The sequence below is a fragment of the Mycobacterium sp. RTGN6 genome (genome assembly GCF_033804605.1).
Lineage (GTDB): Bacteria > Actinomycetota > Actinomycetes > Mycobacteriales > Mycobacteriaceae > Mycobacterium.
Window position 1 is genome coordinate 338653 of the sequence record NZ_JAPZKZ010000001.1, and the last position, 57366, is coordinate 396018.

Genomic DNA, 57366 nt, shown 5'->3' on the forward strand with positions numbered 1-57366 from the left:
GGTGCACTGACCACGCCGGAGGCCCCCGACCTGCAGGCCCTGCTGGCCGTCATGCTCGAGCGGGGCGTCGACACGGTGGTGATGGAGGTGTCCAGCCACGCGCTCACGTTGGGCCGGGTCGACGCCGTGCACTTCGCGGTGGGTGGCTTCACCAACCTGTCCCGTGATCATCTCGACTTCCACCTGACGATGCAGGCCTACCTCGATGCCAAGGCGCAACTGTTCGTGCCCGAATCCGATACTCACGCAGCCGCTTCCGTGATCTGCGTGGACGACGATGCGGGGCAGAGCATGGCGCGGCTGGCCGTTCGGCCGACCACCACGAGTGCCACCGGGCGCCAGGCGGACTGGGGCATCGAGAGCGTTAGCGCCGTCGCGCACGGCGGCCAGGAGTTCGTCGCCGTCGACCCGGCGGGTGTGCACCACACGCTGCGGATCGCGCTGCCCGGCCGGTACAACGTCGCGAACGGGTTGCTCGCGCTCGCCCTACTGGACGCGGTGGGCGTATCGCCCGAACAAGCGGCTCCTGGGCTGCGCACGGCCGCGGTGCCTGGCCGACTCGAGCCCATCCACGCCGGCCAGGACTTCCTCGCACTGGTCGACTATGCGCACAAGCCGGGCGCACTGCGTGCCGTCCTTGAGACGTTGCGCTTGCAGACCACGGGTCGGTTGGCCGTGGTGTTCGGCGCGGGCGGCAACCGCGACCAGGGCAAGCGCGAACCCATGGGTGCGGTGGCCGCGGAGCTGGCGGACTTGGTGGTGGTGACCGACGACAACCCCCGCGACGAGGATCCTGGCGAAATCCGGGCCGCGATCATGGCCGGTGCGGCGGCGATGAGCACGGCAGCCGAGCTCGTCGAGCTCGGCGATCGTCGCGCGGCGATCGACTTCGCCGTCGGCTGGGCCAGCCCCGGCGACGTGGTGCTCATCGCGGGCAAGGGCCACGAAGCCGGCCAGACGAGTCACGGCGAGACGAGGCCGTTCGACGACCGCGCCGAACTCGCTAGTGCGCTCGAGGCACTGGGGCATCGCGCGTGATCGAGCTGAGTTTGGCCCAAGTCGCCGACATCGTCGGCGGTGAACTCGTCGACGTTTCGGCGGCCGACGCCGGCCGCATCCGGGTGACGGGGACCGTCGAGTTCGACTCCCGGGCGGTGACTCCGGGCGGCTTGTTCCTCGCATTGCCTGGCGCCCGCTCCGACGGACACGACCATGCCGCCGCCGCCGTGGCCGCCGGAGCGGTGGCGGTACTCGCTGCCCGAGCGGTGGGCGTCCCGGCGATCGTCGTCGAACCCGTTGCAGTGGAATCGAATTCCGGCGCCAGTGTGCTCGAGCACGATACGGACGGCTCGGGTGCGGCGGTGCTTCGGGCACTCGCCAAGCTGGCCGCCGCGGTCGCCGCCGAGCTGGTCACAGGTGGGTTGACCATCATCGGAGTGACCGGGTCGTCGGGGAAGACGTCGACCAAGGATCTGCTGGCCGCCGTGCTCACGCCGCTCGGTGAGGTCGTCGCGCCGCCCGGTTCGTTCAACAACGAGTTGGGCCATCCGTGGACGGTGCTGCGCGCCACTGCGGACACCGACTACCTCGTCCTCGAGTTGTCGGCTCGCCATCCTGGCAACATCGCCGCGCTGGCTGCGATTGCACCCCCGTCCATCGGCGTCGTGCTCAACGTGGGGACCGCGCACCTTGGCGAGTTCGGTTCGCGGGAGGCCATCGCCGCGACGAAGGCCGAACTGGCGCAAGCCGTTCCGGCCTCAGGGGTGGTCATCCTCAACGCCGACGACCCCGCGGTCGCAGCCATGGCGGAGGCGACGGTCGCGCGGGTGGTCCGAGTCGCGCGTTCGCCTGCCGCCGACGTCTGGGCGGCTGACGTCACGCTCGACGAACTGGCACGACCCCGATTCACGCTGCACGCAGGCGACGCCCGACACGACGTCGCGCTCGCCGTGCACGGCGACCATCAGGTGTCCAACGCACTGTGCGCGGCGGCCGTCGCGCTGGAGTGCGGGGCCAGCCTCGAGCAGGTGGCGACCGCACTGGAGGCGGCGGGTCCCGTGTCACGTCACCGGATGGCCGTGCACACGCGGGCGGACGGCGTGACCGTCGTCAACGACGCGTACAACGCCAACCCCGATTCGGTGCGAGCGGGTTTGAAGGCACTGGCCTGGATGGCCACGTCGACGGAACCGAAGCGGCGCAGTTGGGCGGTGCTTGGCGAGATGGCCGAACTCGGTGACGACGCGATAGCCGAACATGACAGCATCGGACGACTGGCCGTGCGCTTAGATGTGTCACGACTGGTCGTCGTCGGAACCGGGAGGTCCATGAGCGCCATGCATCACGGGGCGGTGATGGAGGGGTCGTGGGGTAGCGAGGCCGTCATGGTCGCCGACGCCGACGCCGCCCTTGCGCTGTTGCGCGCCGACGTCCGCGCCGGTGACGTGGTGCTGGTGAAGGCGTCGAACTCGGCCGGGCTCGGCGCGTTGGCCGACGCACTGGCTCGAGGGGACGAACCCGCGTGAGGCAGATTCTGATCGCCGTCGGCATCGCGTTGACGGTGTCGATCCTGCTCACCCCGGCACTGATCCGCCTGTTCACCCGGCAGGGCTTCGGTCACGAGATTCGCGAAGACGGGCCGCCCAGCCACCAGAAGAAGCGCGGCACGCCGTCGATGGGCGGGGTGGCGATCATCGCAGGCATCTGGGCGGGCTACCTGGGCACGCACCTCGTCGGGCTGGCCCTCGACGGCGTCGGGCCTTCGGCGTCCGGGCTGCTGGTGCTCGGGCTGGCCACCGCGCTGGGGGCAGTCGGCTTCGTCGACGACCTGATCAAGATCCGCCGATCGCGCAACCTGGGGCTCAACAAGACCGCCAAGACGGTTGGCCAGCTCGCCGCGGCGGTGCTGTTCGGCGTACTGGCGCTGCAGTTCCGCAACACCGACGGGCTGACTCCGGGTAGCGCCGAACTGTCCTACGTGCGCGAGATCGCTACGGTCACGCTGGCGCCCGCCGTATTCGTGCTGTTCTGCGTCGTCCTCGTCAGTGCCTGGTCCAACGCGGTGAACTTCACCGACGGGCTGGACGGGTTGGCGGCCGGCGCCATGGCGATGGTCACCGCAGCGTACGTGCTGATCACCTTCTGGCAGTTCCGCAATGCGTGCGCGACGAGTCCGGGGCTCGGTTGCTACAACGTGCGCGACCCGTTGGATCTCGCCCTGGTAGCCGCCGCCACCGCCGGCGCGTGCATCGGGTTTCTGTGGTGGAACGCGGCTCCCGCCAAGATCTTCATGGGTGACACCGGCTCGCTGGCGCTCGGCGGCATCATCGCCGGGCTCTCGGTGACGAGCCGCACGGAGACCCTCGCGGTCGTCCTCGGCGCGCTGTTCGTGGCCGAGGTGACGTCGGTGGTCGTGCAGATCATGGCGTTCCGAACGACGGGTCGACGCGTGTTCCGCATGGCGCCGTTCCACCATCACTTCGAGCTCGTCGGCTGGGCGGAGACCACGGTCATCATCCGGTTCTGGCTGTTGACGGCGATTGCGTGCGGGCTTGGCGTGGCGTTGTTCTACAGCGAGTGGCTGGCCGCCGTCGGCGCCTGACCGGCATATTTCGCGACACGCGCCGGATGTCCCCGTCGTTGCGGAGGTGACGGGGGAGTATTTTGTGGTGCAAGGGACAATTGAGTCTGCTGTTGTTCGTGTGACTCATGTGTACGACGAGGTCGGGGCTCGCCAGTGAGTTCGGTCCTGGCTCGTTTACGCCTGCGGCGAAGCAATCCCGCCAGCGACGCCGCGGCCGCCGCCTCGGGCGCGGCTGAGGCCGAAAGGGCGCCACGCACGCGCTTCGGCGCGTGGCTCGGACGTCCGATGACGTCGTTTCACCTCATCATCGCGGTGACGGCATTGCTCACCAGCCTCGGCCTCATCATGGTGCTCTCGGCCTCGGGCGTGCACTCCTACGACGAGGACGGGTCACCTTGGGTGATCTTCGCCAAGCAGGTGTTGTGGACGCTCGTCGGGTTGGTCGCGTTCTACGTGGCACTACGCATGCCCGTGAACTTCATGCGCCGACTGGCCTTTCCCGCCTTCGCGGTGACCATCGTCATGCTGATCCTGGTGCTGATCCCCGGAATCGGCAAGGAGGCCAATGGATCTCGCGGCTGGTTCGTGATCTCGGGTTGGTCCATGCAGCCGTCGGAGCTGGCCAAGATCGCATTCGCCATCTGGGGCGCACACTTGCTGGCCACGCGGCGATTGGAACACGCGTCGCTGCGCGAGATGCTCTTTCCCCTGGTGCCCGCCGCGGTGCTGGCGCTCTTCCTGATCGTGCTCCAACCCGACCTCGGACAGACAGTGTCGTTGGGCATCATCCTGCTCGGCCTGCTCTGGTACGCGGGCCTGCCGCTGCGGGTGTTCGTCAGCTCGCTGGCCGCCGTCATGGCCTCGGCGGCCGTGCTGGCCGTCTCGGCGGGCTATCGCTCCGACCGCGTGCAGTCGTGGCTGAACCCCGGCGCCGACGCACAGGGCTCTGGCTATCAGGCCAAGCAGGCGCGCTACGCGCTGGCCAACGGCGGGATCTTCGGCGATGGGCTCGGTCAGGGCACGGCGAAGTGGAACTACCTGCCGAACGCCCACAACGACTTCATCTTCGCGATCATCGGCGAAGAGCTCGGCTACGTCGGGGCGGTGGGCCTGCTGTGCCTGTTCGGGCTGTTCGCCTACACGGGTATGCGGATCGCGCGACGGTCCGTCGACCCGTTCCTGCGCTTGCTCACGGCGACGGTCACGCTGTGGATCCTGGGCCAGGTGTTCATCAACGTCGGCTACGTGGTGGGGTTGCTCCCCGTCACCGGCCTGCAGCTGCCGTTGATCTCTGCGGGCGGAACATCAACGGCGACCACACTTCTCGTCCTTGGCGTGATCACCAACGCCGCACGCCACGAGCCCGAGGCGGTGGCCGCGCTGCGTTCGGGCCGGGTCGACCCCGTCAACCGACTGCTGCGACTGCCGCTGCCCGAGCCCTACGTCCCGACCCGGCTCGAATCGATGCGTGATCGGCTGCGGAGCCGGCCGGGCAAGCCCAAGGCAGCGGCCAAGCAGAAACCCAAGCCCAAGCCCAAGTCGCAGCCCACACGCAAGCAGGCCAAGGACGACCGACGCACAACCGCCCATGCGGGCGATCGGTCCGTTCGGCGCTCAGGGCATCATGGAGGCCGTCAGCGCCAACCGAGCCAGCGGGCTCGTCCATTGGAAGGTCAACGTTACGGGTGAACAGCTCCATCTCCGGTGAGGATCGGGGGAGCGGCATTTCCGTGGTTCTCGCAGGTGGTGGCACCGCGGGTCACATCGAACCGGCTATGGCCGTTGCGGACGCGTTGGTGGCCCTCGATCCCGGGATCCGGATCACCGCCCTCGGCACGGCGCGCGGCCTGGAATGCAAACTCGTTCCCGAACGTGGCTACGACCTCGAGCTGATCACGCCTGTGCCGTTGCCGCGGAAACCGTCGGCCGACCTGGTCCGGCTACCGATGCGGGTGCGCAGGGCGGTCCGGCAGACCCGCGCGGTGTTCGACGACGTGGACGCCGACGTCGTCATCGGCTTCGGAGGGTACGTCGCGCTGCCCGCCTACCTCGCCGCGCGGCGCGCCCCGTGGTCGCGCAGGCGCCGCGTGCCCGTGGTGATCCACGAGGCCAACGCCAGCGCGGGATGGGCGAACCGCGTCGGGGCCCGGTCAGCGCAGCGCGTGCTATCGGCGGTGCCCGATCCCGGGTTGCGCAACGTCGAGGTCGTCGGCGTGCCGGTGCGCGACGTGATCACGACGCTGGACAGGGCCGCGCTGCGTGCCGAGGCGCGCGCACACTTCGGCTTCGCCGACGACGCCCGGGTGCTGCTGGTGTTCGGAGGGTCCCAAGGCGCCGCTTCGATCAACCGAGCCGTCTCCGCGGCGGCCAAGGACCTTGCCGCTGCAGGCATTTCGGTGCTCCACGCGCACGGGCCCAAGAACGTGCTCGAGCTCCGCGAGCCCGCGGCGGGTGATGCTCCGTACGTCGCCGTGCCATACCTGAGCCGGATGGACCTCGCGTACGCCGCAGCCGATCTCACGATCTGCCGGTCGGGAGCCATGACGGTGGCCGAGGTGACCGCGGTCGGGCTGCCCGCGGTGTACGTTCCGCTGCCGATCGGCAACGGCGAGCAGCGTCTCAACGCGCTGCCCGTGGTCGGCGCGGGCGGCGGAATCCTCGTCGCGGATCCCGACCTGACGCCGGCGTTCATCGCGAACACCGTCTGCGAACTGCTGCGTGACGACGACGCGCTTGCCGCGATGACGACGGCCGCCGCGCTCGCAGGCCACCGGGACGCCGCGCAACGGGTCGCCCGAGTGGCGCTCGACGTTGCGGCCGAATCCCGCAAGAGCAGGAAACGATGAGCGGCCCGGCGTTGCCCGCCGACCTCCAGCGCGTGCACATGGTGGGCATCGGGGGCGCTGGAATGTCGGGGATCGCCCGCATTCTGCTCGACCGCGGCGGCCTGGTTTCGGGCTCCGATGCCAAGGAGTCGCGTGGCGTCGCTGCGCTGCGCGCCAGGGGCGCGTCGATCCGGATCGGGCACGACGGCTCGGCGCTGGACATCTTGGCCGGCGGCCCGACGGCGGTCGTGAGTACCTACGCCGCCATCCCGAAGGACAACCCAGAGTTGGTGGAGGCCCGGCGCCGCGGGATCCCCGTCGTCATGCGCCCCGTGGTGCTGGCCAAGCTGATGGAGGGCTACACGACCGTCATGGTGGCCGGCACGCACGGCAAGACCACGACGACGTCGATGATCGTCGTTGCGTTGCAGCGCAGCGGATTCGATCCGTCCTTCGCGGTCGGCGGGGACCTGGGTCAGCCGGGCACCAATGCCCACCACGGCAGCGGCACCACGTTCGTGGCCGAGGCCGACGAGAGCGACGGGTCGCTGCTCGAGTACACCCCGGACGTGGCCGTGGTGACCAACGTCGAGGCGGACCACCTCGACTTCTTCGGCAGCGTCGAGGCCTACGCGGCAGTCTTCGACGAGTTCGTCGCTCGGGTCAGGCCAGGAGGCGCGTTGGTCGTCTGCGCGGACGACGAGGGAGCGGCCGCACTGGCCGCCCGCTCGGCCGACCGCGGCGTCCGGGTTTTGCGTTACGGCAGCGGTGACGACGCGACCCTTGCTGGGGCGCTTTTGAATTGGGAGCAGCAGGGCACTGGCGGCGTCGCGACGATCCGGCTTGCGGGTGAGCCGCATCCGCATGGGCTGCGGCTCGCGGTGCCTGGCAGGCACATGGCGCTCAATGCGTTGGCTGCGGCGGTGGCCGCCGCGGAAGTCGGTGCGGACGTGGACGCGGTGTTGGACGGGCTTGCCGGGTTCGAGGGGGCGCGCCGCAGGTTCGAGGCGGTTGGCGCGGCGGCGGGGGTACGCGTGTTCGACGACTACGCCCATCATCCGACGGAGGTGAAGGTGAACCTCGAGGCCCTGCGCGCGGTGGCGGGGGACGCCAGGTCGATCGTCGTGTTCCAACCCCATTTGTACTCCCGCACACAGACTTTCGCCCGCGAGTTCGGGCAGGCACTGGGCGGCGCCGACCTCGTGTTCGTACTCGACGTCTACGCCGCGCGCGAGCAACCGATCGCGGGCGTCAGCGGGGCCAGTGTCGCCGAGCACGTCGACGTGCCCGTGCAATACGTGCCGGACTTCTCCGCGGTCGCCGACATGGTCGCCGCCGCGGCTCGTCCGGGCGACGTCGTCGTGACCATGGGTGCAGGCGACGTCACGATGCTGGGCCAGGAGATCCTGTCGGCGCTGCAGTCGAGGGCATCGCGGTGACGGAGCCGACGGACACCGACGAGACGCCGGAACCGGTGCCCGGTGAGGTCCCGCCCGAGCCGGCGGGTGAGCCGGAGCCCGCCGCCGAGTCCGCGGCGGACTTCGAGGGGCCCCGCCGCCGGGCGCGCCGGGAACGGGAGGAGCGGCGCGCGGCACAGGCCAGGGCCACCGCGATCGAGGACGCGCGCCGCGCTGCCAAGCGCCGCGTCGACGGCCGCCCCGACGAAACTCCGAAAACGCCTGCGCGCGGGCTGATTCGGGGACTGAAGGTGCTGCTGTGGACCGCCGGGCTGAGCATCGTGGTGGTCGGGCTCGGACTGCTGCTCTACTTCACGCCGATCATGGCGGCCCGCTCGACGGTGATCATCGGGCTCGGCGCCGTCACGCAGCAGGAGGTCGAGCAGGCGGCCGGAGTGGCGCCTGGCACGCCGCTCCTGCAGATCGACACCGACGCCGTCGCCGAGCGCGTGGCGACCATCCGCAGCGTCGCGAGCGCCAGGGTGCAGCGCGAGTATCCGTCCACGCTGCGCATCACGGTCGTCGAACGCATACCCGTGGTGGTCAAGGACTATCCCGACGGTCCGCATCTGTTCGACCGCGATGGTGTCGACTTCGCCACGGCGCCACCGCCGCCCGGGCTGCCGTACCTGGACGCCGACACCCCCAGCCCCAGCGATCCGCCGACGAAGGCCGCCTTGCAGGTGCTGACCGCGTTGCGTCCGGAGGTCGCCGGGCAGGTGAGTCGGATCGCGGCGCCGTCGGTCGCGGCGATCACGTTGACGCTGAACGACGGTCGCGAGGTGATCTGGGGGACCACCGACCGCACGGACGAGAAGGCCCTCAAGCTCGGCGCGCTGCTCACCCAGCCCGGTCGCACGTACGACGTCTCCAGCCCGGACCTTCCCACCGTCAAGTAGTGCGCGGCGCCGACGCATGGCGAAATTGCCGGGAATTCGTCGGCGCGCCTGCGTCGATACGCCGACCGGTGCCCCTACCGTTCTGTTTGCGCGGAACTACTTGACATAACTCTAAGCCTATGGTTGAGGTTGAGGGTTTGCAGGGGTTCCGCACCACGGCACTCGACCAGGGAGAAGGGCGAAAGCTGATGAACGCTTGCGCGAAGGGGGTGCGGCGATGACACCCCCGCACAACTATCTCGCCGTCATCAAGGTGGTCGGCATCGGCGGCGGCGGCGTCAATGCCGTCAACCGCATGATCGAGCAAGGCCTCAAGGGCGTCGAGTTCATCGCGATCAACACCGACGCTCAGGCGCTGTTGATGAGCGATGCCGACGTCAAGCTCGACGTCGGCCGTGACTCGACCCGCGGACTCGGCGCAGGCGCCGATCCGGAGGTGGGCCGCAAGGCCGCCGAGGACGCCAAGGACGACATCGAGGAGCTGCTCCGCGGAGCCGACATGGTGTTCGTCACCGCAGGGGAGGGTGGCGGCACTGGTACCGGCGGCGCTCCGGTCGTCGCGACCATTGCGCGCAAGCTCGGCGCACTGACCGTCGGCGTCGTCACGCGGCCGTTCTCGTTCGAGGGCAAGCGCCGCTCGAACCAGGCCGAAACCGGTATCGCGTCGCTTCGCGAGAGCTGCGACACGCTGATCGTCATCCCCAACGACCGGCTGCTGCAGATGGGCGACGCCGCGGTGTCGCTGATGGACGCGTTCCGCAGCGCCGACGAAGTCCTGCTCAACGGTGTCCAGGGCATCACCGACCTCATCACCACCCCGGGCCTGATCAACGTCGACTTCGCCGACGTCAAGGGCATCATGTCCGGCGCCGGCACCGCGCTGATGGGCATCGGCGCGGCACGTGGCGACGGCCGAGCTCTGAAGGCGGCCGAGATCGCCATCAACTCGCCGCTGCTGGAAGCGTCGATGGAAGGCGCACAGGGCGTGCTGATGTCGGTCGCCGGCGGCAGCGACCTCGGCCTCTTCGAGATCAACGAGGCCGCGTCGCTGGTGCAGGACGCGGCGCACCCCGAGGCCAACATCATCTTCGGCACCGTCATCGACGACTCGCTCGGCGACGAGGTGCGCGTCACCGTCATCGCGGCCGGGTTCGATGCTCAAGGACCGAGCCGCAAGCCAGTCGTCGGTGCTGGGGCGGCGATCAGTCCGGGACGTTCCGGCAAGGTGACTTCGCCGGTGTTCGAACCCGTCGACGCGGCGAGCGTCCCGTTGCACACGAACGGAGCGACCGTCAGCATCGGCGGTGGTGGCGGCGACGATGACGATGACGTCGACGTGCCGCCCTTCATGCGGCACTGAGCCCGTTCGGTGCTGGGGCCCGCCGTCGAGATACTGAAGACGTGAGCCTTCGCATCCGACGCGTGACCACCACCCGCGCGGGCGGGGTGTCGGTGGCGCCCTACGACACCTTCAACCTCGGCGACCACGTCGGCGACGATCCCGTTGCCGTCGCGGCCAACCGCAAGCGGCTCGCGACGGCCACCGGCCTCGGCGAGGACGGGGTGGTGTGGATGAACCAGATCCACGGGGACAACGTGGTCGTCGTAGAGGGTCCACGCGCCACCGTCGACAAAACCGACGGTTTGGTGACGACGAAACCGCGATTGGCGCTCGCCGTCGTAACGGCCGATTGCGTCCCGGTATTAATGGCCGACGCCAGAGCCGGCGTGATCGCCGCTGTTCATGCGGGTCGGGTCGGCGCGCAGAACGGGATCGTCGCGAGGGCGCTCGAAGCGATGGTGCGTCAGGGGGCGCACGTTGCGGACGTCTCGGTGCTGCTCGGCCCGGCGGTCAGCGGGCGCAACTACGAGGTCCCCGAGGTGATGGCGGCCGAGGTAGAGGCGGCCCTGCCGGGAAGTCGCACCACGACGGCCCGCGGAACCGCTGGACTGGATCTGCGGGCCGGAATTGCAAGGCAGTTAAGGGAATTGGGCGTCGTGGGAGTTGACGTCGACCCACGGTGCACGGTCGACGACCGCAACCTCTTCAGCCACCGGCGCGGCGCTCCGACGGGACGGCTCGCGTCGTTGGTGTGGATGGAATGACCACGCCACGGGCGATCGAGCTTCGCGAAGCGCTGGCCGCACTGCGGGCTCGACTGGACGCCGCGGCCAGCGCTGCCGGACGGGCTGTCGGCGAAATCGAATTGTTGCCGATTACCAAATTCTTTCCGGCCTCCGATGTCATTGAATTGCATTCGATGGGATGTTCTGAATTTGGTGAATCGCGCGAACAGGAAGCGTCGAACAAGGTTGCCGAAGTCGCCGCTGAAGTGCCATCGGCGACAATTCGCTGGCACATGGTCGGTCGTGTGCAGCGCAACAAGGCCCGCGCGCTCGCGGGGTGGGCGCACACCGTGCACGCCGTCGACGGCCTCACCCTCGCGGCCGCGTTGGACCGGGCCGCTGGTCAGGCGCTGGACGACGGCAGGCGCACGGACCCACTCAAGGCCTACGTCCAGGTAAGCCTCGACGGCGACCCGGCAAGAGGTGGAGTCGACGTCGACGAACCGGGGCTGGTGGACGAACTCTGCGACGCGGTGGCAGGCGCCGAAGCGCTCGAGTTCGTCGGCTTGATGGCCATCGCACCGCTGGCCGTCGAACCCGACGAGGCGTTCGCACGGCTGGCAGAGGAACGACACCGGGTGCAGGGCCGCTACCAGCAGCGTCTCGGGCTCTCGGCGGGCATGTCCAGCGACCTTGAGGCGGCGGTCAAACATGGTTCGACGTGTGTGCGTGTCGGTACCGCGCTAATGGGGCAACGACCATTAACGTCACCCTGAGTAGTCACTCCAGTCACATCTTCATCACAGACAACACGTCACACGGTCATCAGAAGGGTCATCCGATGAGCACACTGCATAAGGTCAAGGCCTACTTCGGTATGGCGCCGATGGACGACTACGACGACGAGTACTTCGAGGAAGAGGATCGTCCCGGACGCTCCTACGCGCGACGTGGTCGCGAGGAGCGCTTCGAGGACGACGGCTACGGACGCGGCTACGACGACCGGGCGGGGACCAGGGAGTTCGAGCGCGAGCTCGACCCCGTGCCCGCGGGCTACCGCGGCGGATACGACGAGCCTGGCTTCCGCCCGCGACGCGACTTCGAGCGGCCCCGCTTCAACACCTTGCATGGGGCCACGCGCGGCTCAGTCGCCATGGAGCCGCGCCGGATGGCCGAATTGTTCGAGGCGGGCAGCCCGCTGGCCAAGATCACCACGCTGCGACCCAAGGACTACAGCGAGGCCCGGACCATCGGCGAACGGTTCCGCGACGGGACCCCGGTGATCATGGACCTGGTCACGATGGACAACGCCGACGCCAAGCGTCTGGTCGACTTCGCCGCTGGCCTGGCGTTCGCGCTGCGCGGTTCGTTCGACAAGGTCGCGACGAAGGTGTTCCTCCTTTCACCTGCCGACATCGCTGTCACCGCCGACGAGCGCAGGCGTATCGCCGAGGCGGGCTTCTACGCCCACCAGTAGGTCCGGGCACGCTCTTCTCGGACGGGTAGGCTGACACGGATTCGGCCTCGAACCTCTTGGGTCGGGCCCGTCCTTTTCCGTCACAACCGCCTGGAGTGAGGTCGCCCCGTTGGCGCTGTTCTTCCAAATCCTTGGCTTCGCGCTGTTCGTCTTCTGGCTGCTGCTCATCGCCCGGGTCGTCGTTGAGTTCATCCGCTCGTTCTCGCGCGACTGGCAACCCAAGGGCTTCACGGTGATGGTCCTTGAGGTCATGCTCACGCTGACGGATCCGCCAGTGAAGCTGCTGCGCAGGCTCATTCCGCCGCTGACCATCGGCGCCGTTCGGTTCGATCTGTCGATCATGGTGCTGCTTCTTGCGGCGTTCATCGGCATGCAGCTGGCGTTCCAAGCGGCCGGTTGACGTTGCGTTTCAAGGTTTGCCCGAGGGTGGTATTCGGGTTTCTGAGTGATCCCTGAAGTTTGAAATTCGCCCTTAATTCTCGACCTCTCCTGCAACCGCCGGGTCTACTGTGACAGGATGGACGCCAGTTACTACCACCATGGCTCTACACTTTGAGACCGGTTCACGGTCCAGACTTCAAGGGGGCAGACAATGCCGCTCACACCTGCAGACGTCCACAACGTCGCGTTTAGCAAGCCGCCCATCGGGAAGCGTGGCTACAACGAAGACGAAGTAGACGCGTTCCTCGATCTCGTTGAGAACGAGCTGCAACGCCTCATCGAAGAGAATGCCGACCTTCGGCAGCGGGTGTCCGAGCTGGATCAGGAACTGTCGAGCGCCCGCGCGGGTGGCGTGCAGCCGACGCAGACGATCCCGTCGTACCAGCCCGAGCCGGAGCCCGTGCACGTGCCGCCCCCGGCGCCGGTGTACGACGCGCCGCCGCAGCAGCAGGCGGCACCGCTCTCCGAGGATGCGCACCTCAAGGCGGCCAAGGTGCTCGGCCTCGCGCAGGACACCGCCGACCGCCTGACTGGCGATGCGAAGCGAGAGTCCGACAAGCTGCTGGCCGACGCGCGTGCCCAGGCCGACGCCATGGTCGGCGAAGCCAGGCAAACGGCGGAGACCACCCTCGCCGAGGCCAAGCAGCGCGCCGACGCACTGCTTTCGGATGCGGAGACCCGGTCGTCGACGCAGCTTCGCCAGGCGCAGGAGAAGGCGGACGCGCTGCAGGCCGACGCCGAGCGCAAGCACTCCGAGATCATGGGCACCATCAACCAACAGCGCACCGTGCTGGAAGGTCGCCTCGAACAACTGCGCACCTTCGAGCGTGAGTACCGCACCCGACTCAAGACCTACCTTGAGTCCCAGCTGGAGGAACTCGGGCAACGGGGCTCCGCGGCTCCGGTCGACTCCACCGCCAACAACGACGGCGGCGGGTTCAACCAGTTCAACCGGGGAAACAACTGATCGGCTGATTGATGCTGATCATTGCGCTCGTCCTGGCCGTAATCGGGTTGGCCGCGCTCGTCGTGGCTGTCGTCACCAGCAACGAGTTGATCGCCTGGGTCTGTATCGGAGCCAGTGTTATCGGCGTGCTGTTGCTGATAGTCGACGCCGTGCGCGAACGTTCCGCTGGCACCGACTCCGACACCTCCGATGAGGAGGCCGGGCACGACGACGAGACCACGGTCTTCGAGACTGCCGAGGACTATCCCGACGAGCCCGCGACCGAGGTCCACGAAGCCGTCGAAGCCGAGACCGTCGCGGTGTCGACCGACCAGACCGACGACGGCGACGCGGACACCGCCAAACACGACTAGGCCATCGTCGGGGTGTGCAGTAGAGCGCGCACTTCGTCGTCGGTGACCTGGTGGAAGTCGCCGAACACCTGACCGACGGCTTCGAAGTTGGCGGGGCAGGCCGCACACACCACATCGTCGGCCTCTGGCCGCAGCCGGCGGCACTCTCGTCTCGGGGCCACGGGCACCGCGACGACGACCTGACTCGGCGCGGCCGTCCGCACCGCCCGAAGCGCGGAGCGCATGCTCGCACCGGTGGCGATGCCGTCGTCGACCAGGATGACGGTCTTCGCGCGCAGCTCCACCGCATCCCTTCCGCCGCGGTAGGCGAGTTCCCGCCGCTCGAGCTCCGCGGTCTCGCGGGCCATCGCCTCTCGCAGCTGCTCGTCGGTGATATGCAGGCTCTGCACGACCGACTCGTTGATCACCACGGCCCCGCCCGAGGCGATCGCGCCCATCGCCAACTCGGGCCATTGTGGAACACCGAGCTTGCGGACCAGGAAGACGTCTAGCGGCACCCCGAGCCCCGCGGCGACCTCCCAACCCACCGGCACGCCGCCGCGGGCGAGTCCGAGCACCACGACGTCGGAGCGCCCGCGGTAGGCCGACAACTGCCCAGCGAGGACGCGGCCCGCCTCGCGGCGATCCCGGAAGGTCCGGTGGACGGTTGAACTTCCCAAGCCACCAGCCTATGCGCGGAACGCTCCTAGGTCACGGCTTATGGGCCACGCGGTCCAGGAAGCCCCGCACCAGGGTGCGCAGTCGACCAGCGGCATCCGACTGCAACTTCGCTGTCTCCGAACGCAATTCGTCGGGGGTCAAGCCCATCGCGATGACCTCGGGCTCATCGTTGGCGAGCCATGCCTCCAGCAGCGGACCGTCGAGCTCGGGATGGAACTGAAGCCCCGCGCTGTGACCGATCACGAAAGCCTGTGCCGCACGGCCGTTGCGGGCCAGTTCGATCGCGCCCGGCGGTACGTCGAAACGGTCGAAGTGCCACTGGAACCATGGACCGTCGGGGATCAGGTCCGGCGCGTCCGTGGTGAGCTCGTGCCAGCCGAGCTCGGGGTCCGCCGAGCGTTGGACGGTGCCGCCGAACGTCTGCGCGACCAATTGTCCGCCGAAGCAGACGCCGAGAACCCCGATCCCTGCGGCGTCTGCGGTGCGCACCAGCGCCATTTCGTCGGCCACCCAGCTTTGCTTCAGTTGCTCGTCGTAGACCGCCCAGCGGGCCCCGAGGGGGACGACGACGTCGTAGTCGAGGGGGTCGGGAAACCGCACGGTGACGGCGGGGTGCTCGACCTGGTGCTGTCCGACGACGGCGAACGTGTCGACGTCGTATCCGAAGTCGGCGAACACGTCGCCGAGCATGGCCGGGGGTGCTACTGGGTCGTTGACGATGAAGAGGACTCGGCGTGCCACCAGCCAACCTTAGGTGGCCCCGATTCACTTGGGGGGTGTCGGAGGGGCGTCCTCGGGGGCGAGTTCGCGACCGATGGCGCGGAAGAGCACGTCGGCCGCGTTGGCGTAGTTGCCCTGCTCGTCGAACGCCTCGGGCTCATACGTGACGGCCACGGCGATGGCGATCTTCTTGGACGGCAGGTAGGCCATGACGCCGGCTTCGCCCGCGAACAGCGGGTTCTGGAGCAGCCAATCGCCGGAGATGACGATCCCCATCCCGTAGGTGTAGACGTCGTTGAGCTCCGCGCAGGTGGTGCATCCCGGCTGCGCACGAGTCTTGCCGCGCAGGTCGGTCGACACCATCTTCTGGTAGGACTCCTTGGACAGCAGCTTGCCCGATCCGATCGCGGCCGCGCTGGCCTCCATGTCGTAGACGTTGGTGGTCTGGATCGCCCCATGCGTGATGGTCCACGACGGGTTCCAATAGGTGGATTCCTCGTAGAACGGTGTGCCACTGGGAATTCCGAGCGCCTCGCGGCGTTCGCTCGTGAACGCGTGCAGGACGGGCGTCGGGATCTCCGGGGTGAACGAGTTGGCGGTGTTGGTCAGCCCAAGCGGTTTGAGCACTTCGTCCCTGAGCAGCGTGGGCATGTCCTCGCCCGTCGCCTTCTCGAGCGCCTTGCCCAGCAGCACGTAGTTGGTGTGGGCGTAGTTCCAGTTGGTCCCGGGGTCGTAGAGCAGCGGTCGCGAGGTCGCGAAGCCGAGCAGCTGGTCGGGTTCCCACTGGCGGAACGGAGCCTCGTAGAGCGCCTTGCTGAACTCGGTATTGCCGATGACGTAGTCGACGTAGCCGGACGTCATCTGGGCCAGTTGCCCCAGCGTGACGCGCTCGGAGTTCGGCACCTCGGGAAGCCACTTCGACAGTTTGTCGTCGAGGCTGACCTTGCCCCGGTCGGCGAGGCGCAGCAGCAGGGTCGACACGTACGAAATGGCGACGGCGCCGTTGCGGAAGTGCATCGCCGTGGTGGCGGGCACGCCCGTCATGGAGTCGCCGAAGGCGCGGGTGAGCAGGTCTCGACCCTCCAGGGTCACCCTCGTGATGACGGCCTTCAAGTGCTGCTCCGCCATCGTCTGCTCGATGATCCGCGTGATGGCGTCGACCTTGGCGGTGTCCGTGGTGGGCGGCGGGGATGAGGGCGGAACCGTCGGTAGTGCGCAGGCGGTCAGTACGAGGAAAGCGCTGACCACGGCGAGCACGCGACGGAGGAAGGGCATGCCCGATCTTGACAGAGCTGTCAAGGACCGCCGCGATCAGGAGACCCGGTAGCGCCGCTCGGGCCGTCCGGCGCCGTATTGCAAGCGCAACGTCAACTCGCCGGCGCTCAGATAGTGCTCCAGGTAGCGTCGCGCGCTGACGCGTGAGATGCCCACGCGTTCAGCACATTCCGCAGCCGACGCCTCACCGGCGACGCGGACGGCGTCGAGCACCAGCCTGCCCGTCTCGGAGCCGAGTCCCTTGGGCAGCGGCTCTGAATGAGCGGGCTGCGCCGAATTGCCGCCGAACAGCGTGTCGATGAGGGACTGGTCGACGCCAGTCGCCGAGGTCAGCGCGTCCACGCGGGCGGCGAACGCGACGAGCTTCGCCTGGAACTGGTCGAACTCGAACGGTTTGATCAGGTAGTCGGCCGCACCGCCGTCCAAAGCACCCGCGACCGTATCGAGCTCGCGCGCGGCCGTGATCATGATGACGCCGACGCCGTCACCTCCAGATCGCAAGCGCTGCAACACCTCAAGCCCGGTCATGTCGGGGAGGTAGACGTCGAGCAGAATCAGGTCGGGGTGCAGCGCGGCGGCCTGCTCCAAGGCCTCGGCGCCGGTGCGGGCCACGCCGACGGCGCGGAACCCATCGACTCGGTCGACGAACTTGCGGTGAATCTCGGCGACCATGAAGTCGTCGTCGACCACGAGCACGTCACGCATGGACGTGTGCCTGCGGCAGTCGCACCTCGAACACCGCGCCGCCCTCCGGTCCGTCCGACACGTCGACCGTGCCTCCGAGTTGGGCGCTCACCAGTCGGACGAGCGCCAGCCCGATGCCGCGGCCCCCCGGCACGTCGGGTTTCGAGGTGACCCCGCGCGCGAATATCGACTCCCGCAGATGCTCCGGGACGCCGTGGCCAGAGTCGGCGACCGAAATCGTCAGTCCGTCAGCATCGTTCACGATCACCATGACCGCCTTGCGCTCGGAGCCCTCCGAGACGTCGACGGCGTTGTCGACGAGATTGCCCAGCACCGTGATGACGTCGGTGGCCAACGCGGGGTCGAGCGCGGCGAGGTGGCTGCGCTCGTCGATGATCAGTGCCACTCCGCTCTCGGCGGCCAAGGACGTCTTGGCGATCAGCAGCGCCGCGACCGCGGGATCGGCGATGCGCCGGGTGACGGCATCGCTGATCTCGGCGCGCCGGCGGGTCAGCGTTCCGACCAGATCGCGCACCGAATCGTATTCGCCGAGTTGGACCAGACCGGAGATCGTGTGCAACTGGTTGGCGAATTCGTGGGTCTGCGCCCGCAGGGTATCGGTCACGCTCTTGTGGGACGACAGTTGGCCCTGCATCGACGCCAACTCCGTGCTGTCGCGCATGGTGGTGACGGTACCGATGCGCTCGCCCCGGGTGCTGGCCGCTCGCCGGTTCAGCGCGAGCACCTTGGTGCGCGTGGCGATCACGACGTCGCGGCCGTCCTCACCGGACAACAGAAACTCCTCGACTGCCGGGTCCAGCCCCACCGAGTCCGCGCGCCGTCCCACGGCCTCCGCGCTCACCCCGAGCAGTTCCTGCGCGCTGTCGTTCAGAAGCGTGATCACGCCCTTGGTGTTCACCGCCACCACGCCTTCGCGGATACTGTGCAGCAACGCTTCCCGGTGATCTGCGAGCCCCGCGATCTCGGCCACTTCGAGCCCCCGCGTATGCCGCTTGATGCGTCGGGACAACAGCCAGGACGCCACCACGCCGAGCGCCGCCCCCAACCCGAGGTACACCAGCAGGCGTTCGCCCGCGCCGGAGAGTGACTGCCACAGCGAGGGATACGGCTCGCTGACCGAGATCACGGCCAACACCGCACCGTCGGTCGAGAGGATGGGCACCTGGCCCACGAGGGAGTGGGCACCCTCGACGTCGAGGTCGCCCGACCAGGCCCGACCGCTCGTCACACGGCTGCGGCCGAAGTCGGCGGGGTCGCCGACCCGGGACGGATCCGTCGAGGCCCGCACCGAGCCATCGGGACCGATCAACTCGACCAGTCGAGCACCCGACAACGCGACCGCGCGATCGAGGTCGGGGGCGAGCACTCGCGAGGCGAACGGATCGGCGTAGCGGTCACGGACGATCGGCGTCGACGCGAGGTTCTCCGCGACGGCGATCATGCGCTGCCCGCGTACCTCGCGGAACTCGCGGGTCGACTGGGCCACCGAGACGGCGGCGACGGCGCCAAGCACGATCGCGACCACCAGCAGCTGGAACACCAGGAACTGGCCGGCCAGGCTGCGCGCGGTCAGGCTTCTCAACGACCGCGGGCGGTCAATTTTCACAATGACCACAACTTCCTTTGCGAACTAAAGAGTGACCTGGGTCACTTAAGGGAACAGTATTGCTGAGCATCACACTGAGCGAAGGAGCTAGAGGTGTCGAAACTACGGCGAGGCGCAACCGCCTTGGTCGCCGTGCTGCTGGCAATGACCGTCGCGACGGGGTGCGGGGTGACCCGCGGCGACGACCCCTCGGGCCTGCACCGCTTGCGCATGATGGTGCCCAACAGCCCGGGCGGCGGCTATGACCTCACGGCGCGCACCGCGGTGAAGATCATGCAGGACGAGCACATCACCGGTCGCATCGAGGTCTTCAACGTCATCGGAGCGGGTGGCACCGTCGCGATGGCCCGGCTGATGAACGAGCGCGGCAACAACGACCTCATGATGACCATGGGGCTCGGGGTCGTCGGCGCTACCTACACCAACGGGTCCAACATCAAGGCATCCGACGCAACGGCCATCGCGAAGCTGATCGAAGATCCTGGCGCCGTCTTCGTGCCCGCCGACTCACCGTTCAAGACGGTGGGTGACTTCGTTACGGCGTGGAAGGCCGATCCGAGCAAGGTGACGATCGGCGGCGGTTCGTCACCCGGCGGTCCCGATCACCTGTTCCCGATGGAGTTGGCGAAAGCGGTCGGCGTCGACCCGAAACGCGTCAACTTCATCACCTACGACGGTGGCGGCGACCTGTTGACCGCGCTGCTCGGCGAGAAGATCACGGTGGGCACGTCGAGTCCGGGCGAGCTCATCGACCAGATCGAGGCCGGTCAACTCCGGGTGCTCGCGGTGTCGAGCGACGAACGGGTCGAGGGGATCGACGCCCCGACGCTGAAGGAGTCGGGAATCGACCTGACGTTCGCCAACTGGCGCGGAGTCCTTGCCCCACCGGGAATCTCGGACGACGCCAAGGCGGCGATGGTCAAGGTGCTCGAGGACATGCATGGCACACAGCAGTGGAAGGAGGCATTGGTGAAGAACGGATGGACCGACGCGTTCATGACCGGTGCGCAGTTCGAACAGTTCCTGAAGGACCAGGACAACCGGGTCTCGACGACGTTGACCGAGCTGGGGTTGCTGTGAGCGCCCCGGAGCAGGACCGCCCTGAAGCGCCGGAGCAGCCGGAAGCGCCGGAGAAGTCGGTCGACTACGCGCAGTACATCGTCGTCGCCGTGCTGGCGATCGTCGGCGGGTTCCTGGTCTACAGCGCGATGACGCTGTCGGAGGGCTTCGCCAAGGTGGATCCCGTTGGGCCCAAGTTCTTCCCGATGGTGCTCGGGGTCGCGGCGCTCCTGCTCGCAGTGATCTTGGCCATTGCCATCCCGCGCGGATCGAAGGGCCAGGCCGACGCAGGGGAGGACATCGATCCCGACGCGCCGGGCGACTGGCGCACCGTTGGGCTCTTGATCGCGCTGTTCGTCGCCATGATCCTGTTGGTCAACCCACTCGGTTGGGTGATCATGAGCACGCTGTTCTTCGGCGGTGCCGCAACGGTTCTCGGCAGCAAGCACTACGTCCGCAACTTCGTCATCGGCCTGATATTGGCTTTGGCCAGCTTCTACGCCTTCTACTCCGGGCTCGGAATCCCGCTGCCCGCAGGCATCTTGGACGGGATTCTGTGATGGACAACTTCAACTGGCTAATGCAGGGGTTCGCGGAAGCGGCCACCCCGATGAACCTGTTGTATGCGTGCATCGGCGTGCTACTGGGTACCGCGGTGGGCGTGCTGCCGGGCATCGGCCCTGCGATGACCGTCGCCCTACTGCTACCGATTACCTACAACGTCAGCCCCAGTGCGGCGTTCATCATGTTCGCGGGCATCTTCTACGGCGGCATGTACGGAGGCTCGACCACGTCGATCCTGCTGAACACGCCGGGGGAGTCCTCGTCGGTCATCACCGCGATCGAGGGCAACAAGATGGCCAAGGCCGGGCGCGCAGCGCAAGCGTTGGCCACGGCGGCCATCGGCTCGTTCGTCGCAGGCACCATCGGCACCATCCTGCTGGCCGCGTTCGCCCCCGCGATCTCGCGCTTCGCCGTCACGCTCGGCGCGCCATCGTATCTGGCGATCATGCTGTTCGCCCTGGTTGCGGTTACCGCGGTGCTGGGCTCCTCGAAGCTGCGTGGGGCGATCTCACTGGTGCTCGGGTTGGCCATTGGCATCGTGGGCATCGACTTCCTCACCGGTCAACCGCGGGCCACGTTCGGCATCCCTCAGCTTGCCGACGGCATCGACATCGTCGTCATCGCGGTGGCGATCTTCGCCCTCGGTGAGGCACTGTGGGTGGCGGCTCACCTTCGGCGCAAACCGGCCGACGTGATCCCGGTCGGACGTCCGTGGATGGGCCGCGACGACTGGCGCCGCTCGTGGAAGCCCTGGCTGCGCGGCACCGCGTTCGGCTTCCCGTTCGGTGCACTGCCCGCCGGCGGCGCCGAGCTGCCGACGTTCCTGAGCTACATCACCGAGAAGAAGCTCTCCAAGCATCCGGAGGAGTTCGGCAAGGGCGCCATTGAGGGCGTCGCCGGGCCGGAGGCGGCCAACAACGCGTCGGCGGCGGGCACGCTAGTGCCGATGCTGTCGCTGGGGTTGCCCACCAACGCCACCGCCGCAGTCATGCTCACCGCGTTCGTGTCATACGGAATCCAGCCTGGCCCAACGCTGTTCGAGAAGGAGCCGCTGCTCATCTGGACGCTGATCGCCAGCCTGTTCATCGGGAACTTCCTGCTGCTGGTGCTCAACCTGCCGCTTGCGCCGCTGTGGGCGAAACTGCTGCGCACCCCGCGGCCCTACCTCTATGCAGGCATCCTCTTCTTCGCTACGCTCGGCGCGTTCGCGGTGAACGTCCAGCCGCTCGACCTTGCGCTGCTGCTGATATTCGGTCTGCTCGGGCTGATGATGCGCCGCTTCGGCTTGCCGGTGCTGCCGTTGATCATCGGCGTCATCCTCGGGCCACGCATCGAACGTCAACTGCGGCAGAGCCTTCAGCTCGGCGGCGGCGACTGGAGCAGCCTGTTCACCGAGCCGGTGGCGATCATCACCTACGTCTGCATGGCGATACTGCTGCTCATCCCACTGGTGCTGAGGCTGCTGCACCGCGACGAGGAGTCGTTGCTCATCGTCGAGGACGACAAGGATCAACGAGAGAAGGCCCAAGCGTGATCGTGATTGGTTACACCGCAGACACATTCGGCAGGGCGGCGTTGGACGCGGGCATCGCCGAAGCTCGAGTCCGCGATACCGACGTCCTGGTGATCAACTCGACAGCGGGGGACTCGTACGTGGACGCCGCGTTCGCGCAGCCCGCGCAGGTGCGTGACGTCAAGGCGCGGCTCAGCACGTGCGGCGTGCCGTTCGAACTCGAGCAGCCGGTTGGCGTGTACGCCGCCGACGCGCTGCTGGAAGCGATGAGCCGACCCGAGGCCGAACTGCTGGTGATCGGGCTCAAGCACCGCAATCCGGTGGGAAAGCTGTTGTTGGGCAGCGTGTCCCAGCAGGTGCTGTTGGAATGCCCCAAGCCGGTGTTGGCGGTCAAGCCCGACGAGGAGTGATCACACCTCGACGCGTGACCCGATGATCACCGTTCTGCTGGGTGGCAATCCGAAGTACTCGGCGGCGTCGGCGGTGACGTGAGACGTGGCGATGAAGAGCCGCTTGCGCCACGCGCTCATGATGTCCTCGCTGCCCTTCTTGAGCTCGACCCGAGACAGGAAGTACGACGCGTCGTCGATGGCGATCGGGCCCTCGGTCTGAGTTTGGTCGACCAGGTGCAACGCGGCGGGGACGTTCGGTGTCTCCATGTAGCCGTAGCGGGTGCTGACGTGGAAGATTCCGTCGGCGGCGCACCACCCAGGCTTCGAAGCCTGGCTCCACCACCTTGAGCCCTTCGACGGCGGACAGCACGGAGATCGCCGGGGTGATCATGCTGTCGCCGAAGAAGAGTGCGGCACCGAAGATGCCGAGCGCCGCCAATATCGTTGCTGCGCGCCGACCTCGGTCATCGCTCCATCGGCGCAGCAGCGTGATGAGCGCCATGATGCCGCCCTCGCCGTTGTTGTCCGCGCGCATCACCAGCGTGACGTAGGTCAACGTGACGATGATCATCACCGACCAGAAGATGACGGACACCACGCCATAGAGGTTGTCGGGCGTGAGCGGTACGGGGTGTGGGTCGTTCGGGTTGAAGACGGTCTGGATGGTGTAGATCGGGCTGGTACCGATATCGCCGAACACGACACCGAGCGCGCCCACCACGATCGCGAGGCGAACCGGCTGTGTTCGGCCGGCCACCGTGGGCGGCCGCGCCGAGTCCGTCACCGCACCAATCAATACCGGCGCCATCCGTGCAGCCACTGTCCGAACGGAATCTTTACACCTGCGATGGGTGGCCGCCGCGGGCAACGGTCGATACCGAGTGGCGTTGGCGATTGTCGGAGCTTCGGCCCGATCGCCGATTGAAGGCGCCTCCACGGTCGCAGTGAGTTTGCTGAGAGCGAGCAATTTGGTGGACGTGTAGTATCGCGCGACCACTCAAAGTGGACGATGTTTACGATACGCTCGCAAACTGTAAGAGATCAGTGATCTGGTGCGGAATGTGTCGACCTGTGAGGTTGTGCGCAAATGGTCACGATGATGACGGAGACGAATGATCCACGATGAATCAATTCGTGTTGCGTTCGAGGCGAATGGTCTCATTCGTGGGGTTGATCGAGCTACCGCGGGGTTTTGGGGTAGTGAGCAAAGTGGCGGCGGGGTCCTCGACGCACACCCCCGGCGTGTCGGCCGATCGAGCGCAAAGGTCCGCCACTGGCCTGGTCGGACAGCGAACACTTGACGGAGATCGATACGTGTACCGGTTGGCTGTCAACAGATCAGACGCGTTGCTGCCCATCGGTTGCCGGCGCGGCCGACCGTGTACGCGTTCGCCCAACGCCGCAAATCCGTTGATGAGAAAGTACCGGATTGATCAGTGAAGTCGGCACCAGCACGTCAGTACGGCGAATTTTGATTCGTCCGTACCAAATATGAGCCAGCGCTGCTCCTGATGCGTGCCATTGCCTCGAATCTTTTAGTTGCCGATAGTCGCCGCTACACGATCATGGCAACGTCCGCCACTAATGATGCTAGGGCAAACCATAGATGTGTTCAAAACAATGGACAGACTGACTTTGAGAAAAGTCGCTCAAGTGGGCACTTTTGTGAGGTAACTTGTTTGCTGTTCCGGTTGTGCACTTCTCTAGGGGTTGACATGCAACTTGCCGTTCGTTCACCACTTTCCGCTGGCGTTGCTCTGGTTGGAGCAACTGCCATCGCGATGAGCCCAATGGCGCCTCCTGCGCCCGACATCACCATCAAGGCCGGCGAGCTTCCGTCAGTCTTCGCCGAATACACGCCGACCGGACTGGCGGCGGCGCTCGCCGACCTGGTCGCCGGCGGGTCGGCCGCCGTCGCAGTCGGTGCGCAAGGCCTGGGGTTGGCCGGGGCGCAGGCACTCGCCGGCCTCAGCGGCGCGGGCGCGACCGCGGTGGCCACCGTCGGTACCACTGCAACCACGCTGACGGCGACGGGGCTGGCTTCGTTGGCGGCCATCGCCTCCAACCCACTGAATCCGGGCGCGTACCCTGCGGCGCTCGCGCTCCTGATCGCCGGCGGCGCGACGGGGGTGGCTCAGGGCGTGGCGGGGCTTGGCGCGACGGGCGCGCAGACGCTCGCCACGCTTGGCCTGACGGGCAGCACGGCGCTGGCCACCATCGGCGCCGTGGGCAGCACGTTGGGGCTCACGGTCAACACGGCGCTCGCATCGTTGGCACCCGATGACATCCTCGCCGCGATCGGCGTCCTGGCAGCGGGCGCGGCCAATGCCCTCAACCTGGGCTACGTCGGGTTGGCGACCGCGGGCACGCAGGCTCTGGCGGCCGCCGGCGTGGGCGCAACGCAAGCGCTGGCCGGGCTGGGTATCGCGGGCACGCAGGCCCTCGCTGGCCTTGGAGGTGCTGGCGCGCAGGCGCTTGCAGGACTCACGCTCACGGGCGCCAACGGGTTGAGCACTCTAGGCGCGGTCGGCGCCACGGGCCTGGCGACCGCAGGGGTCGCCACGGCATCATTGCTCGGCGGCGGCGTTGGCGCGATTGGCGCCATCCTGGCCAACCCGTTGAATCCCGCGAACTACGCGGTGGCACTTGGTTCGCTACTCACCGGCGGTACGGCCGCCCTGACTGCGGGGCTTGGAGGACTCGGCAACGCAGGCGCCCTTGGGCTAGCGGGTGTGGGTACGACGGTCGCCACCGCATTGGGCACCGTCAACCTGGTCGGTGCCACCACCCTCGCCACGCTCGGAACCGCCGGTGCCACGACGTTGGCCAGTCTCGGTGCCGCGGGTGCGACGACGCTCGCCGGATTGGGCGCCGCAGGTGCCACCACGCTCGCCACCGTTGGCGGCATCGGCGCCACGCTGTCCGCGGCCATCGCGACGGCTCTTGGCTTGATCGTCGGACCCGCTCCGGTGGCGCCCTTTAGTGCCGTGTCGGCCAGTGCCTTGGCGGCCCCGGCGGCAGATGCGCCGGTGTCCACCTTGGCGGTGACTCCGGGAGATCTCGCGGCCGCGGTCGGCGTCGTCGTCGCAGGCGGTGGGTTGGCGCTCGAGCAGACCCTGACGGGGCTGCAGACCGCCGGCGCGGTCGGGCTCAGTGGGCTGGGAACGACCGGCGCCACCGCACTCCAGGCCGTTGGCGTCACCGGTGCGACGGCGCTTCAGGCGCTCGGCGTCACGGGTGCGACGGGGCTTGCGGCTCTGGGGGTTACGGGTGCGACGGGGCTTGCGGCTCTGGGGGTTACGGGTGCGACAGGGCTTCAAGCCCTTGGCGTCACCGGGGCCACGGCACTCGCAACCGCGACCGCGGCGGGCGCCACGCTGCTCGCCGGCGGGGTGAACGCGCTGGCCGCAGTCCTCGCCAATCCGTTCAACCCGGCAAGTTACGCGGTGGCGCTGCAGTCGCTCGCCACCGGCGGTGTTGGCGCGGTCGCCCAAGGACTCGCAGGCGCCGGAGCCACCGGCGCTCAAGCACTCGCGGGTGTGACGGCCACGGGCGCGCAGGCCCTTGCCGGTGGGACCGCCACGGCAGCGCAGGCGCTCGCCGGTGGGACCGCAACGGCAGCGCAGGCGCTCGCGGGTGCCACGGCCACGGGCGCGCAGGCGCTCGCGGGAGTAACCGCTACCGGTGCTCAGGGTTTGGCAACCGCAGGCGCCGTAGGCAGTGTCGGCCTGCAGACCGTAGGCACCGTCACGGCCACCGTGGTCGACACCGTTTCCACGGCGGCGGGGATCATCGCCCAGCCGGCGGCGCTGCAGGCGAGTGTGCCCGCCCAAGACGACATCGCCAACGTCCAAAGCCTGACTGGCAGTTCGCCAAGCGCAGGAACGACGTCGGTGACGCTGTCGAGCAAGGACGACTCGAGCACGGAGGCGAAGGCCGCAGCAGACGAATCGTCAGCGGCCGAGTCCAGCACCAAGGGTGCCGACGCAGGCAGCAAGGATGACGCCGCTGCCAAGGACGGCAACAAGACCGAGCCGAAGTCCAGCACCACCGCGAAGTCCGATACCACTAGCAAGGACGCAACTGCGGCCAAGGACGCAAGTGCGGCCAAGGACGGGAACAAGGTCGAGCCGAAGACCAAGGCCAAGACCGAGTCGAAGTCCGGCGGAGACGCGGCCGGTGGTGAGTCGGTGTCCGCAGGCGCCGCATCGGGATCCGCACACGAATCGGGCGGCTCCGAATCAGGCGGATCCGGCTCGGGAGGATCCGAAAAGTAGCGAGCGAACGGCGGTGGGCCCCTTCGGCGGAGGGGCCTACCCGTCGTGTCGGGGACTTACGACGGATGCGTGATCCGGATGACGCCGTCGACCGCCGACACCGGGAAGCTGCGCACCGACAGTCCGCTGCCACCGGCCTCGGCTCCCGTGCACATGTCGAAGGTGTGACCGTGCAACGGGCACACCACTACTGAGTCGTCGGCCAACCCGTCGGCCAGCGGTCCGCCGCGGTGAGGGCAGATGGCGTCGATGGCGCGCAGCGTGCCGTCCCGCAACCGGAACACGGCGATCTGCTCCCCGTCGACCGCGAAAGTGCGGCCCTCGCCGGGCGGAATCTCGTCGAGCGGTCCGAGTGCCAGCTCGCTCATCGGACCGGCACCTGGGGGAGTGGAAGCAGCGGCAACGACGTCCGGAACTGTCCCTGCGTGACCGGTTCTCGACCGTCCTGCCACGGATCACGGTAGGCGTCAACGGACTTCGTCATGTTCGCGTCGAGTTGCTCGGCAATGCCGTCGGCGTCGTCGACGACCACGGCGCGGACCTTCTCAATTCCGACCCTCGGCACGAAGGCGTAGGTCCGTTCCAGCCAGTTGGCGTTCTCGCGGTAGTACTGCAGGAACCGGCCGGTCAACGTCATCACCTCGGCGGCACTGTCGACGATCGCGAGCAGGTCGCCCTTGCGGATGTGCGCGCCCGCCGCGCCGCCGACGTAGATCTCCCAGCGGCCACCGTCGACCGCCACGACGCCGAGGTCCTTGCACAGTGCCTCGGCGCAGTTGCGCGGGCAGCCCGTGACGGCGAGCTTCATCTTCGCCGGACTGGCCAAGCCCTGATAGCGCTCCTCGAGGGCGATGCCGAGCGCGGTCGAGTCGCCAACGCCGTAACGGCAGAAATCGCTTCCCACACAGGTCTTCACGGTGCGGAAGCTCTTCCCGTACGCGTACCCCGACGGCATGTCGAGATCCGCCCAGACCGACGGGAGGTCCTCCTTGCGAATGCCGAGCAGGTCGATGCGCTGGCCGCCGGTGAGCTTGATCATCGGAACTTCGTACTTCTCGGCCACGTCGGCGATCCGGCGCAGCTGAGCCACGTTCGTCACGCCGCCCTTCATCTGCGGCACCACCGAGAACGTGCCGTCGCGCTGGATGTTGGCGTGCACGCGGTCGTTGATGAAGCGCGCGTCGCGCTCGTCGACGAACTCGTCGGCCCACATCATCTCGAGCAGCGACGCGAGCGCCATCTTGGATCCGGCGTCCTCCCGGCCGTCGGGGGCCAACGCGGCGAACACCGATGACACCGAATGCAATTGGAGGTCGCGAATCAACCCCATCAACGTCTGCTTGTCGTACGGGACGCCCGGCACGTACCAGGAAGCGGACGGATCCTCGGTGACGGCACCCTCGGCCGCCCACGCCACGACCTGGCCGACGAGTTCCTTGCACGACCCGCAGCCCTTGCCCGCCTTGGTCTTCGCCATCACCCCGGTGACGGACGTCGTGCCGTCGCGCACGCAGGCGACGAGCGCGCCCTTGCTGACCCCATTGCAGTTGCAGACCTGGGCGTCGTCGGCGAGCTCGGAGACCCCCACCGCGACGTCGGGCGTGCCGATGTCGAACATCAGCGAAATCCGCTCGTCGGGCAACGGCAGTCCGTTGTCGAACGCCTGGGTGAGGAAGGACACCTTGCTGACGTCGCCAACCAGCGTGGCGCCGACGAGCTTTCCGTCGCGGATGACGATCGTCTTGTAGACGCCGTGGCGCGGTTCTGAGTACTGGACGAACTCGTCGTCGGGATGCTCCGGCGCCTTGATCCCCATCGACGCGACGTCGACACCGGCCACCTTCAACTTCGTCGCGATCCGCGAGCCGTGGTACGCCGAGCCGACGTCGGTGCCGGTGAGCTGGTCGGCGAGTACCTTGGCCTGCTCCCACAGTGGCGCGACCAGCCCGTATACCTGGCCGCGGTGTTGCGCGCACTCGCCGACGACGTAGATGTCGTCGTCGTCGACGGAACGCATCTGGTCGTCGGTGACGATGGCGCGTTCGACGGTCAGGCCGGCGCGCTGCGCGAGGCCCACGTTGGGCCGGATGCCTGCGGCGATGACCAGCATGTCGCAATCGATCGAGGTGCCATCGGAGAAGACGATTGCCGACAGTCGTCCGTTCTCGGCGACGATCTCCGTTGTGATCTTCTCGACGTGGACGGATATGCCGATGTTCTCCACCGATTTGCGCAGAATGGCGCCGGCCAGGTCATCGAGTTGGGCATTCATCAGCGTCGGAGCCGCGTGCACCACGTCGACGGTCAGCCCGCGGCTCTGCAGTCCGCGCGCGGCCTCGAGGCCAAGCAGCCCGCCGCCGATGACGACGGCCTTGGTTCGGTTGACGGCCTCGGAGATCATCGACGCCGTGTCGTCGAGGGTGCGGAAGCCGAACACGCCGTCGGCCAGCGTTTTGTCGTCGGCCCACAGCCCGGTCATCGGAGGGAAGAACGACCGGCTGCCGGTTGCCAGGATCAGCTTGTCGTAGCGCATGCTGGTGCCGTCGTTGGCGTGCACGAGGTGTGCGAACGTATCGATCCGCACCACCCGCACACCAGCCCGGAGGTCGATGCGGTTGTCGGAGTACCAGTCCAACGCATTGAGGTAGATCTCTGCCGGATCATCGCTGCCGGCGAGGACATTCGACAACAGAATGCGGTTGTAGTTGCCGTACGGCTCGTCGCCGAAGACGGTGATGTCGAACATGTCGCCGCCGCCGCGGGCGAGTACCTCCTCGATGGCGCGAATCCCCGCCATCCCGTTACCGACGACGACGAGTCGCGGCATCAGAACTCCACCAAGCCCAGGTCGATCACGACTGTGCCCGCAGAGCCGGTCGGCGCGGCGACGAACAGTTCCAGCACCGTGTCACCCAAGAGGTCCTCCACCACGCGCAATGCGACGTGGGTGGCGCCCTTCGCCGCGATCGGGAAGTAGCGCATTGGCTGACCGTCGCGGAACAGCACGACTGTCACCATGTCGTCGCATCCGTTGCCGCCGCGAAAGTAAACAGGCTGCGTAACGGCGCCGGCGGGCACGACGTAGCGCAGTGAATCGTCGATGAGCGTGGGTTTGTCGAGGCCGTTGCCCTCGAACTCGAACACGCCTTGCAGGAACCTGGGTGTGCTTCCGTCGCTCATGCACCAGCAATATGGGGCATTTGTTTCCGGTTCGTTTCCTACGCGAGTCCGGCATGAACACCGTTTCGCACGATGTCCTGACCACGGCATGTGAGTTCCATTTGACACCACGGACACCGAGGCGCAACGGCGGCAACACGGGTTACCCGTAGAAATTTGTTCAGACCCGCATCGCTGATGAGAGGCCACAATGTCTGCACTGACCCGCGACCGCAATATCGAACACTGGGACGCCGAAGACGTCGCCGCCTGGGACTCCGGGGGCGCCAAAATAGCCAAGCGCAACCTGATCTGGTCCATCTTCGCCGAGCACGTCGGATTCTCGGTGTGGTCGATCTGGTCGGTGATGGTGCTGTTCATGCCGCAGACCGTCTACGGCATCGACCCGGCGGGCAAGTTCTACCTCGTCGCGGTGCCGACGCTGATCGGCGCGTTCATGCGCATCCCCTACACCATTGCACCAGCCAAGTTCGGCGGGCGTAACTGGACGATCGTCAGCGCGCTGCTCCTGCTGATCCCGACGGTGCTGACGTGGTGGGCGATGACGACGCCGGGCACCTCGTACACCACGTTCATGGTGGTCGCGGCGTTCGCGGGCTTCGGCGGCGGTAACTTCGCCTCGTCGATGACCAACATCAACGCCTTCTATCCACAGCGACTGAAGGGCTGGGCGCTCGGCCTGAATGCGGGCGGCGGCAACATCGGCGTCCCGGTCGTCCAGCTGATCGGCCTACTGATCATCGCCACGGTCGGCAACACCGCGCCGGAACTCGTGTGCGCCATCTATCTGGTGCTGATCGCACTGGGTGCCTTGGGCGCCGCGTTCTTCATGGACAACCTGCGCAACCAGAAGTCGAACTTCGGTGCGCTCGTTGAGGCCCTGCGCTACAAGCACTCCTGGGTGATGAGCTTCCTCTACATCGGCACGTTCGGATCGTTCATCGGCTTCTCGTTCGCCTTCGGTCAGGTGCTGCAGATCAACTTCTTGGCCGGCGGGGACAACGCCGCCCAAGCCTCGCTTCACGCCGCGCAGATCTCATTCATCGGACCGCTGCTCGGCTCCATCTCGCGGCCGTTCGGCGGCAAGCTGGCCGACCGCATCGGTGGCGGCAAGATCACGCTCTACACGTTCGTCGCCATGATCTTCGCCGCAGGCATACTGGTGACCACCGGAATCATGGACGACGCCCTCAAGGGTGCGCCCACCGGCACCCAGATGACCGGCTACGTCGCCGGCTTCATCGTGCTGTTCATCCTGTCGGGCATCGGCAACGGTTCGACGTACAAGATGATCCCGTCGATCTTCGAGGCCAAGGCCGCCGACAAGGACGACTGGAGCGTGGAGGAGAAGGCCGCGTGGTCGCGAAGCATGTCCGGTGCGCTCATCGGTTTCGCCGGCGCGGTGGGCGCGCTGGGCGGCGTGTTCATCAACGTCGCACTGCGAATGTCCTACACCGGGGCGGCGAAGTCGGCGACCAACGCCTTCTGGGTCTTCCTCGCGTTCTACGTGATCTGCGCCATCGTCACGTGGTTCGTCTTCCTCCGCATGCAGTCGGTCCGAGCGGTGACCGGCGAGCACGTCGGACGGGCATCCGAACCCATCGCGGCAGGCTGATCGAGAGGAACAGGTGACGACCCAGACGACGCGCACCGCGTGTTCGTACTGCGGGGTCGGCTGCGGGATCTCAGTAGAGACCCGCGCCGATCCCGCTACTGGCGTGCCCGTCATCGCGCGGGTGTCCGGAGACCGGTTGCACCCCACCAACTTCGGCAGGCTGTGCACCAAGGGCGCCACGCACGCCGAGTTGATGCGGGCCGACGAGGGTCGGCTGACCACCGCGTTGATGCGGCAGTCGCGCGACGGTGAACTCGCCGCCGTGGCCGTCGACGACGCGGTGGCCGAGGCCGGCCGGCGGTTGCGCGCCATCATCGACGAACACGGGCCCGACGCCGTCGCGCTGTACGTCTCGGGTCAGATGTCCATCGAGGCCCAGTATCTGGCCACCAAGCTGGCCAAGGGCTTCGTGCGCACCGTGCACATCGAGTCCAACTCGCGACTGTGCATGGCCAGTGCCGGAACGGGTTTCAAGCAGTCGCTCGGCGCGGACGGGCCGCCGGGCTCCTACACCGACTTCGACGACACCAACCTGTTCTTCGTGATCGGGTCGAACATGGCCGACTGCCATCCGATCCTCTACCTGCGCATGGCCGACCGCCTCAAGGCCGGGGCCAAGCTGATCGTCGTCGATCCCCGCCGGACCACCACCGCCGAGAAGGCCGACCTGTACCTGCCGATCAAGGCGGGAACGGATCTGGCGCTGCTCAACGGAATCCTGCATCTGCTGGTGCAGAACGGCGACATCGACGAGACGTTCATCGCCGAGCACACCGAGGGCTGGGACGCGATGCCCGCGTTCCTGGCCGACTACCCGCCGGACGTCGTCGCCGCGATCACCGGGCTGGCCGAGGCGGACATTCGCACCGCCGCGGCGATGATCGCCGAAGCCGGCGACTGGATGTCCTGCTGGACGATGGGGCTCAACCAGAGCACCCACGGCACGTGGAACACCAACGCGATCTGCAACCTGCACCTGGCCACCGGAGCCATATGCAGGCCGGGTAGTGGACCCATGTCGCTCACTGGGCAACCGAACGCCATGGGTGGACGCGAGATGGGGTACATGGGCCCCGGCCTACCGGGGCAACGTGCCGTCACGTCCGCCGAGGACCGTTCGTTCGTCGAGACGCAGTGGGGGCTACCCGAAGGGACCATTCGCACCGACGTCGGGCCCGGCACCATTGAGATGTTCGCCCAACTCGGCACCGGTGACATCAAGGCGTGCTGGATCATCTGCACCAATCCCGTTGCAAGCGTGGCCAACCGGAGCAAGGTGATCTCCGGACTCGAAACGGCGGAGCTGGTAATCACGCAGGATCCCTACCGCGACACCGCGACCAACCGGTACGCCGACATCGTGCTGCCTGCCGCGCTGTGGGCCGAGACGGACGCCGTCATGGTCAACTCCGAACGCAACCTCACCCTGCTGGCGCAGGCGATCCCGCCGGCCGGCGACTCCAGGCCCGACTGGGAACTGATCTGCCAGGTCGCCGAGCACATGGGGTTCGGCGCCGACTTCACGTACAAGTCCAGCGAGGAGATCTTCGACGAGATCCGCGGATTCACCAATCTCCGAACGGGTTACGACCTTCGCGGCGCCAGCTACGACCGGCTGCGCGAGACTCCGCTGCAGTGGCCGGTCGCGCCTAGCGGATCGCCTGACCGCAATCCAATCCGGTACCTCAACGACGGAGTCAGCCAGGACGTCTACGTCGACCCAGCGGGTCGTCGACCGCGCCTGGCGTTCCCGACCCCGTCGCGCCGCGCGGTGTTCCACCCTCGCCCGCACATGGACGCCTACGAGTTGCCCGACGACGAGTTCCCGGTAGTGCTGAACACCGGGCGCTTGCAACACCAGTGGCACACCATGACCAAGACCGGCAAGGTCGACAAGCTGAACAAGCTGAACAGCGGGCCGTTCGTCGAAGTCCATCCCGACGACGCCGCCGCGCTCGGCATCACCGATGGGGGCCGCGCCGAGGTGACGTCGAGGCGCGGTCGGGTCGTGCTGCCCGCCGTCGTCACCGACCGGGTGCGGCCCGGCAACTGCTTCGCGCCGTTCCACTGGAACGACGAACACGGTGAGGACCTGACGATCAACGCGTTGACCAGTGACGCCGTCGACCCGATGTCGCTGCAGCCCGAGTTCAAGGTGTGCGCGGTGCGGTTGGCGGCCGTCGCATCCGACACGGTGCCAGGGCTACCGGAGTCCGCACCCGCGCTCGAGGACGACGAAAAGTTTTACCTCACAGGCTTCTTCGCCGGTCTGGAGGGGGTCATGACCGGAGTGCCGGTGCTTCCCCCTGCCGCGCCACTGCGTGCCTCGGTGCGGCTGTGGGTCGACGGGTGGCTGGCGGGCCGGTACTCGCGGGCCGACGTCGGGGCCGTGGCGGCGCCGAACCAGGCCGACGGCCCGGTGGTGCTGTGGGCGTCGCAAACCGGAAACGCCGAGGTATTCGCGACGCAGGTGGCCGGAAGGCTCGGTGGGGCACGGCTGTTGGCGATGAGCGATGCCACCGTCGACGACCTCGTCGGTCCGGGCGACGTGGTGATCATCACCAGCACCTTCGGCGACGGCGGCCCGCCCGACAACGGCGCCGACTTCTGGGACGCCCTCGACGCCCAGGATGCGGGTGCCCTCGACGGGGTGCGTTACGCGGTGCTCGGCATCGGCGACCGGTCCTACGACGAATTCTGTGGTTACGCAAAGTCATTGGACCGGAAGCTGTCAGAGCTTGGCGCGTCCCGGTTGATCGACCGAACCGAGTGCGAGGCCTACGACGACGAGCCCATCGCCGCGTGGGCGGACCGGATCGTCGACCTGATCGGCACCACCGACCGCCGCAACGCGTCGAGTGGGTCGACGCCAGCGGTGGTCGAGCCATTCACCCGCACCAGCCCGATTCGGGTTCCGTTGGCCCGCAACGCCCTGCTGACGCCACGAACGGCGATCAAGGAGGTGCGCCAATTCGGTTTCGACGTCTCCGAGCACGACGTGTCCTACGCCGTCGGGGACGCGCTCGGCGTGTACGTGACGAACGATCCCGCTGCCGTCGATGCCTGGCTTGCCGCCGTCGGCCTGTCCGGAACCGAACCGGTGCTCGTCGACGGGGCTGCGGTCAGCATGCGGGACGCGCTCGGGTCGTCGTACGACGTGTGCAAGGTCACGCCGAATCTGATCGGCTTCCTGTCGGAGCGGAGTGCCGACGCCGCCAAGCTGCTGAAGACCAAGTCCGACCGCGAGCGATGGTTGGTCGGCCGCAACGGACTCGACCTCGTCGAGGAGTTTGGTGTCAGGGCCGACCCGGCGGAGTGGCAGGACGCGTTGGTGCGGTTAGTTCCGCGGTCGTACTCGATCTCGTCCAGCCCGCTGGTCAGCCCGCACGAGATTCAGCTGACGGTGTCGGTGGTGCGGTACCGCAGCCCGCGGGGCGGTGAACGCGGCGGGGTTTCTTCGACGTTCTTGGCCGACAGGGCTTCTCACGCGGAGGTCTTCCTGCAGCCGTCGCCGCACTTCCGGCCGCCCGAGGACGCCGCAACGCCGATGATCATGGTCGGTCCGGGTACCGGCATCGCCCCGTTCCGCGGCTTCCTTCAGGAGCGCCGCGCGCTAGGCCACCACGGGCCGAACTGGTTGTTCTTCGGCGACCAGCATCGAGCCGAGAACTACTACTACCGCGACGATCTGGAGGACATGGCTCGCGACGGCCTGCTCAACCGGCTGGATCTGGCGTTCTCGCGCGATCAGGCCGACCGCGTGTACGTGCAGCACAAGATGCTCGACTACGGCGCCGACGTCTGGCGCTGGCTCGAGGACGGCGCGCACTTCTACGTGTGCGGTGACGCAACCCGGATGGCCAAGGACGTCGACGACGCGCTCACGACGATCATCAAGGCGCACGGCGGGATGTCCCACGAGCGCGCCCACGACTACAAGCGTGAGCTCGTCGCGACGAAGCGGTACGTGCGCGACGTCTACTAGCCTGGATCTGGCCGCAGGCTCGACGATTCGGTGTAGCTTCGCGCTCATGGCCGCTCCCACGCTGAACGTCAAACTGCCCGGCCGCCTTGGCGACCCGACCCTCGAACTGCGCTCGGACCCCCGAGCCGATCCCCGGATGGTGGAGTTGTTCGCTCCCTTCGGGCTCGATGTCGAAGCGGCGGCGTTGTCCGTCAACCGGCAGTCGCCGGTGGAAGACCTACTGGCCGTAGCCGCTGCCAGCGAGCAGGTCTTCGGCGAGGTGTTCGACGCCCTACTTGCCGACGTTCCCAAGGCCACCGGCATCGAGTCGCGCACCGTGAAGATCACCGGAGTCGACGGAAACGACATCACGCTCTACGTCGACCGGCCCACCGGAACGACCGGGCCCCTGCCGGGTCTGCTGCACCTGCACGGCGGGGGCATGGCGATCATGCGAGCGGCCGACGAAGTTGCCGCGGGGTGGCGCGCTCTGCTGGCCGAACGGGGCTGCGTGGTGGTGGGCGTCGAGTTCCGCAACTCCGCCGGAGTCCTTGGACCGCACCCGTTCCCGGCTGCGCTCAACGACTGCGCCAGCGCACTGGACTGGATGCACGACAACCGCGCGGCGCTCGGGCTGTCGTCGATCGTCGTCACCGGCGAGTCCGGGGGAGGGAACCTGTCGCTGGCGACGGCGCTGAAGGCCAAGCGCGAAGGCCGCCTCGACCGCATCGACGGCGTGTACGCGCAAGTCCCGTTCATCTACGGCGGCTACGACACCCCGGACCCCGCGCTGGCCTCCCTCACCGAGAACGAGGGCTACTTCCTCGGCCCGTCCATCATGACGTTGATGGCGGCGCTCTACGACCCGAGCGGCGAGCACACCACCAACCCCCTGGCCTGGCCGTACTACGCCGGCGTCGACGAGGTGGCGGGGTTGCCGCCACACGTCGTCACCACCGACGAACTGGACCCGCTGCGCGACGAGGGACTGGCGTACCTGCGGGCACTTCGGCGCGCTGGGGTGGACGCGTCCGGACACACGTACAACGGGGTCGGGCACGCCGGTGAGCAGATGGCCGCGGTGGCGGTGCCCGAACTGTTCAACCGGGCGCTGCGCGACGTCGTCGACTTCGCCCGCCGGATGGGCTGACGGGTGCGATGCGACCCGTCAAATTGTGTCCGAGGGGGGACTTGAACCCCCACGCCCGTTAATAGGGCACTAGCACCTCAAGCTAGCGCGTCTGCCATTCCGCCACTCGGACCAGTTCGAAGGCAGCTTAGGTTATCGGATCGCCCCGTCCGGACCCAAACCCGCCGCCCAGCAGGGACAGGCTGCGTAGTGGTATTAAGAGTGACTGTGACGAGACCAGTCGACGAAGTGGTGGATCTCGTCAGCGAGCTCATCCGCTTCGACACCAGCAATACGGGCGACCTCGAGACCACCAAGGGCGAGGCGGAATGCGCTCGCTGGGTCGCCGCGCAGCTCGAGGAGGTCGGGTTCGAGACCGAGTACGTCGAGGCCGGCGCTCCAGGTCGGGGCAACGTCTTCGCTCGGTTGCCTGGTCAGAACCCCGATCGTGGCGCGCTGCTCATCCACGGTCATCTCGACGTCGTGCCCGCCGAGCCTGCCGACTGGAGCGTGCACCCGTTCTCCGGCGCCGTCGAGGATGGCTACGTGTGGGGCCGCGGCGCGGTCGACATGAAGGACATGGTCGGCATGATGATCGCCGTCGCACGCCACCTCAAGCGTGAAGCCATCGTCCCGCCGCGCGACCTGGTCTTCGCCTTCGTCTCCGACGAGGAACACGGCGGGAAGTACGGCGCGCAGTGGCTGGTGGACAACCGGCCAGACCTGTTCGAGGGCGTCACCGAGGCGATCGGCGAGGTTGGCGGCTTCTCGCTGACGGTGCCCACCCGTGACGGCGGCGAGCGCAGGCTCTATCTCATCGAAACGGCGGAGAAGGGCATCGCCTGGATGCGACTGTCCGCCCGCGGGCGCGCCGGACACGGGTCGATGGTGCACGACGACAACGCGGTCACGGCGGTGGCCGAAGCCGTCGCGAAACTCGGCCGTCACCAGTTCCCGTTGGTGCTCACCGAACCCGTCGCGCAGTTCCTCACCGCCGTCGGGGAGGAGACCGGCTACGAGTTCGACGTGAACTCGCCCGACATCGACGGGGCGATCGCCAAACTCGGCGGCATCGCCCGCATCGTCGGCGCAACCCTGCGCGACACGGCCAACCCGACCATGCTCAAGGCCGGCTACAAGGCGAACGTCATCCCGGCCACCGCCGAGGCGATGGTCGACTGCCGGGTGCTGCCTGGTCGTCGGGAGGCATTCGAACGCGAGGTCGACGAGTTGATTGGCCCGAACGTCACCCGGACTTGGGAGCGCGACCTGCCTTCGGTCGAGACGACGTTCGACGGCGACCTCGTCGACGCCATGAACGCGGCTCTGCTGGCCGTTGACCCCGACGCCCGCACCGTGCCCTACATGCTGTCCGGTGCCACGGATGCAAAGGCGTTCGTACGCTTGGGCATTCGCTGTTTCGGATTCGCCCCGTTGCGGCTGCCGCCGGACCTGGACTTCGCGTCGTTGTTCCACGGCGTCGACGAACGGGTACCCGTCGACGCGCTTCGGTTCGGCGCCGAGGTGCTCCACTACTTTCTGCTGCATTGCTGACCCACGCATCGCCCACCCTCGAAAGGACACCATGAGCACCCCGTACGACAACCTGCCGCAGTTGCCGACGTTCACGCTGACGTCGAAGGCCGTCACGGACGGCCAGCCATTGGGCAACGATCAGGTCAGCGGCATCATGGGCGCGGGCGGCTCAGACGTCTCGCCCGATCTAACCTGGTCGGGCTTTCCCGAACAGACGCGTAGCTTCGCGGTCACGATGTACGACCCGGACGCCCCGACGGCGTCGGGGTTCTGGCACTGGGCCGTCGCGAACCTGCCCGCGACGGTGACCCACCTGCCCGCAGGCGTCGGCGACGGCAGCAGTAGCGGATTCCCCGGTGACGCCGTCACGTTGGCCAACGACGCCGCGATCAAGCGGTTCCTTGGCGCCGCTCCGCCGGCCGGGCACGGTCCGCACCGCTACTTCATCGCCGTGCACGCGGTCGACGTGGAGAAGCTCGACCTTCCCGAGGGAGCCACTCCGGCGTATCTGGGGTTCAACCTGTTCGGGCACGCGATCGCGCGCGCCGTGATCATGGGGACCTACGAGCAGAAGTAACGCCTAACGCAGGGCGGAGCCGACGGCGTCGGCCAGTGACTCGAAGCCGTCGTCGTGCAGCCGCTGGGCTACGCCGTCATGGATGTGCTTGGCCCACAACCCGCCTCCGTACACGAAACCCGTGTAGCCCTGGAGCAGTGACGCGCCCGAGGTGATGCGCTCCCATGCATCGTCGACGGTCTCGATGCCGCCCACGCTGACGAGCACGAGGCGGTCACCCACGCGCCGATACAGCCGGCGCAGCACCTCGAGCGACCGTGCTGCGACTGGGGGCCCGGAGATGCCTCCGGTGCCGAGTTCGTCCACGCCGGGCGTGTCGAGCCCAGCACGCGACACCGTCGTATTGGTGGCGACGATGCCGGTGAGCCCGAGTTCGACTGCCAAGTCGGCGATCTCGTCGACATCGGAATCGGAGAGGTCGGGGGCGATCTTGACGAGCACCGGGGTGGTGGTCTCCGCCCGCACCGCGGCGAGGATCGGCCGCAAGGACTCGACGGCCTGCAGATCGCGCAGTCCGGGCGTGTTCGGCGAACTGACGTTGACGACGAGGAATGCCGCCAACGGCCCGACCAGCCGCGCGCTCTCGGCGTAGTCGGCGACCGCGTGCTCGGGCGGGGTCGTCTTGGTCTTGCCGATGTTGACGCCGATCGGGACCTCGGAGTCGTTGTGATTCAACCGGAGTGCGAGTTCCCGCGCGCCGTGGTTGTTGAAGCCCATCCGGTTGAGCAGCGCCCGGTCGGCGGCCAGCCGGAACATGCGCGGCTGCGGGTTGCCAGGCTGTGCCTGGGCGGTGACCGTGCCCACCTCGGCATACCCGAAGCCCAACGCGCCCCAGGTGTTCAGCCCCGTACCGTCCTTGTCGAAGCCCGCCGCCAACCCCAGCGGACCGGGGAAGCGCACCCCGAACACCGTCGACTGCAGCACGGGGTCCGACGGCGCCAGCCGCTTCGTCAGGGCGCGCCGAAGCGGGCCGGAAGCGGTGACGGCGCGCAACAGCGCGAACACCCACGTGTGGATGCGCTCGGGCGGAATAAGGAACAGCAGCCTGCGTAGCGCGCGGTAGGTCATGCCGCCGTCACATCGCAGGCTGGTCGATATCGGAACGCTCGGCGGACTTCTTGCGTCGCAGCAACACTCGCCGACTCCCGTCGGTGTACAGCCGGACGCGGGTCAACTCCCATCCGCGGTACTCGGCCTCGATCGACAACCTGATGGAGGCCGAAAGGCGCGTGACGTCGGGCGGAAGGCGCAGGGGCACCCAGTCGTAGTCGTCGGATAGGTCGCCCTTCCAGCCCTCGGGCATCCGGCCGTGCTGGATGGCCGTCACGTGGACGCCCCGGTGATCACCTGCACGCCCGCCCCCGAGCCCGACACCACGTAGAGCGTGTCGGCCTCGTCGTCGTAGGACAGGGAGTTCGGTTGCTGCACGGTTCGATAACGCACCTTCTCGACGGGAATGCCGGTGGCGAGATCGTAACCAACCACGCTGTTCGTCGCCGTCTCCGACACCCAGGCCAGCCCGGGCGATCCGACGAGGCCGTACGGCCCGCCGCGCACCGGGTACTGCTGGCGCAGCATCAGCGGATCGGAACCGAACACCAGGAGCTGCCCGCCGCGGGTGTCGGCGACCAGCACCCGGCCCGCGGTGTCCGCGGCCATCGTGGTGGCCCCCTGGCCCGCCCGCAGCGCGTGCTCGGCCTTGGTTCCGCTCGGGTCGACGGTCGTGACCGACGTCTGGGCACGGTCCAGCACGAAGACCGTGTCGCCTTGGGCGACAAGGGCATCGACTCGAGCGAACACGTGGAGTTCCGCGCTCACCGTGTTGTCGGCGGCGAGCGTGTAGACCCCGCCGCCTGCGTCTCCGAGGACGACGCGGCCATCCACTCGCCGGGCGATCGAGGTGAACTCCGTCGCCTCCCGGCCCGGCACGTCGACGCGTTCGGCCGCCCCACTGGCGACGTCGAAGCGTAGGTATCCGCCGCGCGTCGCCAGGTACACGGCGCCCGATCCGTCCCCCGTCAACGCCGTGGCGGGCGAGGGCAGTGCCACGCTGCGGGCAGGCCCGTTGGCCGGAAACGTGGTGATCGTCGAGGGCGCTTCTGGCGGGCCGGACAGCACCACCAGGACACGGTTGGCGGCATCGAAGGTGCTGCTCAAGGCCGGTGCGGCGAGGGGGAGCAGGCGCCCGTCGGGAGGGCTGCCGACCGGGGGCGAGATGGCCGCGGCGGCAGGCGTGATGGTCGGTGGCGGAGCATCTGCCGGGTTCGACGAGCACGCCGACACAGCAATGACCGCCACAGCCACCAGGCCGCTGTGAGCTAGGCGACTGGCGAGTTTCGCGTGCAGTGGCAAAGGGTAACTTTCGCGTATGTGGAACGACGTCGGTCGAATGGCCAGTTTAGGCACGCTCGCAGACCAGACCGAAGGTATGGTTCGCGAATGACCCTGATGGCGGATAGGGACGTGGCAGGCGAACAGTTTGAGATCGAAGACATTTCGACTGGAATGCATGCCAGCGGGTTCGGTCGCGTAGGGGATGGGCGGACGTTCTCCTTCCGCGTCGAGCGGCAGACACTCGTCGTCGAGATCTACCACCCGCGGGTCGCCGGGCCGGTACCGCAGCTCGAGGACGTGGTCGCCATGGCGAACCGTGACCTGACCCACGTCGACGTCACCGACGAACGCAGTCTGGTCGCGGCCGTGCGCGACGCCGTGGCCGATGCCCAGCCGGTGCCACGCCCAGCTCGCTAACAGGTTCGCCACGGTACGGTCGTCCGCGTGACGGATGTGGCGGCCATGTCATGGCTTCAGGTGATCGTGCTGTCGATCGTGCAGGGCCTCACCGAATTCCTGCCGGTGTCCTCGTCCGGGCACCTTGCGATCGTGTCCCAGCTGTTCTTCAGCGACGACGCGGGCGCGTCGTTCACCGCCGTCACGCAGCTGGGCACGGAACTGGCCGTGCTCATCTACTTCGCCCGTGACATCGGCCGCATCATCGTGGCGTGGTTCGCCGGGCTGACCAACGCCGCCCGTCGCACCTCCGACTACTGGCTGGGGTGGTGGGTGATCATCGGCACCCTGCCCATCTGCGTGCTGGGTTTGGCCTTAAAGGACCAGATCCGTTCCGGCGTGCGCAACCTGTGGATCGTCGCGATCGCCCTGATCGCGTTCTCCGCCGTCATCGCGGCCGCCGAGTACTTCAGCAAGAAGACGCGTCCCATCGAGCAGTTCACCTGGAAGGACGCCGTCACGGTCGGGCTCGCCCAGTGCTTGGCCCTGGTTCCCGGGGTATCCCGGTCGGGCGCCACCATCAGCGCGGGCCTCTTCCTCGGCCAGCAGCGGGAGGCCGCGGCCCGGTTCGGCTTCCTGTTGGCCATCCCCGCGGTGCTGGCGTCGGGGCTGTTCTCGTTGCCCGACGCGTTCAAGCCGGTGACCGAGGGGATGAGCGCGACGGGCGCCCAACTGATCGCGGCGATCGTGATCGCGTTCGTGATCGGCTACGCGGCGGTCTCGTGGTTCCTGAAGTTCCTTGTCAGCCACAGCATGTACTGGTTCGTCGGCTATCGCGTGATCGTCGGTGTCGCGGTGCTCATCCTGCTCGGCACCGGAGCGATGGCAGCGCAATGACGGTCATCCTGTTGCGCCACGGCCGTTCGACGTCCAACACCGCGCACACGCTCGCGGGCCGATCGGAGGGCGTCGAGCTCGACGACAAGGGACGCGAGCAGGCGGCTGCTCTGGTGGACCGCGTCCGCGACCTGCCGGTCAAGGCAATCGTGCGCTCGCCGCTGCTGCGCTGCGAGCAGACCGTGGCGCCGCTCGCCTCGGCGTTGGGGCTGGAGCCCGTCGTCGACGAACGGATCTCCGAGGTCGACTACGGCGCGTGGACCGGCGCCAAGATCGGCGACCTGGTCAAGGAACCCCTGTGGGCGGTGGTGCAGCAGCAACCCAGCGCGGCGGTGTTCCCCGACGGCGAGGGGTTGGCCCACGTCCAGGCGCGCGCCGTCGCTGCGGTCCGTGAACACGACCGCAGGCTCGCCGAGGAGCACGGCGGCGACACGCTGTGGATCGCCTGCACGCACGGTGACGTGATCAAGTCGATCGTCGCGGACGCCCTTGGCACGCACCTCGACAGCTTCCAGCGAATCACCGCCGACCCCGCCTCGATGAGCGTCATCCGGTACACGGCCCTGCGCCCGTTCGTCATGCACGTCAACCACACCGGCGCAGCGCTGACTGCCGGGCTGACGGCCAAGCCGGAACCGAGCGGCGACGCCGTCGTCGGCGGCACCACCGACTGACGCCGACAGCCGCCTGAGATTACGACTGCGGTGCCCGTACCGGTATTTTGGAAGGCGCCATGACCCGTTCGATTCACGTCTTCCGCTCACCCGACCGCTTCGTCGCCGGGACCGTTGGGCAACCGGGAAACCGAACGTTCTATCTGCAGGCGGTGCACGACAAGCGGATCATCTCGGTGATCCTGGAGAAGCAGCAGGTGGCCGTGCTCGCGGAACGCATCGCCGCGCTGCTCCTTGAGATCAATCGCCGTTTCGGAACGCCGATTCCGCCGGACACCGAGGACATCGAGGACCTGAGCCCGCTGGTCACGCCCGTCGACGCCGAGTTTCGCGTCGGCACCATGGGGCTGGGCTGGGATTCGGAGGCCCAGACCGTGGTGGTCGAACTGCTGGCGGTCTCGGAGACCGAGTTCGACGCATCCGTCGTGCTCGACGACGCGGAGGACGGTCCCGACGCGGTCCGGGTCTTCCTGACCCCGGAATCGGCGCGGCAGTTCGCGGCCCGTTCGAACCGCGTCATCTCCGCGGGTCGACCCCCGTGCCCGCTGTGTGACGAACCTCTCGATCCGGACGGGCACATCTGTGTGCGTACCAACGGCTATCGGCGCGGCGCCCTCGCTGGGTCCGACGACGATGACGCCGGCACCTGAGCCGGGCGGCGACGCTGGCGAGGTTCTGCGTGACGGCGACCTGACCGTCATCGGACGCATCCGCTCCGCGAGCAACGCCACCTTCTTGTGCGAAGCGCACCTCGACGACCACATGGCGCACTGCGTGTACAAGCCGATCGCGGGGGAGGCGCCGCTGTGGGACTTCCCCGACGGCACGTTGGCCGGACGGGAGTTGGGCGCCTATCTGGTCTCCGCCGAATTGGGTTGGAACGTAGTGCCCTACACCATCATTCGCGGGGGTCCGGGCGGGCTGGGCATGGTGCAACGCTGGGTCGACCAGCCAGGAGACCAAGTGGGTGACGAGCCGGACGGCGAGCCGGACCTCGTCGACCTGGTACCCGCGGGAGCGGTGCCGCCGGGCTACCTGCCCGTGCTTCAGGCCTACGACTACGCGGGCGACGAGGTGACCCTCGTCCACGCCGACGACGCCCGGTTGCGCCGAATGGCGGTCCTCGACGTCTTGATCAACAACGCCGACCGAAAGGGCGGGCACATCCTGGCAGGCGTCGACGGCCTGGTGTACGGCGTCGACCACGGCGTCAGCCTGCACACGGAGGACAAACTGCGCACGGTGTTGTGGGGCTGGGCGGGCAAGCCCGTCGACGACGACACGTTGCGCGACGTCGCGGGGCTGCGGGACGCATTGTGCGACGAACTGGCCGAGCAGCTGAGGGCGCACCTCACCGAGCGCGAGATTGCGGCGCTACGGGCGAGAACCGATGGGCTGCTTGAGAATCCGGTGATGCCCGGGCCCGACCGGCGACGGCCGATCCCGTGGCCGGCATTCTGACTAATTCTTGGCCGAGAAGTGATCTACGCTCGTCGTCATGACTGACCACGATCGTGCCGCCGCACGCCGCGAGATCACCGACGCGTTGCAGAAGGCGCTTGACCGCCGCCACGAGGTGCTCGACGTGATCGTCGAGGCCGATGACAAGCCGGCAGCGGTAGACGCGATCGCCACGTTGCTGGGCACGTCGCGCGTCGGCGGCGAGGCCGTGATGGCGATGGCGTTCAACCAGCTGACCAAGGATGCGCGCCGCAAGATCGCGGGCGAACTCGAAGACCTCAACAACCAGCTGAGCTTCACCCTGGGCGAGCGCCCGGCAAGCTCCGGCGAGAGCCTGTCCCTCCGCCAGTTCTCGGGGGAACGGGACCGCGACATCTTCGCCGCTCGCACTGACGACGTCGGCGCCACTGGCGACGGGTCGGGTAGGCCCGCGGGCAGCCTGGACGACGAGATCCGTGCGGCCGTGAACCGGGTGTCCGCCGAGGAAGCGGTATGGCTGGTCGCCGAGGAGCACGCGGAGAAGGTCGGCATGGTGTTCGGCGAGCTCGTCGGCGGCGAGGTCAACGTGCGGATCTGGATTCGTCCCGAGTTTCGCCACCGCGGGTACGGCACGGCCGCGCTGCGGCGGTGCCGCTCGGAGATGGCCGCCTACTTCCCCGCGGTACCCATGGTGGTGCGGGCGCCGGGCGCCTCGTCGGCGTGACGGACGCGGCGCTGGCCGCGCAGTTGGCGCAGGAGGCCGGTGAGCTGCTGCTGAGAGTGCGTGACGAGGTCGGCTACTACGACCCGTACGAACTCGGCGACGCTGGCGACGCGCTGGCCAACAAGCTGATCCTCGCCAGGTTGCACGAGGAGCGGCCCGACGACGCGGTGCTCTCCGAAGAGGCCACCGACGATCTGTCGCGGCTGGACGCCGACCGGGTGTGGATCGTCGACCCCGTCGACGGAACCTGGGAGTTCTCCAAGCGCGGCCACGTCGACTGGGCCGTCCACATTGCCCTCTGGCAGCGCCACGATGGCCCCGAGGGCGGCATCACCGATGCCGTCGTCGGCCTGCCCGCACTCGGCGAGGTCTACCGCACCGACACCGTCACCACTCCGGCGCCGCGGGAGGACGGGCCGATCCGCGTCGCGACGAGCGCCAACAGGCCACCGCCCATCGTGTGGTGGCTGCGCGACCGGCTCGACGTGCAGCTGGTCGGCATCGGCTCGGCCGGCGCCAAGGCGATGGCCGTCGTGCGCGGCGACGTCGACGCCTACGTCCACGCGGGCGGACAGTGGGAGTGGGACTCCGCCGCGCCGGCCGGTGTCGTTCAGGCGGCCGGCCTGCACGCTTCGCGCATCGACGGTTCGCCGTTGCTCTACAACCGTCGCGACCCGTACCTGCCCGATCTGCTGATGTGTCGGCCCGAGTTGGCCGAGCCGCTGCTCGACGCCATCGCATCGGCTCACCGCCACCGGTGACGGGGAATGTAATCGCCGCCCGCGTTGTCGCTAAGCGTCGAGACCTGACCACCGCGCGAGGAGGACCTCATAAACCCTAGAGTCGACGCCATGCGATCGTGGCCCGCGCCGGGAGTACCGCTGGTGCCGGGCCAGGGCCCGCAGCTGCGCCTGTTCGACAGCGCCGACCGCCAGGTCCGCCCGGTGTCCGCCGGTGAGCGCGCGACGATGTACGTATGCGGCATCACGCCGTACGACGCGACGCACCTCGGCCATGCCGCGACCTACCTGACCTTCGATCTGGTTCACCGCGTGTGGCTGGACTCGGGACACCAGGTCCACTACGTGCAGAACATCACCGACGTCGACGACCCGCTGTTCGAAAGGGCCGCCCGCGACGGGCTGGACTGGCGTGCGCTCGGCGACCGTGAAACCCAGCTGTTCCGCGAGGACATGGAGGCGCTTCGGGTGCTACCGCCGCATGACTACGTCGCCGCCACCGAGGCCATCGCCGAGGTTATCGCGGTGGTCGAGAAGCTCCTGGCCACCGGTGCGGCGTACGTCGTCGAGGACGCGGAGTACCCCGACGTGTACTTCCACGCCGACGCCACGGTGCAGTTCGGCTACGAGTCCGGCTACGACCGCGACACGATGATGCGCCTGTTCGCCGAGCGCGGCGGCGACCCCGACCGTCCGGGCAAGAGTGACGAACTCGACGCGTTGCTGTGGCGCGCGGCGCGGCCCGACGAGCCCAGCTGGCCTTCGCCGTTCGGCCCGGGTCGGCCAGGCTGGCACGTCGAGTGCGCCGCGATCGCGTTGGATCGCATCGGCACCGGGCTCGACATCCAGGGCGGCGGCAGCGATCTCATCTTCCCGCACCACGAGTTCTCCGCCGCCCACGCCGAGTCCGTCACGGGGGAGCGGCGATTCGCGCGGCACTACGTGCACGCGGGGATGATCGGCTGGGACGGGCACAAGATGAGCAAGAGCCGCGGCAACCTGGTGCTGGTGTCGCGGCTGCGCGCCGACGGCGTGGAGTCCGCCGCCATTCGGCTTGGCCTGTTCGCCGGGCACTACCGCGAGGACAGGTCGTGGAGCGACGACGTGCTGGCCGACGCGCAGGCGAGGCTGGCGCGGTGGCGGACGGCCACTTCGCTGCCCGCCGGGCCCGACGCCGCCGACGTGATCGCCCGGGTGCGCGGCTACCTCGCCGACGACCTCGATACACCCAAGGCCATTGCGGCGCTTGATGGTTGGTGTACCGATGCCCTGGAGTACGGGGGCCACGACACCGAGGCGCCGCGCACCGTGGCCACCGCGGTCGACGCGCTGTTGGGCGTGGAGCTGTAGACCTGCCCGACCCCGCCCTCGCCGGACCGGAGTGGAGTACGTTTCGGCCATGGTTTCTGTGAACGGGAAAGTCGTGCTGATAACCGGCGGCGCGAACGGCATCGGCGCTGAAGTGGCCCGCCGTCTCCACGGAAAGGGCGCCAAGCTCCTGCTGACCGACCTGGACGAGGGCAGGCTCCAGGAGGTGGCCACCCGGTTGGGTGAGGACCGGGTGTTGACGGGGGTCGCGGACGGCCGCGACCTCTCGGCGATGGAGTCGGCAGTCGAGAAGGGTGTCGCGCGGTTCGGCGGCATCGACGTCGTGATCGCCAACGCAGGGATTGCGACCGCGGGGTCCGTGCTCGGCGTCGATCCCATCGCCTTCAAGACGCTCATCGACGTCAACGTCGTCGGGGTGTTCCACACCGTGCGGGCTGCACTGCCGTCCGTGATTGAGCGACGCGGATACGTGCTTGTCGTATCGTCGGCAGCGGCGTATGCGGCGGCCCCGGGTATGGCGCCGTACGACGCGTCGAAGGCCGCCACCGAGCACTTCGCCAGCGCCCTGCGCCTTGAAGTCGCTCACCGCGGCGTCGACGTCGGATCTGCTCACATGCTGTGGATCGACACGCCCCTGGTGCGCGAAGGCAAGGCCGACTCGCCGGCCTTCAAGGAGATGCTCGAGAGGCTGCCCCGTCCGTTGGGCAAGACCACGTCGGTGGAGAAGTGCGGTGAGCTCTTCGTCAAGGGCATCGAAGGCCGCAAGCGTCGGATCAACTGCCCGCGTTGGGTTGGCCTGCTGCGTTGGTTGAAGCCAGTCCTCGCCACGCCGATCGGTGAATCGGCCACGCTGAAGTCCGTGCCCGAACTGCTGCCGAAGATGGATGCGGAGGTGGCGGCGCTGGGGCGGTCGATGAGCGCCCGCACCGAAGCGCTGGAGAAGTGATGCGTCGACTGTTTGCGGTGTTGGTGGCCACCCTGCTGCTTGCCGGCTGTACGAAGCCCGCTTCACCGGAGGTCGCGAGCTCGACGTCGGCGGCGCCTCCTGCGGCCGTCACCGCAGAACAAGCGCGGGCGATCGCGAAGGAGGCCTACGTCTACGGCTTCCCGATGGTCGACAACTATCGGGTCATGTACTCCTACTTCGTCGACAAGGACGATCCCGAGTACAAGGGCGCATGGAACGAAATCCACAACACGGCAAGGGTTTACACGCCCGAAGACAAGGCGATCCAGACGCCCAACTCGGATACGCCGTACTCCGCCCTCGGCGCCGACCTGCGCACCGAGCCGCTGGTGCTGACCGTGCCGCCGATCGAGCAGGAGCGCTACTACTCGCTGCAGTTCGTCGATCTCTACACCTACAACATCGCCTACGCGGGCAGCCGGACCACGGGCAACGGCGGCGGCAAGTTCCTACTGGCCGGGCCGAACTGGAAGGGATCAAAGCCCGACGGCATCGACGAGGTGATCCAGTCCGACACCGACCTGGCCCTGGTGCTCTACCGCACCCAGCTGTTCGGCCCGGACGACCTCGACAACGTCAAGAAGATTCAGGCCGGCTACCAGGTCGCCCCGCTGTCGGTCTACCTGAATCAACCCCCACCTCCAGCCGCGCCGCCCATCGACTTCGCGCCTCCGCTGACCAAGGAGCAGGAGCGCACGTCGCTGCAGTTCTTCGACCTGCTCGGGTTCTTGATGCGGTTCGCCCCGATCTCGCCCGCCGAATCCGAGCTCCGCGCGCGGTTCGCCTCGCTCGGGATCGGACCCGACCGTGGGTTCAACCCGGAGAAGCTGGACCCCGCAACGCGTTCGGCGATCGAGGCCGGCATGGCCGACGCATGGGCGGAGCTCGATGCGCTGAAGACCAACGAGGTCGACACCGGCAAGGTCGGCTCTGCCCAGTTCTTCGGGACGGCGGCCGACCTGAAGGGCAACTACCTGTACCGGATGGCGGGTGCCGCGCTCGGCATCTACGGCAACACCGCCGCCGAGGCCGTCTATCCCAGCTTCGCGAACGACGCGGCAGGGGCCCCGCTGACGGGGGCGAACAAGTACACGGTGACGTTCCCGCCCGGCCAGTTGCCGCCCGTCAACGCGTTCTGGTCGGTCACGATGTACGAAATGCCGCAGAGCCTGCTGGTGGCCAACTCGATCAACCGGTACCTGATCAACTCCCCGATGGTCCCGGACCTGAGCAAGGATCCCGACGGCGGCTACACGATCTACGTCCAGCACGACCCTCCCGAGGCGGCGAAACTGGCCAACTGGCTGCCCGCTCCCGAGGGGCCGTTCATGTTGGTCATGCGCTTGTACTGGCCGAAACCCGATGCGCTGAACGGAAGTTGGAAGGCGCCCGCGCCGGTCAAGGTATAGGCCGACATCCCGGGCTTCGGGGCCCCGCTGCGGTAGCCTGTGCGGTCACACAGCGAGATGCGGAGGGTCGGGCATGCCGAAACCAATCACCGACCTGCAGTTGATTCGAGAGCTCGAACCCGTTGCCGAGGCGGGACTCAATCAACACCTCGCGTCGACCAGGAACTGGAATCCCCACGACTACGTGCCGTGGACCGAGGGATCGGACTTTCGCCAACTCGGCGGGCACGACTGGTCACTCGACGAGTCGCGGCTCTCCGAGATCGCCAGGATCGCCATGGTGACCAACCTGCTCACCGAGGACAACTTGCCGTCGTACCACCGTGCCATCGCCGAGCACTTCAGCCTCGACGACGCCTGGGGTGCCTGGGTCAACCGATGGACGGTGGAGGAGAGCAGGCACGGCATCGCGTTGCGCGACTACCTCGTAGTCACCAGGGCAGTTGACCCGAATGCGTTGGAAATGGCCAGGATTGGGCAGGTGACCGCCGGATTCAGCCCCGGCCAGCAGGGTCAGGGTTCGGTCCGGCCGGAGTCGATGCTCGACGCGCTGGTCTACGTGACGTTCCAGGAGCTCGCCACCCGTGTGTCACACCGCAACACCGGCCGGGCCTGCGAGGAGCCGATCGCCGACCAGCTGCTCAGGCGGGTGTCGGCCGACGAGAACCTGCACATGATCTTCTACCGGGGCGTGGGGGCCGCAGCGCTCGACGTCGCGCCCGATCAGGCCATGCACTCGATCTGCCGAATCCTGAAGAACTTTCAGATGCCAGGCTTCTCGATACCGAACTTCCGCCGCAACGCCGTCAAGATCGCTGTCGGCGGCATCTACGACCTTCGTCAGCATCTCGACGAGGTGGTGTTGCCGGTGCTCCGGTACTGGCGGATCTTCGAACGCGACGACTTCACCGGCACGGGAGCGCAGAATCGCGACGAGTTGGCCGCCTTCATCGCCCAAATGGAGACCGAGGCCGCGAAGTTCGAGCAGTCGAAGGCGCGCTATCTCGAACGCGGCGCCGCGAAGTCGGAACGCGCTGCGGCGAAGGCCCGCTGAGGTCAGGACCTGAAGCCGGGCCCGCGACGACGCAGGTAGCGCTCGAACTCGGCGGCCAGCGCGTCGCCGTCGATCTTGCCGAGCGCCTCGGACATGTCGACCTCGGCGTCGCCCCGCTCCTCGAGTGACTGCACGTACTCGGCGATCTCCTCGTCCTCGGCCGTCATCTCGCTGACCGCCTGTTCCCACTCCTCGGCCTGGATCGGCAGATCGGCCAGCGGTACCTCGATGTCGAGCACGTCCTCGACGCGCCGCAGCAGGGCGACCGTCGCCTTTGGGTTCGGCGGCTGCGACACGTAGTGGGGGACCGCCGCCCAGAACGTGACGGCGGGGATGCCCGCGGCGACGCACGCGTCCTGGAACACCCCGGCGATGCCCGTCGGCCCCTCGTAGCGCGTCTCCTCCAGGCCGAAGAACTTGGCGGACTCGGGGGAGTACGCGGCGCCGGACACCGGTACCGGGCGGGTGTGTGGCGTGTCGGCGAGTAGTGCGCCGAGGATGACGACGGTGTCGACGTTGAGCTTGTCGGCGATGGCCAGCAATTCGGCGCAGAAGGTGCGCCACCGCATGTTGGGCTCCACGCCGTGCATCAGGACGATGTCGCGCTCGCTGCCGGGCGGGCGGCAGTGCGATATCCGCATCGACGGCCAGACGAGCTCGCGGGTGACGCCGTCGATCTGACGGATCACCGGTCGGTTCACTTGGTAGTCGTAATAGGCCTCGTCATCGATCTCGACCAGCGTCTCCGCTTCCCAGATCGCGTCGAGGTGCTCGAGGGCGTCACTGGCCGCGTCACCGGCGTCGTTCCAGCCTTCGAAGGCCGCCACGATGATGGTGTCCTGCAAGTCTGGCAGGTCTGTCACCAGCCCAGCCTAAGCCTTGCAACGCGCCAGGGAGGCCCATCGCCGCGCGGGTCGGATTGGGCGCGATTACCCTGCCGGACGACTTCGACAACCCCGAGGCCGGCGCCGACGCCGTCGAGACGAAATACGGTCGACTGCAATCTGGTTAGCTTTGGTAACTACGATCGCCAAGGGGTTGGGGTCGCGGTGGCGAGATGGGTGTCCAGTCGTTGATCAAGTGACGACGTAGACTTTTCTGGTCGAGAGGCGTTGCAACGGTTCCGGGGTCTCTGCCGGTATCCGCCACGCTCGGCAGAGTTAAGGACGCCTTCCGCTATGGAAGGAGTGCTGTGTGAACGCCTGGGAGCCGAACATCCGCCCCGACTGCACCGACGAACTCACGGCCGCTCTCGGCCAGCGGATCATGGTGATCGACGGCGCGATGGGCACGGCGATCCAGCGGGACCGGCCGGACGAGGCCGGCTACCGCGGCGAGCGGTTCACGGAGTGGCCGACCGCTCTTCAGGGCAACAACGACCTGCTCACCCTGACGCAGCCGCAGATCATCGAGGGGATCCACCGCGAGTACCTCGAGGCGGGCGCCGACATCCTCGAGACCAACACGTTCAATTCGAATGCGGTCTCGCTCGCCGACTACGACATGGCGGAGCTGGGCTACGAGCTGAACTACGCCGGCGCTGCCCTGGCGCGGGCGGTCTGCGACGAGTTCAGCACCCCGGAGAAGCCCCGCTACGTCGCCGGCGCCATCGGTCCGACGACGCGGACCGCGTCGATCTCGCCGGAAGTCAACGACCCCGGAGCCCGCAACGTCTCCTACGACCAGCTGGTCGCCGCCTACCGCGAAGCTGCCAACGGCCTGGTCGACGGTGGTTCCGACCTCCTCATCATCGAGACGATCTTCGACTCGCTGAACGCCAAGGCGGCGGTGTTCGCCCTCGAGACGCTGTTCGAGGACCGCGGACGCCGCTGGCCGGTGATCATCTCGGGCACCATCACCGATGCTTCCGGCCGGACGTTGTCCGGTCAGGTCACTGAAGCATTCTGGAACGCGATCAGGCACGCGAAGCCGATCGCGGTCGGCCTCAACTGCGCCCTTGGCGCGCCGGAGATGAGGCCCTACATCGCCGAGCTGGCGCGGATCGCGGACACCTTCGTCTCCTGCTACCCGAACGCCGGCCTGCCCAACGCCTTCGGCGAGTACGACGAGTCCCCGGAGGCTCAGGCCGGCTACCTCGCCGAGTTCGCCGAGGCCGGCCTAGTCAACCTGGTCGGTGGTTGCTGCGGAACGGCCCCGCCGCACATCGCCGAGATCGCCAAGATCGTCGAGGGCACGCCGCCGCGCGAGCTGCCGGAGATCCCGGTGGCCACCCGGCTCTCGGGCCTGGAGCCGCTCAACATCACCGAGGACTCCCTGTTCGTCAACATCGGTGAGCGCACCAACATCACCGGCTCCGCCCGGTTCCGCAACCTGATCAAGGCCGAGGACTACGACACCGCGCTGTCGGTCGCCCTGCAGCAGGTCGAGGTCGGTGCGCAGGTCATCGACATCAACATGGACGAGGGCATGATCGACGGCATCGCCGCGATGGACCGGTTCACCAAGCTGATCGCGTCCGAGCCGGACATCAGCCGCGTCCCGGTGATGATCGACTCCTCCAAGTGGGAAGTCATCGAGGCCGGTCTTAAGAACGTGCAGGGCAAGCCGATCGTCAACTCGATCTCCATGAAGGAGGGCGAGGAGAAGTTCGTCCGCGAGGCACGGCTGTGCCGCAAGTACGGCGCCGCCGTCGTCGTGATGGCCTTCGACGAGCAGGGTCAGGCCGACAACCTGGAGCGCCGCAAGGAGATCTGCGGGCGCGCCTACCGGATCCTGACCGAAGAGGTCGGCTTCCCGGCCGAGGACATCATCTTCGACCCAAACTGCTTCGCGCTGGCGACCGGTATCGAGGAGCACGCGACGTACGGGATCGACTTCATCGAGGCCTGCGCCTGGATCAAGGAGAACCTTCCAGGGGTGCACATCTCCGGCGGTATCTCGAACGTGTCGTTCTCGTTCCGGGGCAACAACCCCGTCCGCGAGGCGATCCACGCGGTGTTCCTGTTCCACGCCATCAAGGCCGGCCTCGACATGGGCATTGTCAACGCGGGTGCGCTGGTGCCCTACGACTCGATCGACCCCGAGCTGCGGGACCGGATCGAGGACGTGGTGCTGAACCGTCGCGAGGATGCGGCCGAACGGCTCCTGGAGATCGCAGAGCGGTTCAACAAGTCGGAGAAGACCGAGGATCCGAAGGCCGCCGAGTGGCGCAGCCTCCCGGTCCGCGAGCGGATCACGCATGCCCTGGTCAAGGGCATCGACGCCAACGTCGAGTCCGATACCGAGGAATTGCGGGCCGAGATCGCGGGCGCAGGTGGTCGCCCGATCGAGGTGATCGAAGGGCCGTTGATGGACGGCATGAACGTCGTCGGTGACCTCTTCGGCGCAGGGAAGATGTTCCTGCCCCAGGTCGTGAAGTCGGCCCGGGTGATGAAGAAGGCGGTGGCGTACCTGCTGCCGTTCATCGAGGCGGAGAAGGAAGAGTCTGGCGCTGCAGCCGGGAACAAGGACACCAACGGCACGATCATCATGGCGACGGTGAAGGGCGACGTCCATGACATCGGCAAGAACATCGTCGGGGTCGTCCTGCAGTGCAACAACTACGAGGTGATCGACCTCGGTGTGATGGTGCCTGCCCAGAAGATCCTGGACGCGGCCAAGGAGCACAACGCCGACATCATCGGGCTGTCCGGCCTGATCACCCCGTCTCTGGACGAGATGGTCAACTTCGCCGTCGAAATGGAGCGTCAGGGGCTGGAGATCCCGCTGCTGATCGGTGGCGCGACCACCTCGCGCGCTCACACGGCCGTGAAGGTGTCGCCGCGCCGCAGCGGTCCGGTGGTCTGGGTCAAGGACGCTTCGCGCTCGGTGCCGGTCGCGGCTGCGCTTCTCGACGACAAGCAGCGGACGGCGCTGCTGGAGGCCACCGAGAAGGACTACGCATCCCTGCGCGAACGGCACGCCCAGAAGAGTGAGCGGCCGATGCTGACGCTGGAGAAGGCTCGCGCGAACCGGACGCCGATCGAGTGGGACGGCTACACGCCGCCGGTGCCCGCGCAAGGTGTGGGAGTACGAGAATTTCTTGACTACGACATCGCCGAGCTGCGCGAGTACATCGACTGGCAGCCGTTCTTCAACGCCTGGGAGATGAAGGGCAGGTTCCCCGACATCCTCAACAACCCGGTCTCGGGCGAGACTGCCCGCAAGCTGTACGACGACGCCCAGGAGATGCTCGACACCCTGATCAAGGAGAAGTGGCTGACCGCCAACGGGGTCATCGGCTTCTTCCCGGCCAACGCCGTCGGCGACGACTTCGAGGTCTACACCGACGAGACCCGGACCGAGGTGTTGACCAGGTTGCACAACCTGCGCCAGCAGGGCGAGCACCGGGACGGCATCCCGAACCGGTCGCTGGGCGATTTCATCGCGCCCAAGGACACCGGTCTGGCTGACTACGTCGGCGCCTTCGCCGTCACCACCGGGCTCGGCAGCGGAGACAAGATCGTCGAGTTCAAGGCGGCCAACGACGACTACAGCGCGATCCTGCTGGAGTCGCTCGCCGACCGGCTGGCAGAAGCGTTCGCCGAACGGATGCACCAACGGGTTCGCAAGGAGTTCTGGGGATTCCAGCCCGACGAGCAGCTGGACAACGAGGCGCTCATCGGGGAGAAGTACGTGGGAATCCGCCCAGCGCCGGGCTACCCGGCCTGCCCGGAGCACACCGAGAAGGCGACGCTCTGGGAGTTGATGGACGTGAGCGCGCGGACCGGCATCGAGCTGACCGAGTCGATGGCGATGTGGCCCGGTGCTGCCGTCAGCGGCTGGTACTTCTCGCACCCACAGTCGCAGTACTTCGTGGTCGGCCGGATGGCCCAGGACCAGGTCGCCGACTACGCGAAGCGCAAGGGCTGGACCCTCCAGGAAGCCGAGCGCTGGCTGGGTCCCAACCTCGGCTACAACCCGGAGGACTGAGCCCGGTCATGAAAACCGCTGTCGCGCAATTGAAACCGCATATGGAGACGGTCGAGGACCAGCTTAGCGGAACTGGTCGGCATTGGCGGCCGCCCACTGGGCCATCGACGCCGCGGGAGATCCCGTCAGCCGTTGCACCAGATCGTTGGCGAGCTGCGGCTCGCCATCGTCGCTGAACAGGTCGAAGTACCACTGCACGCCGTCGCCCATGACGGGACGCAGCAGCTCCTCGGCTTCCGCGCGGCCGCATTGCTGCATCGTCACCGGTACGCCAATGCCGACGCCGATCTGCTCGGCGATCTGAGCGCGACTCAGCGACTCCGGACCGGTGAGGTCGTACATCTTCGATAGGTGAGCATCCTCGGGCTGGGCGAGCAGCTGCGCGGCTACCCGGGCGATGTCGTCCATCGAGACCGGTGCCTCCACCGCGTCTGGATACGGCTCCCGCACGGTCTGCGTGGTCCGGATCTGCTCTGCCCACATCGCGAAGTTCTCGCAGAATTCGCCGGGTCCGAGTTGCGTGTGGGGTAACCGCGATGCCGCCACAGCGTCCGCGTGTTCAGCCCAGTGCGCGCCGCCGGACAGCGCGACGACGTACTCCACATTCGTCTGCCTGGCCAGCTGCAGGGTGCTGTCGAGGGTCTTGGGCAGTGGCGCCAGATACATGCGCTCGACGCCCTCGAATGCGGCGGGCAGTGACTCGGGGTCGCCGAGATAACCGGTGACGGCTGTCACACCGTCGGGCAAGTTGGCCTTCGCCGGGTTCTTGGTGAGCGCCCGGATGTCCTTGACGCCCAAGGTGATCAGATGGTCAACCACCCGCCTGCCGATGTTTCCTGTTGCCCCAGTCACCAGAATGGTCATGGGTTCGACCGTAGCGACGCCCCCCGACAATGACAGAATGGCAGCCATGCGTGCGGTGCTGTGGGACATGGACGGCACGCTCGTCGACTCGGAGAAGCTCTGGGACGTCTCGATGCAGGAGCTCTATGGCCGGCTCGGTGGCGTGATGACCCCGGAGGTGCGGGAGGCGACGGTCGGTGGGTCGGCGGAGAGCGTCATGAGGGCCGTCTACGACGACCTCGGACTGGAGCTTGACCCGGTGGCGATGGACGAGTCCGCAGACTGGCTGCACGATCGGACCGGCGAACTCTTCGAGGCGGGGTTGCCGTGGCTCCCCGGTGCCCGCGAGCTGCTTGACGCACTTCTCGCCGACGGCGTCCCCATGGCATTGGTCACCAACACGCGCCGGAGCCTCACCGAACAGGCGCTGAAAAGCATTGGCAAGCATTACTTCTCGGCGTCGGTCTGCGGAGACGAGGTCGTCCATGCCAAGCCGGCACCGGATGCCTACCTACGAGCCGCCGAACTGCTCGGCTTCGCGCCGCAGCAGTGCCTCGCCATCGAGGACTCGGTCACCGGAACCGCAGCGGCGGAGACCGCCGGCTGCCCAGTCATGGTCGTGCCCAACGACGTCGACGTGCCGAGCGGCCCGCGCCGTCGCCACGTGGTGACGCTCGCCAACCTCGAGGTGTCCGACCTGCGTGGGATTCACGAGTTGCTGTGCGACGGATCCGAACGGATCAAGCAGTAGCGTTCTCATTCACGCGATTTCGCTGGTTGCGGTCC

General features: G+C 67.6%; 51 protein-coding genes, 1 tRNA gene and 1 pseudogene (1 of these 53 only partly in view). 37 read left to right on the forward strand and 16 right to left on the reverse strand.

All coding sequences use genetic code 11. The features are described from left to right. The 14 genes from SLQ33_RS01630 to SLQ33_RS01695 all read left to right on the forward strand — a co-directional run. On the forward strand, positions 1–1038 hold the 3' portion of the coding sequence (locus SLQ33_RS01630; RefSeq protein ID WP_319452032.1) for a UDP-N-acetylmuramoyl-L-alanyl-D-glutamate--2,6-diaminopimelate ligase. 492 nt of this gene lie to the left of the window's left edge; only the last 1038 of its 1530 coding nucleotides appear in the window; its start codon lies beyond the left edge, outside the window; it ends in the stop codon at positions 1036–1038. Further along, positions 1035–2525: a UDP-N-acetylmuramoyl-tripeptide--D-alanyl-D-alanine ligase gene (locus SLQ33_RS01635; protein ID WP_319452033.1), complete on the forward strand. Its 1491-nt coding sequence runs from the start codon at positions 1035–1037 to the stop codon at positions 2523–2525. The genes SLQ33_RS01630 and SLQ33_RS01635 overlap by 4 nt, the downstream gene beginning before the upstream one ends. Next, the gene (mraY, locus tag SLQ33_RS01640; RefSeq protein ID WP_319452034.1) at positions 2522–3601 is read left to right on the forward strand and encodes a phospho-N-acetylmuramoyl-pentapeptide-transferase; all 1080 of its coding nucleotides are present in this window, start codon (positions 2522–2524) and stop codon (positions 3599–3601) included. Before SLQ33_RS01635 ends, mraY begins: the two co-directional genes overlap by 4 nt. Positions 3602–3736: 135 nt before the next feature. Further along, positions 3737–5272, forward strand: coding sequence for a putative lipid II flippase FtsW (gene ftsW / locus SLQ33_RS01645; RefSeq protein WP_319452035.1), 1536 nt, complete (start codon positions 3737–3739; stop codon positions 5270–5272). Then, positions 5248–6429, forward strand: a complete 1182-nt coding sequence (murG, locus tag SLQ33_RS01650; protein WP_319452532.1) for an undecaprenyldiphospho-muramoylpentapeptide beta-N-acetylglucosaminyltransferase — start codon at positions 5248–5250, stop codon at positions 6427–6429. The genes ftsW and murG overlap by 25 nt, the downstream gene beginning before the upstream one ends. Further along, entirely contained in the window at positions 6426–7847 is a 1422-nt protein-coding gene (gene murC, locus SLQ33_RS01655) for a UDP-N-acetylmuramate--L-alanine ligase (protein ID WP_319452036.1), read from the forward strand. The genes murG and murC overlap by 4 nt, the downstream gene beginning before the upstream one ends. Further along, on the forward strand, positions 7838–8764 hold the full coding sequence (locus SLQ33_RS01660; RefSeq protein ID WP_413467568.1) for a cell division protein FtsQ/DivIB: 927 nt from the start codon (positions 7838–7840) through the stop codon (positions 8762–8764). Before murC ends, SLQ33_RS01660 begins: the two co-directional genes overlap by 10 nt. 217 nt (positions 8765–8981) lie before the next feature. Further along, on the forward strand, positions 8982–10124 hold the full coding sequence (ftsZ, locus tag SLQ33_RS01665) for a cell division protein FtsZ (protein ID WP_319452037.1): 1143 nt from the start codon (positions 8982–8984) through the stop codon (positions 10122–10124). A gap of 41 nt (positions 10125–10165) precedes the next feature. Beyond that, a complete protein-coding gene (pgeF, locus tag SLQ33_RS01670; protein ID WP_319452038.1) occupies positions 10166–10870 on the forward strand; it encodes a peptidoglycan editing factor PgeF in 705 nt (234 codons plus the stop codon). Next, positions 10867–11607, forward strand: coding sequence for a YggS family pyridoxal phosphate-dependent enzyme (locus SLQ33_RS01675; RefSeq protein WP_319452039.1), 741 nt, complete (start codon positions 10867–10869; stop codon positions 11605–11607). Before pgeF ends, SLQ33_RS01675 begins: the two co-directional genes overlap by 4 nt. A 65-nt stretch (positions 11608–11672) precedes the next feature. Next, entirely contained in the window at positions 11673–12308 is a 636-nt protein-coding gene (locus SLQ33_RS01680; RefSeq protein WP_319452040.1) for a cell division protein SepF, read from the forward strand. Between the two features lie 109 nt (positions 12309–12417). Next, on the forward strand, positions 12418–12708 hold the full coding sequence (locus tag SLQ33_RS01685) for a YggT family protein (protein ID WP_319452041.1): 291 nt from the start codon (positions 12418–12420) through the stop codon (positions 12706–12708). Positions 12709–12900: 192 nt separating this feature from the next. Further along, complete coding sequence (locus SLQ33_RS01690) at positions 12901–13716, forward strand: DivIVA domain-containing protein (protein ID WP_319452042.1); 816 nt, start codon at positions 12901–12903, stop codon at positions 13714–13716. A gap of 11 nt (positions 13717–13727) precedes the next feature. Then, positions 13728–14069, forward strand: coding sequence for a hypothetical protein (locus tag SLQ33_RS01695; protein ID WP_319452043.1), 342 nt, complete (start codon positions 13728–13730; stop codon positions 14067–14069). On the opposite strand, the gene SLQ33_RS01700 is transcribed toward SLQ33_RS01695, so the two are convergent. The 5 genes from SLQ33_RS01700 to SLQ33_RS01720 are packed head-to-tail and all read right to left on the reverse strand — an operon-like array spanning position 14066 to position 19011. Beyond that, a complete protein-coding gene (locus tag SLQ33_RS01700) occupies positions 14066–14728 on the reverse strand; it encodes a phosphoribosyltransferase (protein WP_319452044.1) in 663 nt (220 codons plus the stop codon). The two genes, SLQ33_RS01695 and SLQ33_RS01700, sit on opposite strands and share 4 nt — an antisense overlap. Before the next feature lie 31 nt (positions 14729–14759). Beyond that, a complete protein-coding gene (locus tag SLQ33_RS01705; protein ID WP_319452045.1) occupies positions 14760–15470 on the reverse strand; it encodes a type 1 glutamine amidotransferase in 711 nt (236 codons plus the stop codon). A gap of 24 nt (positions 15471–15494) precedes the next feature. Beyond that, positions 15495–16724: a serine hydrolase domain-containing protein gene (locus tag SLQ33_RS01710; protein ID WP_319452046.1), complete on the reverse strand. Its 1230-nt coding sequence runs from the start codon at positions 16722–16724 to the stop codon at positions 15495–15497. A gap of 36 nt (positions 16725–16760) precedes the next feature. Then, entirely contained in the window at positions 16761–17429 is a 669-nt protein-coding gene (locus SLQ33_RS01715; RefSeq protein ID WP_319452047.1) for a response regulator, read from the reverse strand. Then, positions 17422–19011: an ATP-binding protein gene (locus SLQ33_RS01720; RefSeq protein ID WP_319452534.1), complete on the reverse strand. Its 1590-nt coding sequence runs from the start codon at positions 19009–19011 to the stop codon at positions 17422–17424. Before SLQ33_RS01720 ends, SLQ33_RS01715 begins: the two co-directional genes overlap by 8 nt. A gap of 168 nt (positions 19012–19179) precedes the next feature. Here SLQ33_RS01720 and SLQ33_RS01725 point away from each other — a divergent pair, with 168 nt between their 5' ends. The 4 genes from SLQ33_RS01725 to SLQ33_RS01740 are packed head-to-tail and all read left to right on the forward strand — an operon-like array spanning position 19180 to position 22581. Further along, positions 19180–20115 carry a Bug family tripartite tricarboxylate transporter substrate binding protein gene (locus SLQ33_RS01725; RefSeq protein WP_319452535.1) on the forward strand — a complete coding sequence of 312 codons (936 nt, stop codon included), beginning with the start codon at positions 19180–19182 and terminating at the stop codon, positions 20113–20115. Then, positions 20112–20654, forward strand: a complete 543-nt coding sequence (locus SLQ33_RS01730) for a tripartite tricarboxylate transporter TctB family protein (RefSeq protein ID WP_319452048.1) — start codon at positions 20112–20114, stop codon at positions 20652–20654. The genes SLQ33_RS01725 and SLQ33_RS01730 overlap by 4 nt, the downstream gene beginning before the upstream one ends. Then, complete coding sequence (locus tag SLQ33_RS01735) at positions 20654–22192, forward strand: tripartite tricarboxylate transporter permease (protein WP_319452049.1); 1539 nt, start codon at positions 20654–20656, stop codon at positions 22190–22192. Before SLQ33_RS01730 ends, SLQ33_RS01735 begins: the two co-directional genes overlap by 1 nt. Further along, on the forward strand, positions 22189–22581 hold the full coding sequence (locus SLQ33_RS01740) for a universal stress protein (RefSeq protein WP_319452050.1): 393 nt from the start codon (positions 22189–22191) through the stop codon (positions 22579–22581). The genes SLQ33_RS01735 and SLQ33_RS01740 overlap by 4 nt, the downstream gene beginning before the upstream one ends. Here the strand turns inward: SLQ33_RS01740 and SLQ33_RS01745 are convergent, their stop codons facing one another. Together SLQ33_RS01745 and SLQ33_RS01750 are read right to left on the reverse strand one after the other, a co-directional pair. Next, positions 22582–22830 carry a KUP/HAK/KT family potassium transporter gene (locus SLQ33_RS01745; RefSeq protein ID WP_319452568.1) on the reverse strand — a complete coding sequence of 83 codons (249 nt, stop codon included), beginning with the start codon at positions 22828–22830 and terminating at the stop codon, positions 22582–22584. 43 nt (positions 22831–22873) lie between these two features. Continuing rightward, positions 22874–23371, reverse strand: a pseudogene (locus SLQ33_RS01750) (KUP/HAK/KT family potassium transporter); the annotation flags it as partial. A 982-nt stretch (positions 23372–24353) separates the two neighbouring features. Between SLQ33_RS01750 and SLQ33_RS01755 the strand changes: the two are divergent. Then, positions 24354–26840: a hypothetical protein gene (locus SLQ33_RS01755; protein ID WP_319452051.1), complete on the forward strand. Its 2487-nt coding sequence runs from the start codon at positions 24354–24356 to the stop codon at positions 26838–26840. Positions 26841–26896: 56 nt separating this feature from the next. On the opposite strand, the gene SLQ33_RS01760 is transcribed toward SLQ33_RS01755, so the two are convergent. The 3 genes from SLQ33_RS01760 to SLQ33_RS01770 are packed head-to-tail and all read right to left on the reverse strand — an operon-like array spanning position 26897 to position 30020. After that, positions 26897–27208: a Rieske (2Fe-2S) protein gene (locus tag SLQ33_RS01760; protein ID WP_319452052.1), complete on the reverse strand. Its 312-nt coding sequence runs from the start codon at positions 27206–27208 to the stop codon at positions 26897–26899. Beyond that, complete coding sequence (gene nirB / locus SLQ33_RS01765) at positions 27205–29667, reverse strand: nitrite reductase large subunit NirB (RefSeq protein WP_319452053.1); 2463 nt, start codon at positions 29665–29667, stop codon at positions 27205–27207. Before nirB ends, SLQ33_RS01760 begins: the two co-directional genes overlap by 4 nt. Further along, positions 29667–30020, reverse strand: coding sequence for a molybdopterin oxidoreductase (locus tag SLQ33_RS01770; protein WP_319452054.1), 354 nt, complete (start codon positions 30018–30020; stop codon positions 29667–29669). Before SLQ33_RS01770 ends, nirB begins: the two co-directional genes overlap by 1 nt. 190 nt (positions 30021–30210) lie before the next feature. On the opposite strand from SLQ33_RS01770, the gene SLQ33_RS01775 reads away from it, so the two are divergent. The 3 genes from SLQ33_RS01775 to SLQ33_RS01785 are packed head-to-tail and all read left to right on the forward strand — an operon-like array spanning position 30211 to position 36749. Then, complete coding sequence (locus tag SLQ33_RS01775) at positions 30211–31635, forward strand: nitrate/nitrite transporter (RefSeq protein ID WP_319452055.1); 1425 nt, start codon at positions 30211–30213, stop codon at positions 31633–31635. Positions 31636–31648: 13 nt separating this feature from the next. Further along, positions 31649–35620 (forward strand): bifunctional nitrate reductase/sulfite reductase flavoprotein subunit alpha, encoded by a 3972-nt coding sequence (locus SLQ33_RS01780; protein ID WP_319452056.1) that lies wholly within the window; start codon positions 31649–31651, stop codon positions 35618–35620. A 46-nt stretch (positions 35621–35666) separates the two neighbouring features. Then, positions 35667–36749 (forward strand): alpha/beta hydrolase fold domain-containing protein, encoded by a 1083-nt coding sequence (locus tag SLQ33_RS01785; protein WP_319452057.1) that lies wholly within the window; start codon positions 35667–35669, stop codon positions 36747–36749. Between the two features lie 26 nt (positions 36750–36775). On the opposite strand, the gene SLQ33_RS01790 is transcribed toward SLQ33_RS01785, so the two are convergent. Then, positions 36776–36861 (reverse strand) — tRNA-Leu (locus SLQ33_RS01790). A 77-nt stretch (positions 36862–36938) separates the two neighbouring features. Between SLQ33_RS01790 and SLQ33_RS01795 the strand changes: the two genes are divergently transcribed. Together SLQ33_RS01795 and SLQ33_RS01800 are read left to right on the forward strand one after the other, a co-directional pair. After that, entirely contained in the window at positions 36939–38282 is a 1344-nt protein-coding gene (locus tag SLQ33_RS01795) for a M20/M25/M40 family metallo-hydrolase (RefSeq protein WP_319452058.1), read from the forward strand. Between the two features lie 31 nt (positions 38283–38313). Then, complete coding sequence (locus tag SLQ33_RS01800) at positions 38314–38841, forward strand: YbhB/YbcL family Raf kinase inhibitor-like protein (RefSeq protein WP_319452059.1); 528 nt, start codon at positions 38314–38316, stop codon at positions 38839–38841. A 3-nt stretch (positions 38842–38844) separates the two neighbouring features. Here the strand turns inward: SLQ33_RS01800 and SLQ33_RS01805 are convergent, their stop codons facing one another. From SLQ33_RS01805 to SLQ33_RS01815, 3 genes are read right to left on the reverse strand one after another with little or no spacing between them, the layout of a single operon-like run. Next, complete coding sequence (locus SLQ33_RS01805) at positions 38845–39909, reverse strand: quinone-dependent dihydroorotate dehydrogenase (RefSeq protein ID WP_319452060.1); 1065 nt, start codon at positions 39907–39909, stop codon at positions 38845–38847. Positions 39910–39916: 7 nt separating this feature from the next. Further along, on the reverse strand, positions 39917–40168 hold the full coding sequence (locus SLQ33_RS01810; RefSeq protein WP_319452061.1) for a DUF5703 family protein: 252 nt from the start codon (positions 40166–40168) through the stop codon (positions 39917–39919). Beyond that, a complete protein-coding gene (locus SLQ33_RS01815) occupies positions 40165–41193 on the reverse strand; it encodes a hypothetical protein (RefSeq protein WP_413467552.1) in 1029 nt (342 codons plus the stop codon). Before SLQ33_RS01815 ends, SLQ33_RS01810 begins: the two co-directional genes overlap by 4 nt. A gap of 87 nt (positions 41194–41280) precedes the next feature. On the opposite strand from SLQ33_RS01815, the gene SLQ33_RS01820 reads away from it, so the two are divergent. The 11 genes from SLQ33_RS01820 (at position 41281) to SLQ33_RS01870 (ending at position 50805) form a co-directional block, all read left to right on the forward strand. Further along, a complete protein-coding gene (locus SLQ33_RS01820) occupies positions 41281–41592 on the forward strand; it encodes a hypothetical protein (protein ID WP_319452063.1) in 312 nt (103 codons plus the stop codon). A gap of 45 nt (positions 41593–41637) precedes the next feature. Beyond that, entirely contained in the window at positions 41638–42468 is an 831-nt protein-coding gene (locus SLQ33_RS01825; protein ID WP_319452536.1) for an undecaprenyl-diphosphate phosphatase, read from the forward strand. Next, on the forward strand, positions 42465–43142 hold the full coding sequence (locus tag SLQ33_RS01830; protein ID WP_319452064.1) for a histidine phosphatase family protein: 678 nt from the start codon (positions 42465–42467) through the stop codon (positions 43140–43142). Before SLQ33_RS01825 ends, SLQ33_RS01830 begins: the two co-directional genes overlap by 4 nt. A gap of 59 nt (positions 43143–43201) precedes the next feature. Then, complete coding sequence (locus SLQ33_RS01835; protein WP_319452065.1) at positions 43202–43792, forward strand: DUF3090 domain-containing protein; 591 nt, start codon at positions 43202–43204, stop codon at positions 43790–43792. Continuing rightward, the gene (locus tag SLQ33_RS01840) at positions 43776–44603 is read left to right on the forward strand and encodes an SCO1664 family protein (RefSeq protein ID WP_319452066.1); all 828 of its coding nucleotides are present in this window, start codon (positions 43776–43778) and stop codon (positions 44601–44603) included. Before SLQ33_RS01835 ends, SLQ33_RS01840 begins: the two co-directional genes overlap by 17 nt. A gap of 37 nt (positions 44604–44640) precedes the next feature. Beyond that, the gene (locus SLQ33_RS01845) at positions 44641–45306 is read left to right on the forward strand and encodes a GNAT family N-acetyltransferase (protein WP_319452067.1); all 666 of its coding nucleotides are present in this window, start codon (positions 44641–44643) and stop codon (positions 45304–45306) included. Then, on the forward strand, positions 45303–46067 hold the full coding sequence (locus tag SLQ33_RS01850; RefSeq protein WP_319452068.1) for a 3'(2'),5'-bisphosphate nucleotidase CysQ: 765 nt from the start codon (positions 45303–45305) through the stop codon (positions 46065–46067). Before SLQ33_RS01845 ends, SLQ33_RS01850 begins: the two co-directional genes overlap by 4 nt. Before the next feature lie 90 nt (positions 46068–46157). Continuing rightward, a complete protein-coding gene (gene mshC, locus SLQ33_RS01855) occupies positions 46158–47396 on the forward strand; it encodes a cysteine--1-D-myo-inosityl 2-amino-2-deoxy-alpha-D-glucopyranoside ligase (RefSeq protein ID WP_319452069.1) in 1239 nt (412 codons plus the stop codon). A 49-nt stretch (positions 47397–47445) separates the two neighbouring features. Continuing rightward, positions 47446–48321 (forward strand): SDR family oxidoreductase, encoded by an 876-nt coding sequence (locus SLQ33_RS01860; protein WP_319452070.1) that lies wholly within the window; start codon positions 47446–47448, stop codon positions 48319–48321. Next, entirely contained in the window at positions 48318–49751 is a 1434-nt protein-coding gene (locus SLQ33_RS01865) for a DUF1254 domain-containing protein (protein WP_319452071.1), read from the forward strand. Before SLQ33_RS01860 ends, SLQ33_RS01865 begins: the two co-directional genes overlap by 4 nt. 73 nt (positions 49752–49824) lie before the next feature. Then, complete coding sequence (locus tag SLQ33_RS01870; RefSeq protein WP_319452072.1) at positions 49825–50805, forward strand: acyl-ACP desaturase; 981 nt, start codon at positions 49825–49827, stop codon at positions 50803–50805. A gap of 2 nt (positions 50806–50807) precedes the next feature. Here the strand turns inward: SLQ33_RS01870 and SLQ33_RS01875 are convergent, their stop codons facing one another. After that, the gene (locus SLQ33_RS01875) at positions 50808–51671 is read right to left on the reverse strand and encodes a PAC2 family protein (RefSeq protein WP_319452537.1); all 864 of its coding nucleotides are present in this window, start codon (positions 51669–51671) and stop codon (positions 50808–50810) included. 400 nt (positions 51672–52071) lie between these two features. Here SLQ33_RS01875 and metH point away from each other — a divergent pair, with 400 nt between their 5' ends. Beyond that, positions 52072–55737 carry a methionine synthase gene (metH, locus tag SLQ33_RS01880; protein ID WP_319452538.1) on the forward strand — a complete coding sequence of 1222 codons (3666 nt, stop codon included), beginning with the start codon at positions 52072–52074 and terminating at the stop codon, positions 55735–55737. A 63-nt stretch (positions 55738–55800) separates the two neighbouring features. On the opposite strand, the gene SLQ33_RS01885 is transcribed toward metH, so the two are convergent. Next, entirely contained in the window at positions 55801–56601 is an 801-nt protein-coding gene (locus SLQ33_RS01885) for an SDR family oxidoreductase (RefSeq protein ID WP_319452073.1), read from the reverse strand. A 46-nt stretch (positions 56602–56647) separates the two neighbouring features. Here SLQ33_RS01885 and SLQ33_RS01890 point away from each other — a divergent pair, with 46 nt between their 5' ends. Further along, on the forward strand, positions 56648–57331 hold the full coding sequence (locus SLQ33_RS01890) for an HAD family phosphatase (protein WP_319452539.1): 684 nt from the start codon (positions 56648–56650) through the stop codon (positions 57329–57331). The last annotated feature ends 35 nt before the right edge of the window (positions 57332–57366 follow it).

Bases quoted from the DNA above. Each gene is read 5' to 3' on its own strand.
- SLQ33_RS01735 (WP_319452049.1), top strand. From the start codon at position 20,654: ATGGACAACTTCAACTGGCTAATGCAGGGGTTCGCGGAAGCGGCCACC.
- SLQ33_RS01725 (WP_319452535.1), top strand. From the start codon at position 19,180: ATGACCGTCGCGACGGGGTGCGGGGTGACCCGCGGCGACGACCCCTCG.
- murC (WP_319452036.1), top strand. From the start codon at position 6,426: ATGAGCGGCCCGGCGTTGCCCGCCGACCTCCAGCGCGTGCACATGGTG.
- SLQ33_RS01885 (WP_319452073.1), bottom strand. From the start codon at position 56,601: ATGACCATTCTGGTGACTGGGGCAACAGGAAACATCGGCAGGCGGGTG.
- metH (WP_319452538.1), top strand. From the start codon at position 52,072: ATGGTGATCGACGGCGCGATGGGCACGGCGATCCAGCGGGACCGGCCG.
- SLQ33_RS01820 (WP_319452063.1), top strand. From the start codon at position 41,281: ATGACCCTGATGGCGGATAGGGACGTGGCAGGCGAACAGTTTGAGATC.
- SLQ33_RS01770 (WP_319452054.1), bottom strand. From the start codon at position 30,020: ATGAGCGACGGAAGCACACCCAGGTTCCTGCAAGGCGTGTTCGAGTTC.
- SLQ33_RS01690 (WP_319452042.1), top strand. From the start codon at position 12,901: ATGCCGCTCACACCTGCAGACGTCCACAACGTCGCGTTTAGCAAGCCG.
- SLQ33_RS01775 (WP_319452055.1), top strand. From the start codon at position 30,211: ATGTCTGCACTGACCCGCGACCGCAATATCGAACACTGGGACGCCGAA.
- SLQ33_RS01755 (WP_319452051.1), top strand. From the start codon at position 24,354: ATGGCGCCTCCTGCGCCCGACATCACCATCAAGGCCGGCGAGCTTCCG.
- SLQ33_RS01835 (WP_319452065.1), top strand. From the start codon at position 43,202: ATGACCCGTTCGATTCACGTCTTCCGCTCACCCGACCGCTTCGTCGCC.
- SLQ33_RS01680 (WP_319452040.1), top strand. From the start codon at position 11,673: ATGAGCACACTGCATAAGGTCAAGGCCTACTTCGGTATGGCGCCGATG.
- SLQ33_RS01800 (WP_319452059.1), top strand. From the start codon at position 38,314: ATGAGCACCCCGTACGACAACCTGCCGCAGTTGCCGACGTTCACGCTG.
- SLQ33_RS01830 (WP_319452064.1), top strand. From the start codon at position 42,465: ATGACGGTCATCCTGTTGCGCCACGGCCGTTCGACGTCCAACACCGCG.
- SLQ33_RS01785 (WP_319452057.1), top strand. From the start codon at position 35,667: ATGGCCGCTCCCACGCTGAACGTCAAACTGCCCGGCCGCCTTGGCGAC.
- ftsZ (WP_319452037.1), top strand. From the start codon at position 8,982: ATGACACCCCCGCACAACTATCTCGCCGTCATCAAGGTGGTCGGCATC.
- SLQ33_RS01710 (WP_319452046.1), bottom strand. From the start codon at position 16,724: ATGCCCTTCCTCCGTCGCGTGCTCGCCGTGGTCAGCGCTTTCCTCGTA.
- SLQ33_RS01890 (WP_319452539.1), top strand. From the start codon at position 56,648: ATGCGTGCGGTGCTGTGGGACATGGACGGCACGCTCGTCGACTCGGAG.
- SLQ33_RS01825 (WP_319452536.1), top strand. From the start codon at position 41,638: ATGTCATGGCTTCAGGTGATCGTGCTGTCGATCGTGCAGGGCCTCACC.
- SLQ33_RS01695 (WP_319452043.1), top strand. From the start codon at position 13,728: ATGCTGATCATTGCGCTCGTCCTGGCCGTAATCGGGTTGGCCGCGCTC.
- nirB (WP_319452053.1), bottom strand. From the start codon at position 29,667: ATGCCGCGACTCGTCGTCGTCGGTAACGGGATGGCGGGGATTCGCGCC.
- SLQ33_RS01745 (WP_319452568.1), bottom strand. From the start codon at position 22,830: ATGGAGACACCGAACGTCCCCGCCGCGTTGCACCTGGTCGACCAAACT.
- SLQ33_RS01845 (WP_319452067.1), top strand. From the start codon at position 44,641: ATGACTGACCACGATCGTGCCGCCGCACGCCGCGAGATCACCGACGCG.
- SLQ33_RS01675 (WP_319452039.1), top strand. From the start codon at position 10,867: ATGACCACGCCACGGGCGATCGAGCTTCGCGAAGCGCTGGCCGCACTG.
- SLQ33_RS01715 (WP_319452047.1), bottom strand. From the start codon at position 17,429: ATGCGTGACGTGCTCGTGGTCGACGACGACTTCATGGTCGCCGAGATT.
- mshC (WP_319452069.1), top strand. From the start codon at position 46,158: ATGCGATCGTGGCCCGCGCCGGGAGTACCGCTGGTGCCGGGCCAGGGC.
- SLQ33_RS01760 (WP_319452052.1), bottom strand. From the start codon at position 27,208: ATGAGCGAGCTGGCACTCGGACCGCTCGACGAGATTCCGCCCGGCGAG.
- SLQ33_RS01870 (WP_319452072.1), top strand. From the start codon at position 49,825: ATGCCGAAACCAATCACCGACCTGCAGTTGATTCGAGAGCTCGAACCC.
- SLQ33_RS01840 (WP_319452066.1), top strand. From the start codon at position 43,776: ATGACGCCGGCACCTGAGCCGGGCGGCGACGCTGGCGAGGTTCTGCGT.
- SLQ33_RS01805 (WP_319452060.1), bottom strand. From the start codon at position 39,909: ATGACCTACCGCGCGCTACGCAGGCTGCTGTTCCTTATTCCGCCCGAG.
- SLQ33_RS01860 (WP_319452070.1), top strand. From the start codon at position 47,446: ATGGTTTCTGTGAACGGGAAAGTCGTGCTGATAACCGGCGGCGCGAAC.